A 47,260-nucleotide genomic window follows, 5' to 3' on the forward strand; every position below is an offset into this window, starting at 1 on the left:
TGCTACCTGCAAAATTTGCTGCACAAGGCGATCGAATTCAAATGGCTTCAACATAAAATACGCAGTTCCGAGATCTACCGCTTGCTTCATGACTTCTTCTTGACCAAACGCAGTCAGCATAATCACTTTCATTGTCGGGTAGAGTTGCTCTTTGTGTAAATGGTCCATTACCGCAATACCATCCAAGTGCGGCATAATAATATCAAGTAATAGCACATCTGGAACTTGTTCTTCAAGTAAATCTAAACATTGTTTTCCGTTATATGCTGTATGGATAACTTCTATCGATGGATGCTCCTTAAAATAATCTGCAATCGTCGCTACTAAATCTCGGTTATCATCTACAATCATCACTTTAATCTTTTCCATGTCATTCATCCCCTGTCTTCATTCATCTACTTCCTCACTATAAAGAAAATAGGTCTTTTGTTAAAAAAATCTTTTGTAGGATAATTTCTTTCTATTCTGACATCTTGTGACAATTCGCTGTTCATTTTGTCGAATAATCTTCTCTATAGTATAACGTGTTTGTACAAAATTCTCTAGAGACAATAAAAAACCAGGTCACGCTCATACTCGAGCGTAGCCTGGCAGAATTAGTAGTGGTTTTGTCACTTTAAAACCAGGGTGTTTTGGTTTTGAAGGTACAATCTGGTCAACCGCTGCTAAACGAAGTAGTGTGTTCGAAAGGAAGTGATTCATGATTGGTATTATTTTTTTGTTTGTGCTTGTGCAAGTAATTCTGCAGCATGATGGAGTGTAATTTCAGATATTTCTTCTCCCGCCATCATTCGGCTTAATTCTTCTGTTCGCTCTTCTAGTGACAATTCTTGAATTTTTGTTTTTGTTCGGTCGGCTTCTACATGCTTTTCAATGCGCAAATGCGAATCGGCAAGAGCAGCAACAGCTGGCAAATGCGTAATAACAAGAACTTGAGAATCTTTAGCAATTTGCCCAATCTTCTCAGCAATCGCTTGCGCCACTCGTCCGGAAACGCCGGTATCCACTTCATCAAAAATAATAGAAGTGATTTCCTGATGTTTGGAAAAAATACTTTTTAGCGCAAGCATGACACGACTCAGTTCTCCACCCGATGCAACTTTCGTTAACGGTTTCAATGGTTCGCCTACATTGGTGGCAATGTAGAATACGACATGATTTTTTCCGTTCTCTGTAAAGTGCGAAAGTTCTTCCACACGAACATCCATAATTGCTCGGTCCATATAAAGTGCACTGAGCTGTTCCATGATACGTGTACTTAACTCTTCAGCAGTCTGCTTACGAATGGTCGATAGCTCATCTGCCTCAAGTTGCAAGTCTTGTTCGATCTGAGCAAGTTTTCTTTCTGATTCTTCAATCTCTTGGTCGCGGTTGGTCAGTTGATCAAGTTGACGTTTAATTTTTTCACCATATGCAATGACTTCATCCACCGTTTGACCATATTTCCTTTTTAGTGTTTGAAGCAATGCAAGACGATCTTCTACATATTGAACACGTTGTTCATCAAATTCCATCGAATCCAACTGATTTTGGATTTGTGACTGAACATCTTCAAGAATGAAATAAGCATTTGCAAATTCTTCGCTAATCTTGCCGTACGTAGTATTTACACTCTGAATATCTTGAAGCGCATGCAACACCACTCCAAGATAATCCATTGCGCCAGATTCTGCCGTAAGTGCTTGGGAAGAAGTTTGAAGCTTATCAACAATTTTTGAGTAGTTCTGCATCTCTGTCCGTTCTGCAGACAACGTCTCTTCTTCTCCACTGATTAATTCCGCTTCTTCAATTTCATTTAATTGAAAACGATAAAGATCCATACGATGTGTCATTTCCTGATCATCCATCTGTAGACCCTTCAAACGTTTTTTTGTTCGATTGTAGGCTTCGTAAACTTGAGAATACGCGTCTTTGGCATCTACAAATTGTTTAGAAGCAAACTGATCCAATAAATTAATATGGGATCGTTCATCCATAAGCTCTTGGCTTTCGTGTTGTCCGTGTATATCTACAAGTGTACTTCCCACTTCACGTAGAACAGCAATGGTCACCAATTTGCCATTGATTCGGCATGTACTTTTTCCATTTGCATTCAATTCACGGCGCAATATTATGCTCTCTTCGTCCGTAGGTATCCCGAGCTCTTCAAGTTTTTTATAACTTGAATGAGACGTTGAGTTTAGCGAAAACATGCCTTCTAGCTCTGCTTTTTTTGTACCATGCCGAATGAATTCAGAAGATCCACGTGCACCACATAATAATTGGACGGCATCGATAATAATCGATTTTCCGGCTCCTGTCTCACCCGTCAACACAGTAAGTCCTTCTGTAAAGCTAACAGTCAACTCATCAATAATGGCAAAATTCCGTATAGACAGTTCAGCTAACATATCAACCCTCCTTACAGCATCTCAAGCAATTTCGTTTTGACAAGATCCCGATCCTTTTCTTCTCGACAAAGAATCAGGCATGTATCATCCCCACAAATGGTACCTAGGATTTCCTCCCAGTCCAAATAATCAATTAAAGAGCCGATTGCGTGAGCATTTCCAGGTAAGGTTTTCATAACTAAAAAATGACTAGCCCCATCGATTGAAACAAATGCATCTGTCAATGCACGTTTTAATTTTTGCATTGGATTAAAGCGCTGATCTGCTGGCAAGCTGTATTTATAACGTCCATCTGGCAACGGAACTTTTACTAAATGCAATTCTTTAATATCGCGGGAGACAGTTGCTTGTGTAATTGCAAACCCTTCTGCTTTTAAGATATCGACTAAATCATCTTGTGTCTCGACTTCATTATTTGAAATGATGTCGCGAATGCGAATATGACGTTGTCCTTTATTCATTGGTATCCACTCCATTGATTGCATATTTATACCTTCGTACTTATACAGTATCATTCAGGGGGTGTCGCGACAAGTGCGACAAAAAAACTATGGACAGATAACGTCCATAGTTTAGGCATTTAATGTTGTATGTGCATCCGCAACAATTTTTTTGAAATCTAGCACTTGTGCAGGTTCATTTGATTTTTTTAGATAAAATAAAAATTCAATATTGCCCTCTCCACCTGTAATAGGGGAGTACGTGGCATCTATAACCTCAAAACCAGCTGTGTTGGCGAATTTCTCCACTTGATATAGAACATCACTGTGTACTTTGGCATCTCGGACAATCCCTTTTTTCCCAACGCGGTCTTTTCCTGCTTCAAACTGAGGTTTAACAAGGGCTACAACCTCTCCACCGTCCACAATTATAGAAGCAAGCGGAGGGAAAATTAAATTCAAAGAGATGAAAGACACATCAATAGTTGCAAGCGTTGGCAGCCCCTTTGTGAAATCTTCTGGCTTGCTGTAACGGAAATTTGTACGCTCCATTACCGTCACCCGCTCGTCACTCCGTATTTTCCAATCGAGTTGGTTATACCCAACGTCCAGTGCATAAGCGTGCGTAGCCCCATTTTGAAGTGCACAATCTGTAAATCCACCAGTAGAAGAGCCAATATCGAGTAATATCGCTCCTTCGATGTCTAGATCAAATGCTTCAATCGCCTTTTCAAGTTTCAAGCCACCGCGGCTGACATACTTTAGTCGTTGACCTTTTAAGACAAATTCACTTGTGACCTCTATTTTCTCTCCTGGCTTCGTGATTTGCATCTCATTGACATACACTTGACCCGCCATGATTGCTCGTTTTGCTTGTTCACGAGATGTAAACAGTTCTTTTTCAACGAGTAGAATATCCACTCGTTCTTTCGGTACTTGACTCATTACACAGTTGCCTGCTGCAATTGTGACTTGATTTGATTTTTCAAATCTTCAACAGAGATGTGAATTTCGTTTAGAAGTTCAGGTACATCACCGTGTTCGATAAACTCATCTGGAATACCGATTCGCGTAACAGGTACATCTAGCTTCTGTTCGTTGTAATGTTCAAGAACACTGCTACCAAAACCACCTTGTAACACGGCTTCCTCAAGTGTAATAAGCGGAATTTGGCGTGCTGCTAAAGAGGCCAGCATATTTGCATCCAGCGGTTTGATGAAGCGTGCATTTACAACTTCTACTGAAATACCTTCTGCTTTTAGTTCTTCAGCTGCTTGCATGGCCATTGGAATCGTTGTACCAAATGTCAATACCGCTACATCCGTACCTTGTTCTAAGACTTCCCAGCTACCGATTGGAATTGTCGTCAACTCCGAATCGAGTGGCACACCAAAGCCGTTCCCTCGAGGATAGCGAAGAGCGATTGGTCCATCATTGTACTCAATGGCCGTCTTCACCATGTGTTGACCTTCATTTTCATCTTTTGGCATCATGATCACCATGTTCGGCATATGACGCAAGAATGCGATATCATAGACACCTTGATGTGTTTCACCATCTGCCCCTACTAATCCAGCACGGTCGATACCTAAAAATACGTTTAAGTTTTGGCGACAGACATCGTGAAGCATTTGATCATATGCGCGTTGTAAGAAAGTTGAGTAAATCGCCACATACGGTTTCATTCCATCCATTGCCATACCTGCTGCCATCGTAATCGCATGTTGTTCCGCTATCCCGACATCAATCATACGGTCCGGGAATTCAGATGCAAAGCCTTCTAATTTGGAACCTACCGGCATTGCAGGTGTAATTGCGACAATGCGCTTGTCCTCTCGCGCGAGCGTTCGAACTGTTTCTGAAATCAAGCCACTCCAAGAAGGGCCTTTTGCAGCAGACTTAACAAAATCCCCTGTTTCCATTTTGTAAGGACCTGTACCGTGCCACGTACCGACTGTGTCGAGTTCAGCTGGTTTAAACCCTTTTCCTTTTTTCGTGAGAACGTGTAAAATGACTGGTCCCTCAGCATTTTTAGCAAACTTGATGTTTTCCTCTAAATCTTCAAAATCATGTCCGTTGATTGGCCCTAGATATGTGAAGCCCATCTCTTCAAAAAATGCACCTGATACCATCAAATATTTTAAGCTGTCTTTGACACGTTCAGCAGTTGAAGCAATTTTCCCACCAACGGCAGGAATCTTCTTCATCAAGTACTCAATATCATCTTTTGCTTTATTGTAAGAACCATGTGTGCGAAGTTTCCCTAAGATGTTATGAAGGGCTCCGACGTTTGGTGCAATTGACATTTCATTGTCGTTTAAGATGACAATCATCTTTGTTTTTTCATGTCCGATATGATTTAGTGCCTCAAGTGCCATACCACCTGTTAATGCACCATCACCGATGATCGGAATGACGTGATTTGATTTTCCTAATACATCACGAGCTTTCGCCATCCCCATTGCTGCAGATAGAGAAGTAGAACTATGTCCAGCTTCCCAAACATCATGTTCACTTTCCACGCGTTTTGGGAATCCACATAATCCTTTAAATTGACGAAGCGTATCAAACTGGTTTGCACGTCCCGTTAAAATCTTGTGTACGTAAGCTTGATGGCCTACATCCCAAATAAATTTGTCTTCCGGCGAATTGAACGCTTTATGAAGAGCGAGTGTCAGTTCTACAACACCTAAATTTGGTCCAATATGACCACCTGTTACAGATAATTTTTCAATAAGAAAATCTCGAACATCTTGACTGAGTGATTCGAGTTCTTCGTTTGACATCGTTTTCAAAAAGGATGGACTTGTTATAGTATTCAGATCCACTTCCATCACACACCTTATCTTGTTATTCCTCTAGTTATAGGTAATTTTAATAATAGCATTAAATGTCTGTTAAAATACAGCGAGAAGTTAGTTCTCCCGGTAGCTAATATAGTCTGCAAAACTTTTTAGTAACCCGTCTTGCTTTCCGATTGCTGTGAGAGCACCTGCTGCTTCTTTGTGATAACGATCCCGTTCAGCAATCGCACCTTCTAAAGTTAGTAGCGCTGGATAGGTACTTTTGTTTGCAGCTTCGTCTTTACCAGCCGTCTTCCCAAGACTAGCTGAGTCAGAAGTCACATCTAAAATATCGTCCTGGACTTGGAACAAAATACCGAGAGCGTGCGCATATGTCATTAATTCTTTTTTCTCTTCAAGTTGCACATTTGCAAGAAGCGCACCGGCTTCAATACTGAAGCGAAGAAGTGCACCGGTTTTTAGTGCATGGATTTTTTGCAAGTGCTCTAGTTCCACAAGCTTCCCCTCTGCCTCCATATCCATCAATTGCCCACCGACCATTCCGGCAGCTCCTGCTGCTTCTGAAAGAAGCGTGATCAACGCTACTTTTTGACTATCCGTATACTGGTTTGATGAGCTAATAAGACGGAAAGCTTCTGTTAGTAAAGCATCTCCTGCCAAAATCGCTGTTGCCTCACCGTATACGATATGATTGGTTGGCTTCCCTCGACGTAAGTCATCATTGTCCATTGCCGGCAAATCGTCATGAATAAGGGAATACGTATGTATATACTCCAAGGCACATGCTGCATCAAGCCCTTTTTCTAATGGAACACCAAACTCATCCAACACAGCCAAAAGAAGCATAGGGCGCACACGTTTGCCCCCTGCTTCTAAAGAATATAGCATGGACTCTTTTAGAGAGTCGGTTAAAGGTTGTGTACGAATCGCCTCGAGCAAATACTGGTCTACTTGCTCAAGGTGCTGCCCGATAAAGTCTTTCACATTTTTCACGTACTTATACCTCCTCTTCCGCTGAGATAAACTGAACAAGCTGCTTTTCAGCTTCTTGCAGTTTTGTTGAACATTGTGCGGATAGTTCCATCCCCTGTTTATAAAGGTCAATTGACTCCTCGAGTGGCACATCGCCTTGCTCGAGCTTACGTACGATTTCTTCTAATTGTTTCATCGCTTCTTCAAATGTTCGTTCCATTCGTTTCACCCTTTTCTATGGATTCAATACGTGCTATGGCAGTTCCATCCTGAAAATGAATCGTTAGTTCGTCATTTTTTTGAAGTTGATTTACAGAACGAATCACTGTGCCTTCTACTTCCGTATAGACAAACCCTTTTTTCATCGTCTGTAGTGGGCTCAATGCTTCTAATGTGCGCAACGTCTCAACAAACTGACGTTTTTTGGAGGTTGTGTTTTGTTTGACCACATATTGTAGACGATCCGTAAGTGTTTGGAGTGCTTTTTGCTCCATTTGTACACGTTTGTCTGGTGACAAATGGTCCAATCGATTTGTTAACTGCGAATAGTGATTTGAGTAACGATCCGTTGAAATTCGGAGGACCGATTCTAACCGTTCGTGTAGCCGAAGATGTTGCTCTACATACGGACGATATAATCGAGAGGCATCCATATAAACAACGGATTTTTGAACTCGCGTGAGTCGGTCTTTCGCATGAAATAGTTTATTCGAAGTTGCTGTGCGCAGGCGCGTTTGTTGATCAGAGAGTACTCGCACCAATTGCACGCGGTCTGGTACAGCAAGTTCAGCTGCAGCAGTTGGTGTTGGTGCACGTAAATCCGAAACGAAATCTGCAATCGTCGTGTCAGTCTCGTGACCAACAGCGCTAATTATAGGGACTTGACTGTTCGCAATTGCCCGAGCGACAGGTTCTTCATTAAATGCCCATAAGTCTTCAATCGAACCACCCCCGCGTCCGACAATTAAAACGTCTAGATCCTGTACCCGATTTGCTTTTTGGATGGATTCAACGATAGATGCTCCTGCACCTGAGCCTTGAACAAGTGTAGAGAACACGGTGACACGTGCAAGTGGGAAGCGACGTTCGAGCGTCGTTAGAATGTCACGAATCGCTGCGCCTGTTGGGGATGTGATGACTCCGATGTGAAGTGGAATTTTCGGAAGTGGTTTTTTCAATGAGGCTGAAAACAGTCCTTCTTGTTCGAGCTTACGTTTTAATTGCTCAAATGCCACAAACAATGCCCCGATGCCATCCGGCTCCATTGATTTTACATAAAATTGATAATTCCCCGCACTTTCAAACAGACTGATATCCCCTGTGACAAAAACATTCATGCCTTCTTCAGCTCGAAATGAAAGTGTTCTTGCTTGTCCCGCAAACATCGCACAGGAAATACGTGCCCCCGCATCTTTCAATGTAAAGTAGATATGTCCATTTGAATGGTATTTCACATTGGACAATTCACCTTTTACATACACTTTTCTTAGATACGGATCGGCATCGAATTTCTTCTTAATATACCGAGTAAGTGCTGTCACGGTTAAATACGCATGTTCCGTCATACCAACGCCCCTTTAGGTAAAAGAAGCTTGTACAAGACGTACAAGCTCGAGTGGTGTAGTTATTTTTTTTGTGCCATACGTTCAGCGCTTAAACATGTATTTTCCATTAACATTGCAATTGTCATTGGACCAACGCCTCCCGGAACGGGTGTAATCGCACCAGCGACAGACTTCACAGAATGAAAGTCGACGTCACCTGAAAGACGGCCATCGGAGTTGCGGTGAATGCCGACATCGATGACAGCGGCGCCAGGTTTAACATGCTCAGCAGTAATCATCAGCGGTTGTCCTGTTGCTACAATTAGAATATCTGCTTGCTTTGTGTATGAAGCAAGGTCTTCTGTGCGAGAATGCGTGTAGGTTACAGTTGCATGGCGGTTTAATAGAAGTTGGCCCATCGGTTTGCCGACGATATTACTTCGTCCGACAATGACAGCGTGTTTGCCTTCAATTGGAATGGCTGCATAGTCAAGTAATTGAATGACTCCAAATGGTGTACAAGGAATAAACCCGTGTTGATTCAACAATAGCTTGCCAACATTCAATGGATGAAAGCCATCAACATCTTTGTCTGGGTGAATCGCTTGTAACACTTTATTTTCATCAATATGACCTGGAAGTGGCAGTTGGATTAAGATCCCATGAACAGATTCGTCATTGTTCAAGTTCTCAATCAGTTCCAACAACTCTTGCCCAGTTACAGTGGACGGCCGTGTTAGTACAGTTGAATCCATGCCTAAACGTTTGCTTGTTTTTTCTTTACTTCCTACATAGGTCTGTGATGCTGGATCGTCTCCCACTAAAACGACCGTTAGCCCTGGGGTAATGCCAGACTGTTTTAAAGTTTCAACACGGTCTTTCACTTTTAAAATTACTTGTTCTGCAATTGCTTTTCCATCAATGATTATCGCTGTCATGTTGCACACTCCTACTTGTTGATGTATTTCGATAATACGCCATTTACAAATCGGCTAGACTGTTCGTCTCCATATGCTTTTGTTAATTCTATTGCTTCATTCACAATTACAGGTTTCGGTGTATCTTCTGTATGTTCAAGCTCAAAAACCGCCATACGTAAAATCGTCCGCTCGATTTTCGGGAGACGATTCAATGACCAATTTTCAAGTTTTTGTTCTAAGCTCTCATCAATTTCTTCTCGGTGCGCGAGTGTCCCTTTGACAAGCGTGTCATAGAACACGTCCTTTTCTTCGGTCACATGCAACATCGCTTCATTGACGTCCATCTCGGAATGATCGAGTTGGAACAACACACGCAGGGCATGCTCGCGGGCTTCTCTTCTTTTCATAGACTTGACTCCTTTTTCACTTCACTATGCTTTTCATCATAGCATAGAAATGGCGGTTACAAAACTTAATTCCCTATTCAGAAAGTTTTTGAGTAATCAAAAAAAGAAGTGCCTCACAGAGGTTCTGTGAAGCACTCTTACTTAATTGGATTCAGGTGTTTCGAATTGAATTCCTGTCACGTGAACATTGACTTCTTTGACTTCAAGTCCCGTCATATTTAAAATCGCTTGACGGACATTTTGCTGAACTTCTTGAGCAACAGTCGGTACAGCCTTACCGTAGCGAATGGTACAAAACACATCGATGAACAACCCTTTGGCCGAGATGTCTGTTTTGATTCCTTTGCCATGCACTTTTTTGCCTAAGAGTTCAACAACTCCAGCAGCAAAGTTTCCACGAGTTGCAGCCACTCCATCTACTTCATGTGCTGCGATTCCTGCAATAACTGTCAAGACTTCAGGAGCAATCTGAATTGATCCGAGATCACCTTTACCTGTAGACATCTGAAAAAATTCTTGGTCTTTTGTTTCAGCCATTGATTGTCTCCTCCTTCATGATTTCGTATGTTTCTAAAAACTTCGTGTCAAAGTCACCTGAGCGGAAGACTTCGTGATCCATTAAACGCAAGTGGAATGGAATCGTTGTTTCGACACCGTCGACGATGAACTCTTGTAATGCACGCTTCATCTTCAATACAGCTTCTTCACGCGTTGGGGCATGCACAATGAGTTTAGCGACCATTGAGTCGTAGAATGGTGGGATTGCATAACCTGGGTACACTGCGGAATCAACTCGAACACCGTAGCCACCTGGCGGGAGATACATGACGACCTTCCCTGGGGATGGCATAAAGTTTTTCGATGGGTTTTCAGCATTGATCCGGCACTCAATTGACCAGCCATTTAATTGAATGTCTTCCTGCTTGATTGTCAATACTTCTCCAGAGGCAACAAGAAGTTGTTGTTTGATCAAATCGACGCCTGTTACCATTTCGGTTACAGGATGTTCTACTTGGATACGTGTATTCATTTCCATGAAATAGAACGAATCGTTAATGTGGTCGTAAATAAATTCGACTGTACCTGCTGATTCATAATTCACAGCAAGCGCTGCTTTTACAGCTGCGTCTCCCATTTTTTGACGCGTGGCTTCTGAAAGTGCTGGAGACGGTGCTTCTTCCACTAGTTTTTGCATGCGACGTTGAATCGAACAATCACGCTCTCCTAAGTGAATTGCATTTCCGTGCCCATCTGCTAACACTTGAATTTCCACGTGGCGGAACTCTTCGATGAATTTTTCTAAGTATACACCAGGGTTACCGAATGCAGCTTGTGCTTCTTTTTGCGTGATTTTGATTCCTGTCACGAGTTCTTCCTCAGAACGGGCCACACGAATCCCTTTCCCGCCACCACCGGCAGTGGCTTTGATGATCACAGGGTACCCGATGTCTGATGCGATAGATTTCGCATCTTCAATTGTCTCTACAATACCTGTTGAACCAGGGACTACAGGAACGCCAGCTGCACGCATGGTTTCACGAGCGACATCTTTCGTCCCCATTTTTGAAATAGCCGAGCTAGATGGCCCGATGAACTTGATGTTGCAAGTCTCACATAGTTCTGCAAAGTCTGCATTTTCTGCGAGGAACCCATACCCTGGGTGAATCCCGTCGGCTCCAGTTAGTTTTGCAACGCTCATAATGTTTGAGAAATGTAAGTATGAATCTTTTGATGTGCGGGGTCCAATGCAATAGGCCTCGTCAGCTAGTTGCACATGCAGTGCTTCTTTATCAGCTTCAGAATAGACGGCGACTGTTTGGATATCCATCTCTTTACAAGCACGGATTATACGCACTGCGATTTCGCCACGATTGGCAATCAATACTTTTTTCATAGTCGTCACCTCTTCGATGAATTATTTAATAGAGAACAATGGCTGACCGTATTCTACTAATTGGCCGTCTTTTACGAGAATCTCGACGATCTCTCCTTCGATTTCAGCCTCTATTTCATTAAATAGTTTCATCGCCTCAACGATACACACGACTGAACTTGCAGTAACTTTGTCCCCTACTTTTACGTATGCATCTGCGTCTGGAGAAGAAGCTTCATAGAACGTTCCAACCATTGGAGAAGTAATTGTTTTATAGGCAGATGTATCAGCAGCTGGAGCTGATTGTTCAGAGGCTGCTTTTGATTCCTCTTGAGCCGGAGCTGCTTGTTCAGCGACTGGAGCAGCAACTTGTGGTGCAGATGGTTTAGCAACAGGTGCTTCTACTACTGTCGTCGTGATGCCATGTTTTTTTAATTTTAGTTTTGTGCCTTCTGATTCAAATACAAATTCATCTAATGATGATTGATCCATTAATTTGATAATTTCTCGGATTTCTTGAATTTTCATTGCTATCAAACTCCCCTATTTAAGTAATGACATTCTTTCCACAGTCTATTCTACCGTTTTTCAACAAAACGCGCACTCTTTTTTAGTACCTGCTCTTATATTTCCCACTTTTCAAACAATAAAAATACTCGCACAAGGCGAGTCTTTAATACGCTGAATAGTCGACTTGGACTTTAGCAGCTTCGGGATATTCTTTTTTCACTGCGTAGATAATGTCATTCGCTTCTTCTGGACTGACCATCTCTGCCGATACATTCACTAACACGTGATCTTCTTGAATTCTCACCAAAGCTTCCGGATAGCCGAGTGATGAATGAGAAATTATTGAGCGCGTGAGACGTATGCGCCTTCTGAAGTATTGATGATCAAACGATCTCCAACATTGATGAATAAAGGAACAGTAACCATTACACCGGTTTCAAGTTTCGCAGTTTTTGAACCGCCACCAGACGTATCTCCTTTGATTCCTGGCTCTGTCTCGATTACTTCAAGCTCGACAGTGTTTGGTAGCTCGACACCAAGCGTTTCGCCTTTATATTGGATAATGCTTAGTTCCATGTTTTCTTTCAAGAACTTCAACTCATATTCGATAGACGTTTCAGGAAGCTCTACTTGATCGTAACTTTCTGTATCCATGAATACGTGCATGTCACCATTTGCATAAAGATACTGCATTTTGCGCGTATCGATCTGTGCTTTCTCTACTTTTTCACCTGCACGGAATGTACGCTCATTCACTGAACCACTGCGAAGGTTGCGAAGTTTCGAGCGAACGAATGCAGCGCCTTTACCTGGTTTTACGTGTTGGAACTCGATAACGCGGTATAAGTTGCCATCAAACTCGATTGTAAGGCCTGTTTTAAAATCGTTTACTGAAATCATGTGATTTCCCCCTATAAAATAACTAATTCTTTTGATGTATGCGTCAGTTTTTCAACGCCTGTTTCTGTGACTAAGGCGTCATCTTCAATGCGCACACCACCGATTCCCGGAAGATAAATTCCTGGTTCAATTGTGATAACCATTCCTGGCTCTAATACAACATCTGAACGAGATGACAATCCAGGTCCTTCATGTACTTCTAAACCAATTCCGTGACCAAGTGAATGACCAAATGCCTGGCCATATCCTTTTGATGCGATGTAGTCGCGAGAAATAGCATCTGCCTCTTTCCCTGTCATACCCGGTTTGATTTTTTCAAGTGCAAGCAATTGAGACTCCAGTACGACTTGATGAATTTCTTTCAGCTGATCAGTGGGTTCACCTACTGCAAGAGTACGTGTTACATCCGAGACATACCCATTGTAATAAGCACCGAAATCCAGTGTAACAAAATCGCCTGACTCAATCACTTTATGTGTTGCGACACCGTGAGGAAGTGCTGAACGGACACCGGAGGCTACAATGATATCGAATGAAGAAGAAGTTGCACCTTGCTTTCGCATGAAGAACTCTAATTCGTTTGAGACATCAAGTTCTGTCATCCCTGGTTTGATGAACGTCAAGATATGTTCATATGCATCATCTGCAATTTTACATGCGTGCTTAATAATAGTAAGCTCGTCTTCGCTCTTAATCAAGCGGATTTTTTCAACAATTCCAGAAGTCGGAACAAGTTCTGTTTCGAGTGCTTTTTGGTAACGATCATACTCGGCATAAGACATCGCTTCTTGCTCGAAACCGACTTTCGTTAGCTGATGTTCTTTCACAACTTCAGCAACTGCTTCGATTAACGTGTTTTTTTGCTCAATGATTGTATAGCCTTCGATTTGTGCATTTGCTTGCTCTGTGTAACGAAAATCTGTAATGAAGAAAGCATCTGACTCCGTAATCAGTGCAACTCCTGCAGTCCCTGTGAAACCTGTTAAGTAACGACGACTGTATGGGTTCGTGACGAGTAGTGCGGATAGTGAAGAATCGGTTAATGACTTGCGTACTTTTTGCAATTTCATGTAGTTGGCCTCCTATTTAAACACTAGTCTTAGTGTAGCATAGCCGAAAACGATTCCGCTATCCTTCAATGATACATAAAAAGCATTTTCCCTTAGAGTACCAGAGAAAATGCTTTTTAACGTATTAGTTATGAATTAAAGTCCACACTTCAACTGCGCTCCACAGTTTGTACAAGTGTTACAGCCACCAAGTTCCTCAACCGTCCCTTTACGACACACTGGACACGTGTTGCCAACTTCTGAACCGATTGTCACATTTGTGCTGCGAAGATCTTGAATTGTATCGATTAAAACGATTGGTCGTTTTTGTTCTACTACTTCATCTTGCACTTCTGTCATATCATTTTCTTCTGCTTTTAGTGTCAATACTTGCGAGTCACGGCTACCGTCGACATAAACTGTTCCACCTTTTGCACCGCCATGGTAAAGACGCTCGTATACGCCTTCTACTTGTTCAACCGTATACCCTTTTGGCGCGTTTACAGTTTTCGAGATAGATGAATCAATCCAGCGCTGAATGATACACTGCACATCTGCATGTGCTTCTGGTTTTAATTCCATTGCCGTCACAAACCACTCTGGAAGTGTTTCAGAAGATGCATCCTGATTACGCTCTAAGTACTCACTAACAATATCCGCTTTTACTTCAATGAATTTACCAAGTCGGCCGCTACGATAGTAAGTGAACGAGAAGTATGGCTCAAGTCCAGTCGATACTCCAACCATCGTTCCAGTAGAACCTGTTGGTGCCACTGTCAATAGATGCGAGTTACGAATTCCTGATTCCAGAATAGACGCGCGAATCGCCTCAGGCATTCCTTGCATGAACCCTGTCTCTGTGAATGCTTTGCGAAGGCGCTCTGTCTCTTGTTCTGTATCACCGACTAAAAACGGGAAGCTTCCGCGTTCTTTCGCAAGTTCAACAGATGTCTCATAAGCTGTTTCAGCAATTGTTTTGAAGATTTCATCAACGAGTATATTTCCTTCATCTGAGCCATATGGTTTCTCACAGTAAATCAGTAGATCCGCAAGTCCCATTACGCCAAGCCCTACACGACGCTCTCCAAGAGCTTGTACTTTATTCTCTTCTAAGAAGTATGGTGTCGCATCAATTACATTATCTTGCATGCGAACACCGACACGTACTGTTTCTTTCAGCCCTTCAAAATCTACTGTTTTCGTATCTTTTTGTGCGAATTGAGCGAGGTTGACCGCTGCAAGATTACACACACTGTATGGTGCAAGTGGTTGTTCTCCACATGGGTTTGTAGCCACTACTTTTTGACCGTATGCTTTTGCATTCGTCTTGTCATTGGCATTGTCGATAAAGAAAATACCAGGCTCTGCAGAGTACGTAGCACAAATATTGATGAGGTTCCAAAGCTCGCGTGCTTTGATCGTGCGGTATGTGCGCACTTCATAGCCCATTTGCTCCCATTCGCGAACATCTCCAACTTTATGCCATTCTCTGTTGTATACTTCCATATCTTCTTTCGAGTAGTTCTCAACAGCTGGGAAGCGAAGATCAAACTCTGCATCGTCTTCAACAGCTTGCATGAACTCTTTCGTCAGTGTGACAGAAATATTCGCACCCGTTAAGAACTCTGAATTATGAACACTGTAGTGTCCACCATCACGTAGTTTAGATTCCGCATCACGAATGATTGCTTCACTAAAGCCGCCCAACCCTGGAATTGCTTTGTAATTGACAATCCCTTGGTACATCTGTTCTTCCTGCATGGAAAGTGGCTTGAATTTTAATTTATCTTTTGCGAGTTGTGTAATCCATTCATCATGCGTATTTTCGATCAAATACCGCAAAATTCGCGGATTTTGCATCTTAGAGATGATGAACTCCGCAATATCTGGATGCCAGTCTGCAAGCATAATCATTTGCGCTCCACGACGAGATCCACCTTGTTCAACAAGATGTGTTAATTTCGCAATATCATCTAGCCACGAAACAGATCCTGAAGACTTCCCGTTCACTCCACGTGCAAGTGTGTTCCGAGGACGAAGTGTAGAACCATTTGTTCCAACTCCCCCTCCACGACTCATGATTTCCATAACTTGTTTGCGGTGATCACTAATTCCTTCGCGTGAATCTGGAACAAATGGCATCACGTAACAGTTAAAGTACGTTACGTCTGTTTCAGCGCCTGCTCCGTAAATGACGCGTCCAGCTGGGATGAAATTGAGTGAAACAAGTTGTTGGTAAAATTTCTCGAACCATTCTTTGCGTTTTTCTTCTGTCGTTTCAACACTTGCAAGTCCTGTTGCATTGCGAAGAGCAATTTGCTCATAAAAAAGCTCAAGTGGTTTTTCAATCACAGATAGCGGTCGTGTGATTTCACCAGTCTTCGCTTTTTCAGGGTCGTCGATTGCACTGCGATATTCTTCATCAATGCGAACGACAGCTGTTTTCTTGTCCCAATCTATTGAGACGATTTGCCCAAGTCCACGCGCAGGGAATTTTGGGTCTTCTTTTACTGTTAGTACAACAAAATCATCTGCTTGGAGTGTTTTTTTCTCCGTATCTTTGAAGGAATAACGGTCGATCATCACCAGTCGTGAGACGCCCTTGTGTGTTAACTTCATATCTGGTGTGATGGGGTGAACTTGAGGAAATTTCTTGATTGCTTCGTTCAATTGTTGGATAGCTTGTTGATGTGTTTGTAGAGTAGATGGTGAGACCATGTAAATTCCTCCCGAAATAGATTATTCACTTCTTGACACAATATATAGTGTATATAGAAATCATAAAGCACAATATATTGAATGTCTAGTTTGAACTTACCTCTTTCGAAATATGAAACTTTGAACCTATTTCGGAGGAATTCCATAGCCCAGAAGTGGCGATTATTTTCTAAAATTCCATTCTGGTGAGCGATACCTTGATGCAGCTAGATTCTTCACATATGCTTGCTGTTGTTCATCAAGAGAAAAAGAAGTGAGGTGAATATTTAGAGCCGATTCAAAGCCATCACGGAAAGCGGGAATGCAGTGATCAACCGTTACCGGATTTGATACTATTTTGTTGATTGAGATAGCTTTTTGCCCTAAGCTCTTTTTCACTTTTTCTTTGTGGTCTTCAGAACTATAAGAAAAACAGTTAATATATTTTTCTTCGTCTAAATCTACAAGAATTGCTCCATGCTGTAAAATCACGCCACGTTGACGTGTTTGTGCAGATCCCGCAACTTTCTTGCCCTCCACAACCAATTCATAATAAGACGGCGCATCGAAACAGACAGCTGATTTTGGCTGGTTTAAGGACTCACGATCGCTTTCCGTTTTAGGAATAGAAAATTGTGCCCGCATTCCGAGATTGCGAAACCCCTGTAAAATACCTTCACTAATCACGCGGTACGCTTCTGTTACCGTCTTAGGCATGTCCGGGTAGTCTTCTGAGACGATGACGCTGTACGTCAGTTCATCTTCATGTAATACTGCGCGTCCTCCTGTGGGTCTTCTTACAAAATCAAGTCCCATGTCTTTTACAGCCTGCAAATTGATGTCGCGTTCCACCCGTTGGAAATAGCCAATTGATAATGCAGCAGGTTGCCATTGATAAAAGCGAATGATAGGTGGGATGAGTCCTTCCGAATGCCATTCAAGCAGCGCTTCGTCTAAAGCCATGTTGTATGCGGCGTCTTGTTTACCGGAATCAAGGAAATACCAAGTGTTTGTCATTGAATTGCCTCCGTTTATCATTGAATCTCTCTACACTACTACATTATAATAGAAATAGAGAAGGGAGTAATGAAGTTGTTAGAAATCGTCTTAGGTATTTTAGGTGCCATCATTGTGTTTGGGATTTACACATTCTTTACTGGAATGAAAATGAAGAAATCTGTGACGACGCTCTCTCAGGATGAGTTTATCCAGGGATATCGCAAAGCGCAGTTAATCGATGTACGTGAACCAAAGGAATTTGACGGTGGTCACATTCTAGGTGCCCGTAATATTCCTGCAAGTCAAATGCGTACGCGTATGAAAGAGATTCGCAAAGACAAGCCCGTTTACTTGTACTGTCAAAGCGGTGCTCGCAGCGCCCGTACAGCACTGACACTTAAAAAGAACGGATATGACCAGCTCTATCAGTTAGAGGGCGGCTTCCGTAAGTGGACAGGTAAGATCAAATCCAAATAAATCGTTAATGAAATCAGTATCTACTCTTCCTTTCAGAGTGGATGCTGTTTTTTATTGATTAATGATTTAAATGGTAAGGTCTTGAGTGATTTTAGAAAGATGCGCGAAATAGTTTCCATAATACCAGGAAGTGGTGAACGTCAGGAAATAACCGTCGAATCTTTCGACTTAGCCACTGAATCTTTCCATTTATCCATCGAATCTTAAGACACAATTGCCAAACGCACAAAATAAAACGCCACTCGCAAAATCACGAGTGGCGTTCTCCACATCTAGCAGTTACTTCGTATAACGCAACACAGGCTTACGCGCTGCTTTCGTTTCATCTAGACGCCCGATCACCGTCGTATGTGGCGCATTTTGCACCATTTCTGGATTCTCTTCTGTCTCTTTTGCGATTTGAATCAATGCATCACAGAATGCATCTAACGTTTCTTTCGACTCTGTTTCCGTCGGCTCAATCATCATTCCCTCTTCTACATTTAACGGGAAGTAAATTGTTGGCGGATGATAGCCAAAGTCAAGCAGGCGTTTCGCCATATCCAGTGTACGTACGCCCAGTTTCTTCTGACGACGACCACTTAGTACAAACTCATGCTTACAGTGGCGGTTGTATGGAAGGTCGAAGAACGGCTCTAAACGACGCATCATATAGTTTGCGTTTAATACGGCATATTCTGTTACCGCTTTTAGTCCGTCTGGCCCCATTGAACGAATATACGTGTATGCACGTACGTTGATTCCAAAGTTTCCGTAGAACGGTTTTACGCGTCCGATTGCTTGTGGACGGTCGTAATCAAATGTGTAGCGGTCATCTTTTTTCACAAGGACTGGTGCTGGCAAGAACGGAATCAAATCTTTCTTCACGCCAACTGGACCAGAACCTGGACCACCACCACCGTGAGGACCTGTGAATGTTTTATGCAAGTTCAAGTGAACACAATCGAAGCCCATGTCGCCGGGGCGTGCTTTTGACATAACCGCATTTAAGTTTGCTCCGTCATAGTAAAGCTTTCCGCCGACACCGTGAATGATGCTCGCCATTTCTAAAATATGCTCTTCAAATAATCCTAGTGTGTTCGGGTTTGTCAGCATAAGCGCAGCTGTGTCATCGCCTGCCACGCGGCGTAGATCTTCTAAATCCACTAGACCGAACTCATCTGATTTAACAGTTACTGTTTCAAAGCCCGCAACTGTTGCTGATGCTGGGTTTGTTCCGTGCGCTGAATCTGGAACAATTACTTTTGTACGATGGTGATCACCGTTTGACTCGTGGAACGCACGAATCATCATAAGGGCAGTCCACTCTCCGTGAGCTCCTGCTGCTGGTTGAAGTGTTACATCATCCATACCCGTAATTTCAATCAAATGCTCTTGAAGGTCGTACATCAATTCCATTGCACCTTGAACAGATGATTCATCTTGTAATGGGTGAACGTTAGCAAATCCAGGGAAACGCGCAACGCTCTCATTGATTTTCGGGTTGTATTTCATCGTACATGAACCAAGTGGGTAGAAACCTGAGTCTACACCGTGGTTTCGATTTGAAAGTGCCGTGTAATGACGCATAATATCTAACTCTGATACTTCTGGAAGCTCTGCTTCTTCCGCGCGCAACATACCTTCAGGCAGAAGAGAAGAAAGATCAACTTCTGGTACATCTAAATCTGGCAAGCTATAGCCGATTCGGCCTTCAGTGGATAGTTCAAAAATCAAGGGTTGGTTATCTTTATGCATAATAAGCCCCCATTTCCTGCACAAGTGCATCGATTTCTTCTTTCGTGCGTTGCTCAGTTACCGCAACTAATACGTGATCTTGAAGATCTTTATAATATGTGCCTAGGTGTAGTCCACCGATAATTTCTTTTTCTAGTAGATGAACATTCAAACCTTCTACACTGCCTGGTAGTTTCACAACGATTTCGTTGAAGTGTGCGCCATCAAATACTACTTTGAATCCAGCTGCTTCAAAAGCTTGCTTCGCGTATGCTGTCTTCGCGATGTTTTGAATCGCCATATGTTTTGTGCCTTGCTTTCCAAGAGCGGTCATCGCAACACTTGCAGCTAAAGCATTCAATGCCTGGTTTGAACAGATGTTTGATGTCGCTTTATCCCGACGGATATGCTGTTCGCGCGCTTGAAGTGTCAATACATAGCCACGTTGCCCTTGATCGTCAGTCGTTTCACCAACTAAGCGACCTGGCACTTTACGCATCAATTTCCCCGAAACCGCAAAGTATCCACAGTGTGGTCCTCCGAATGCTTCAGAAATCCCAAACACTTGCGCATCTCCAACTGTAATGTCCGCACCGAATTTACCTGGTGGTGTTAACACGCTTAATGCGAGTGGGTTGGAAGAGCTTACAAATAGGGCACCGTGTTCGTGCGTCATGTCTGAAATAGCTTGCATGTCTTCAAGTTGGCCAAAGAAGTTTGGATATTGAACCATTACGGCTGCAATCTCATTTGATAATTGCTCTTTTAATGCTGCAAGGTCTGTCTTCCCGTCTTTCTGTGCAACAACTTCAACAGCAATATTTTGACCGTGCGCATACATCTTTACAACATCACGGTACTCCGGATGTACAGCTTCAGAAATCAAAATCTTTTTGCGACGTGTGTGGCCTGCCGCTAAATTTCCAGCCTCTGCAAGTGCAGTTCCGCCGTCATACATAGAAGAGTTCGCAAGTTCCATCCCTGTCAATTCACAAATCATCGTTTGGAATTCAAAGATTGCTTGCAATTCACCTTGTGAAATTTCTGGCTGATACGGTGTGTACGCCGTATAGAACTCAGAGCGAGAAATCACATGGTCGACAATCGTTGGTTTGAAGTGATCGTAGACGCCTGCTCCGATAAACGATGCGTAACGTCGGCTGTCTGCATTTTTTGCAGCCATTTTTGTTAACTCTTTTAGTAACGCTGTTTCCGATTTTGCAGGTTTGATATTGTACTCCCCTTTGAATCGAACTTTTTCAGGGATATCAGAAAATAACTCATCAATAGAAGATACTCCAATTGTTTCGAGCATTTCTTTTTGATCCTGCTCAGTCATTGGTAAGTAACGGTGTTTGATCATAACTGGATCGCTCCTTTTATTTTTGTCGCTTGTAAAATGGCGTTGCTACAGTCACTGCTTTTAGACGCTTATTACGAATTTCAACTTCAACCTCTTGACCGAGTTCCGTATAGTCAGCCTTTAGGAGGGCAAGACCAATGTTTTTCTTTAAAGTTGGTGATTGTGTACCTGTTGTCACTTCGCCTACCTCTACGTCTCCAACGAATACTTTGTATCCGTGACGAGGAATTCCTTTATCGATCATTTCGATACCGACAAGTTTACGTGGTTTGCCTTTTGCGACAATTGCATCTTTTCCAATGAAATCTTCTTTCGCTGTTTTAACCGCAAAGCCAATTCCAGCTTCAAGTGGTGAGATATCTTTTGATAATTCTTGACCATAAAGAGGTAAACATGCTTCAAAACGCAGCGTATCACGTGCTCCCAAACCTGCTGGTACGACTTCACCTGAAGATAAAAGAGTTGTAAATAAATCAGGAAGTACTTCGTTTTTTGCATATAGCTCGAAACCGTCTTCTCCCGTATACCCTGTGCGTGAAATGATTACGTCTTTACCATCGACTTGTCCCTCAACAAACGTAAAGAATTTTAAGTCTGCTAGAGGTGTTTCTGTATAATTTTGAAGGAATTCTTGAGCTGCTTGACCTTGGAGCGCAAGTAACCCCCAGTCATCCGATTGATTGTCAATATGAACGTCGCCTGAGACATGCTCGTTCATCCAAGCTACGTCTTTGTCGATATTGGATGCATTTACGACTAACAAATACTTTTCATCATCAAATTTATACACTAACAAGTCATCAACTGTTCCGCCGTCTTCGTAACACATCGCCGCATACATCGCTTTACCAGGTACGAGCTTCGAGATATCGTTCGTGACAAGCTTTTGAATGAATGCTTCACTATCTGCCCCAGTGATCCAGACTTCTCCCATATGGGATACATCGAACAAGCCTGCTTTTGTACGGACAGCTTCATGCTCCTCTTTAATGCTAGAAAACTGCACAGGAAGGTCCCATCCACCAAAATCAATCGTTTTTGCTCCGTAATCAGCATACAAATCATACAAAGGTGTACGTTTCAAATCTATTCCTCCTTAGTTGAATTCATAGTATTGTGAATTTTTCGCATAAAAAAAGACAGAAACCCAATTTCGTGGGTCTCTGTCCTGTTACCTGAAAGTTTTGCCATAGGCTTATCTTCTTTGGTGGCTAGTGTTTAGCTCTCTCCAGAGGTGCGTCCAGTCCGAGTCTTTTTGCCTGAGAGATTCATGTACTAGACATTTGCTCCTTCGGCGACGCAAAATGCGTTCTCTCCCCGTACCTTCATCCGCAATTTATGCTGTTTTCAATACCTACATCCTAACATTCACGTATTGAAAACGCAATCTTTTTCTGTTTTTGAGTTTATACACGAACTATATAATGAAAATAAGTAGTTAATGTTCGCTTTTTAAACGATTTACTTGAAATGCACAGTATTCTGTTATCTGTCGCAACGTTTTTCCTTCTGTTCGAATGACAATATGGGCTGCTTTTTTGTAAAATGGAAGCCTTTCATTGTACAATTTTTCAATTTGTTCACGAGTACTGCGCTGGACAATCGGACGATTTTTGTCGCGGTGAATTCGCATCCAAATATCTGGAAACACTGCATTTAAAAACAATACAAGTCCTGTCTCTCGCATAAGCTTCCTGTTCTCTTCTGCTATAGCCGCACCTCCACCGGTAGAGATTATACAATACTCATCTCTAAATCCTGCCAAAAATTCGGTCTCGAGCTTTCGAAAATGGGCTTCACCATATCGTTCAAAAATTTCTGGAATGGACATGCCTTGTTGTTTGACGATTTCTTTGTCCATGTCATAGAAGGGTATTCGAAGTGCGAAGCTCAGTCGCTTTCCGATTGCCGTTTTTCCACAGCCCATAAAGCCGATTAAGTAGACTTTTTTCACTACACTCACTCATTTACTTCGATTTGTTTTTTTCAGTATACACTATCCACCGCTGCTCTGCCTTCTCCCTATAGATTTTTTCCAGAGAATCATAAAAGTTGAGTTGAGCGAGGTAATGCGCCGATCCAAACAACATGGCTACGAGAAGTAGTTGAACAATTAATAAGGTGAGTGGCAAGATATACCCTCTAGAATACAACATCTCGATAAGTCTCCCTTTTAAACGTTTCACCAGACAGCAACTCCACAGAGAGTACAACTTTATTTTCATCTACTTTTATTGTGCAGGACGAGACATTCAACAGCATCGGTTCATTTCCTGCCCCGTTCTTAGATTTACGAATCCGTGTCCCTACTTTTTCATAGCGATGCACTGTTGTTTGTTGCACGATGTTTAAGGAACACGAAGAAAAGTGCGGACTAACGTGGCTGCTGGAATGAATCAAATGCGTAAATTCCAACCAGAATTGATCGAATTCCTGATGCTCCGCACTCTCAGTATTTTTTACATAGTCTGCTAGTACCGCAGAAAAAACTAACAAAAGTGTAGTGGTGAGACCTAGCACCAGAATTTGCAAGAGCTGATCTGCTAGTGTAAATCCCTTCTCACTTTTTATTCTCGGCAAGAGAGTTCCTCTCCATTTTTGGCAATGCACCACATCTCTCCCTTCCAATAACTTGTATAGATTTCATTATCTAAGACAAGTCTCCCTTCTGATTTACCAACCAATTCATATTCCGCTAAAGTAGTGAAATAATCGAATTTTGAGGCAGTAAGATTTTCAGTCATCGCAGTCACTAATGGAACGGTCGTGAAAATCAACACTAACAAACAGCTAAATGCAGCAAGCGCCTCTACTGTACTCCATCCGCGTTCATTCAAGCTGCACCCTCCCTTTCCCAATATGAACCGTAATGGTCTTATCTCCTTTTGAAGTTATAAAGATTGCGGTCCCAAAGGAAGTGATTGATCCATCCGCAGTAAATTGGATGATTGATAAATAAGAGGTATCTTTAAACCTAACACTGTCAGGAAACTTGACTCGTTTAAGCTCATTAATTCCCGAATGTATTGTATAAACGTTTTGTGCGGAAGAAAAATTTACGGCATAAGGACGTTTTTGCTCGATGGAGGAGACTTGCGCAGACAAAATATCCTGTTTCAGGAGTAAGAAGAATTGCGTTTCCTCTATTTTTATAGAAGTTCGATAGCTGTATAGAATTGAAAAACTAAGTACTAGAGTAGCAATGAGTAATACAACGAGTGCTTCCGGAAATGTAAAACCTGACTCATTCTTCATACGCTTCACTTATTGTTAACTACACCTGCAGCTATCGTTAATTCGGTACCGTCTGGGCAGACCAATGGACCCTCTTTTACAAATCCCTCTGACTGTAAGTCAGCAAGGTCTGGTTTTTTCTTAAACTCGAGTTTATAAGACTCGATTTGACTAGAAAGCATCGTGCGATAGGCCTCGCATCCCTTTTCATCAATCGTCGCGGTTTGTCGTGCGATATTAGGAATTGTCACAAGCAATAATACAGAAATAATTAATAAAACGATCATCATTTCTACTAAAGTAAAACCTTTTTGATTTTTAAGCCATCTCATATTGAATTCCTCCTAAAGTGATAGTAGATTGTACATCGGTAACATTAACGATAAATAGGCACTCACCACTAAAGCGCCCAATACTAAAAATAAGACTGGTTGCATTATTGCAATCGCTTTTGTGACTTTTCGCTCAAGAGTATCCATTGTAAACTCTTGAAACAATTCAAGTTCCTTCGCAATATAACCATGGATTTCACCATATTCCACATATCGAATCAATGCTTTTGTGAACCACCCAGATAAATGCATAGCTTTTGAAAATGAATGACCACTATTCAGATGAAAGAGAGTAGCAGTTGCCGATGACTTTAAAAGTTCTGAACGGTTGGACTCCATGTAGCGAAGTGATTCTGCAATGGTAAAACCACTTTCAAGTAACATACTCAAGTCTTTTGATAGCATATATCCAGTCAGCTCGTTTTGGTACTTTCGGATAATACGGAATTGTCGAAAACGGTGGGTATTGGGTTTTCTTCTCATACTACCTATTACACACGCCATCATGACGAACAAAATAGCGGCTCCAGTTATAAAATAAAATGGCAAAGAAAAGACTATCTCTACATAGGTCACAGCTTCTGGATTTGCACGTTCAATAATGGGACGAAAAATCGGAAGGAAATATAATTTGAAGACAACAAATAACAGAGACATGAAGAACAATAGTCCGACTGGGTAGCTAAGGGTCCGGATTGCCTTTTGTTTTAAGTTGTATCGGACACGTAAATTATGCGCCGTCACTTTAAAAATGCGACTTATTTGGCCGTGAACTTCTGCTAATTTGATGGATTCTACAATAGCAGAGGAATAACCAAGATAGTGAAAACCCATCGATAACTCACCCCCTTCTTCAAACAATCGTTTTAATTCATCGACTTTATCAGAAGATAAGTAAAATGGTGTAAGTATAAACAGGGCATCTGTACTCGAGATTCCTTCCTCTATCGTAACAGCCAGCTTATCCAAAAGTTCCGCCTGTGCCTGTGGATGCATCACTTACTCTCGAACCGCATGTTCAATTTGATAGGCAAGTGATAAGTCGTGAGGAATTGTTGGTCGCTGTCCATTTTGAATTGAAACAACCAAGGATTGGATGTCGTCCGTCTCTAAAATTTCGTATACCGCACCTAGTGCATGCTTCACCTGTTTACGCAGTAACAGACGCTGAGAAATATATGCGCGCGAAACTTGGTTGATTTCTTCAAGCGTTACGTCTAAATCAAGTAAACGGTAAATCGCACCGATTGCGTCTTTCGCATGAATTGTTGAAATTACTAGGTGGCCAGTTAGAGCTGCCTCCACTGCAATTTTAGCTGTCTCTTTGTCACGTATCTCACCTATTAAGATGACATCTGGAGAATGCCGTAGTATCGCTCGGAGTCCTGCAGAATAGGTCAGACCTGCGCCTTCGTTGACTTGAACTTGTAATAAATAGTCTTGGCTAACTTCAACAGGATCTTCCAAAGAGATCACGTGGCGTGCCAGCTCATTGGAGCAATACTTCGTTAGAGCATACATCGTCGTAGATTTCCCAGAGCCAGTAGGACCTATTAGCAAAACCAAGCCTTGTCGTGACGCGACAATTTTACGTAATTGGACTGCTTGTGAGGCACTTAAACTAATTTCATCAATAGGAACACTTACATTGGGTTTGGCAATGCGAATTACCATACTCTCTCTTTTGGAAACAGATGATAGGGTAGAAACACGGAAATTGTAAAATAAAGAGTCGAAGGGCATTTCAAATGCACCACTTTGAGGATTTCGCTTATTGGTAATATCAAGTGAGGATAAAAATTTGAAGTACGTAACAATTCGATCACCGAATGCATGGGGGATTTTACCGGCATCGAACATTTGTTGATTTCTTCTGAACAACAGCTGATAACTTTTTTCTATAGGTATAAAATGAAGATCTGACGCTTCAAATAAAATCGCTTTTTCAAGCAATTCTTTGCTCTTCTTTTCAATTGGATTTAGTTCAGACAAAGCTAGCTCCTTTTCTCCAGTACATCCTGCATCGCCACCAGAATGTAGTTTAAGTATACCTAAACAAAATTGTCTGTCTAGCATTATTTCTGAATTATCAGAACTTTATTAAATGAGGGCAAGATGTGACAACATCTTGTCATTGTCATTTCGAGGTGAGATTCTGTTTACATTCGTTTGTCCAATACATTATAATAAGAGTGTGATTCGTCTGCCGTTAAAAGGAGGGACTCTAATTATGATGGGCAATATGTATAAAGTAATGGCTTTTTGGACAGGTATTTTCTCTGTCATGTTCTACCTTGGCGATATGGTTCCAGCTTCATTGATCATGTTAGCAAACACCGGATTATTTCTTCTTCTTGGTTTCTTGAACTTATCTGAACGTATGTATATGTATATCTTCGGTGCGTACCTCATGTTTTTCTTTGCAGGATTTACGTACTATGCATCATTCATTCACGTACCAGGAGCAAGTCACTAATCCAAAAAAAACCAGATTCTCTTATCGAGACTCTGGTCTTTTTTATTTAAAAACCGTTTAGGAACGGATTCGTATCTAATTCCTGTTGAATCGTTGTCTCTTCACCATGACCGGAATACACAACCGTATCTTCTGGTAATTCAACAAGCTTACGTGTAATTGATTGCATTAAGAGTTTTAAATCGCCGCCGATAAGGTCCGTACGACCGATACTCCCTCTGAATAATACATCCCCACTCACAACAAACCCATGCTCTTTAAATGAATAGCTGACACTTCCTGGAGAGTGGCCTGGTGTCTCAAGTACGTCAATTTCAAATCCTTCGAGTGTTAACTTCCCTTCGCTAACAGGTGTGATTTCGACTGCTACTTCTACATTTGGAAGCTCAGCATATTTTCCTGACCCATTTTTCATTGGGTCAGACAGCCATTTTTCTTCTGCTTTATGCAAATACACAGGAATCGAATACTTATCAACCATCGCCTGAAGAGCTCCAATGTGATCAAAATGGGCATGCGTTAAAAGAATAGCGATAGGGCGTACATTAGATTGTTCAAGTGCTTGCGTAATTTTTGCAGGTTCGTCGCTTGGATCAATAATGAGTGCGGCATTTCCTTTTCGTACGATATAACAATTTGTTTGAATGGGTCCGAGTGGTAATCTTCGAATCGTTGTCATAATTTCACCTCCTACTTAGTGTAACCGAACGTTCAAACAAATGTCATGAATCCTACTCGACAAATGCGCAGGAACAACGTAAAATAAAAGAGGAATATTTGTTTACGGCATTCATTTTCTGATGTCGAAAGGAGTGTCATCCATGAACTTATTAATCGTTATTTTTGGTTTAACAACGATCTTAGCTATCGTTGGAACGTACCAAGCGTTTAAAGAAAGAAATTTCTTAGGCGTATTCTTTAATGCCGCAACTGTTTTAGTATTTGGTTTCTTTTCGGTTGCGACGGTTATCTTCCAAGGATATCCACCAGGATTACACTAATTTCATGCATGCATGAGCAACTTAGCCTCCCGATTAGGGGAGGCTTTTTTGTTTATTTAGATGTGAAGTCGACTCAATCTCTGGCGCTATGGCAGTGAGTTCAAGGGGGAGCATACCGGAGCCACCTCTTGGCATACGAGAAGCTTGCACTTCTCGCCTCCACTGTAATTAGATGTGGAGCCGACTGTTCAGAAATTGTGCAAGATGACAGCGGAGCCCGTGAAGCGCTCTTTACTTCATGGGATGCGATGGCTTCTTGCGGGATTTCTAGGAGGTGCAACTCGATTCCATTTAGATTAATAGAACGTCACCCCGGGAACTCACTACCTCCACTTGTCGATTGCGAAAGTCATAAGATTTTAGTAGTAAGACCCTTAAGAAATCAGGTCTGAGTTTTGGATTAGTTTCCATAATAGTACTTCGGTAGAATAAATCACGGTTAGTGTAGAAGAAAAATCAGTTTCAGTAGAAGAAATCCTGATTAGTGCAGAATAAATTACTTATTCATCCGATAAACGTTCGTTCAGTTTGATGCCGACAATTTTTTATAGGTGACAGGCCCCTTATAGGAAATCCCGGAGGTCAGGACGTTATTTCCCGGGCCATTTGGGTTTTCACGAGACCCGGCAACGAAGATGAAAGTGCTCTTCTTTCATCTTACGTGGGGAGGCTCGGGGAAACCCACCCAGGAAATGGCGTTCTGGGTGGAGGGATTTCCAAAATAAAAAACCAGCACCTTATCTTGAATTTAATCAAGTAAGGTACTGGTCCACTTCTTTTATTCTACTACAGGTTCTTCTACTGGCTCTTCTACTGAACCCTCTTCAATCAATAACTGGCCTGTCTCACGATTATAGAATCGTAATAAGTCTCCATTGATCAATTGATCCGAGTAATTTAATTCTTGGTTAGCAGCTGCTGCTTGTTCTTCACAATTTACAGCTTCAATTTCAAGGCCTGTTTTCGCATCATAACATGTGTTTTTCGTGAAAACGAAATTTTCTGTAGTAAAACCTCCATCACGGAAAACTACTTTCTGTTCACGATCTTCTGCAAACAAGTTAGTACCTAACTGAATATCCTTAGACGAATCAATTCCAGCCATGTGTAAAATTGTTGGACGTAAATCGATTTGACCTGCGATATCTGTTTTCTCTCCACCCATTCCACTGTCTGGGATATGGATGAATAAAGGTACCTCTTGAAGGCCTGAAGAAACGTAAGGAGTAACTTCTTCCCCTAGATATTGAGACATTGCACGGTTATGGTTTTCAGAAATCCCATAATGGTCTCCGTACATTACAATGATTGAATCTTCATACAAACCTGCTGCTTTTAACTCATCAAACAATACACGAAGTGACTCATCCATGTAGCGCACTGTTTGGAAATAACGATTTAGTGTTCCTGAGTTAGAGTCATACTCTGGAATAAATTTATCTTCTTCATCCAATGTAAATGGATAGTGATTTGTTAATGTAATCATACGTGTGTAGAACGGTTGCGGAATGTCTTTCATCAATTCCACAGACTGTTCAAAGAATGGAATATCTTTCATTCCCCAGTTGACCGCTTGACCTTCTTCAATCGTGTAGCTATCAATATCAAAGAATTTTTCAATGCCAAGAGATTGATACATCATGTCACGGTTCCAAAAACTCTTGTTGTTGGCATGCATAACTGACGTATGGTACCCATTTTCACCTAAACGCTCAGAAAGTGAATTATACGTGTTTCCACCGTGCGTGAAGAATACCGCTCCCCCACCAAGTGGATAAAGTGAATTTTCAACGATAAATTCTGAATCAGATGTCTTTCCAAGTCCTGTCTGATGATAGAAATTTGAGTAATACATCGTATCCGGATCTTGCGTCAATTCATTTAGAAATGGTGTAATAACTTCTCCATTCATTTCTTCATTAATTACAAAGTTTTGAATCGACTCCATTGAAACCACGATGATATTTTTATCTTTTGCAATTCCTTCAAGAGGTGAAGGGCTATCCACATGATTTGCTCGGACGTAGTTATTCACTTCTACAAGTTCACTACCATCAGCAAATGCACGCTGCGCTTGGGATTTTGATTGCACATACGCATCATAGATATGGTAGTTGTATGTGCCGATATTTTTAACAAGCATTTCACGATCAAAGCTGCGCGTCAATAACTGTGGACGTTCAATCTCTGCAAGCCCTAAATTTAGAAAGAAAATTGCAGCAGCAAACACAAAGTATGCCTTCCGGTGAATTTGCTTTTGCACAATTTCTGTATTTTGTTTCGTGAGTTTACGAGCAATTACGAACAACAAGATGACATCTACGAAGTAAAAGATATCCGTGAAATAAATACTACTTTTTGCAGAACTTCCGAGATCTCCGAAGTTACTAGTTTGGAACAAAACGGGTAGTGTAATAAAGTCAGTAAAGAATCGGTAGAACACTACATTTGCGTAAAGAACAATAGATAAAATTGTTGCTCCAGCCAAGATAAATCGACGACGGCTACTTTCTTTAGAGAAAAACAAAGAAAGACCAAAGAACACTAAAATAAAACTTAATGGATTTAAAAATAAAATAAACTGCTGCATGATGTTTTCTAATTTCAAGTCAAAACTTGTATGATAAACAGTAAATGTTTTTAACCAAGTCAATACTATTGCAGCAAATAGTAAAGAATGTGTAGACCATTTTTTCATGGCCACTCCTCCTTCAATATATTTGGATACTCTTCAAATATTCCATAAAATCTTTACATAACGTAAATATAATACCCTCTATTAGACGGATTTAGTCCTAATTAGTTTCAAAATTTATAAATTTTACACCAAAAGTCATAGTCAATTGTAAATCGTTCATGTATTTATATCCCTTTTGATACGCGATTTCGAATAATTAGCTTAGCTTTAATATAGTCATCAGTCGATAACAAACCCGACCTGTGCAATTCATACAGCTCAAATTCCATAAGATCTACATCTGCCTGTATATCCTTTGTGTAAACAAAAATACCAAATTTCTTTAATAACTGCTGGACGTCATAAAATGATTCCACTTTGTTCACCTACTTGTATCAAAAATACCATCTTGTAAAACGAGATGCTTCACGGGGATATCATGGCTTTCATACGGCACGGCATCTCGGAGCTGGGTTTCAAATGCCAAAGAAAGCGTTTCTCCCTTGTACTCTTCTAAAAAACGATCATAAAAACCTCCACCAAAACCGATACGATATCCATCTTTCGAAAAGACCACTCCTGGAACTATAACTAAATCAAATGTTGTAGATTCAGGACTGCTCTCAATTGGCTCTAAGATCCCTTTAAAGCCAGGTTTAACATCATTCCATGAGGTGATCTTTATAAACTTCATCTGTCGTGTAGAAAAGTCACTTTTCGGAACGTACACATCTTTTTCTGCTTCCCACATCCATTCAATCAAACGTTTTGTATCAACTTCAGGGTATGAGGAAATGGTTACGGCAACAGACTGTACAGACTTATCTTTTATATACTGCCAAACATGTTGATGAAGTAATGTACTTTTTTCAGCATGGTTTTCTTTTGATAAGTTTTGCAATTGATTCAATACATCTATTCGCAGCTGTCGTTTCATTTCCTGCAACTCCCTTCAAGAAGAACACTCATCTGATCAAGACCAGATGAGTGAATGATGTGGTACTATTTTTTTAAAAAAACCAAAATCCGAGCGGGGATTTTGGTTGATCAGTTATTATTTCGTTTCACGGTGAAGAGTCATTTTCTTTTCACGAGAGCAATATTTCTTAAGCTCCAAACGCTCTGGATTGTTACGTTTGTTCTTTTTAGAAATGTAGTTACGCTCTCCACAATCTGTGCATGCAAGAGTAATATTAACGCGCATTGTAGTCCCTCCCACTCTATAAAGGATGTATTAAAATCATTTTGAGCTGATTTATACGACTTACCTATTATATCACAATGAAATATAAAATCTAGTCATTTTCACTAAATTATTTTGATGAACTCTTGTTTTACTCTAAAGGAAAACCAGTGCATTCTCTATTGGTTCCATAGAGTCTGCACTGGATTGAAATAATTTTAGTTTAAATCAATGTGCTTTCCTTTGCGAAGGTACAGCAATTGCTCTGCCATGTTCGTTGCATGATCTGCTGAACGCTCTAAGTAGCGACAGATAAAGGCAAGTTGTGTGATTTGTGGAAGCTGGTCTGGACTTGATACACCAGACCCTAACAAGTCACGAATCAGTTCACCGTACATTTTATCAATTTCGTCATCGAGCTTCGCAATAGTTTGCGCTTGTTCAACATCTTCTGCGATAAATGCATCTAATGTCAGACGTAAGATAGACACGGTTTTGTCTTTCATCTCTTGAATTTTAGGCAATTGAGTTAAATGCTCTTGTGAACCGATGCGTTCCGTCTCTTTCGCAATGTTGACTGCATAGTCCCCGACTCGCTCCATATCTCCAGCAATCTTCACTAAGACCATTAATCGTCGCAAATCTGTAGCAACAGGTTGCTGTCTAGCTATCGTTAAAATGACCGCATCATTAATTTCTTCCTCGAGTTTATTAATCTCCGCATCTGCTTCTTTAATTTTACTCGCCAGCGCGACATCATGATTTGCAAGTGCATCTACAGATTCACTAAGACGTTCAATTGAAAGTTGACTCATATGAATGAGCTTTTGGTGTAAATTCTTTAATTCGTTATCAAACATTTCTCTTACTACCATGTGAATAGCCCCCTTAGCCGAATCGACCTGAAATATAATCTTCTGTACGTTGATCAGATGGATTTGAGAAAATCACATTTGTCTCATCGTATTCAACAACTTCCCCGTTTAAGAAAAATGCTGTCTTGTCTGAAATTCGTCCTGCTTGTTGCATGTTATGCGTGACGATGATGATTGAGTAATCTTTCTTTAATTCCTGCACCAATTCTTCTACTTTTAAAGTACTGATCGGATCTAGGGCAGAAGTAGGCTCGTCCATCAAGATGACATCTGGTTCGATTGCTAGTGCACGTGCAATACAGATTCGTTGTTGTTGACCACCCGACAAGCTGTAAGCATTTGTAGATAGACGATCTTTTACTTCATCCCAGATCGCTGCGCCACGTAAACTTTTCTCGACAATTTCATCTAAGATTTTCTTGTTTTTAATACCGTGGATACGTGGACCATAGGCAATGTTGTCATAGATTGACTTCGGGAATGGGTTTGGTTTTTGGAATACCATTCCAACCTTCGTACGTAGTTCTTCAACTGTGTAATCCTTATCAAAAATGTTGCGACCGCGGTAGTGAATTTCGCCAGATGTTTTTACACCTTGTGTTAATTCCACCATACGATTTAGCGTTTTTATATACGTCGATTTCCCACATCCAGATGGACCGATAATCGCTGTCACTTCATTTTCGTAAATTGGCAAATCAATATTTTTCAAAGCGTGATTCGTGCCGTACCAAAGATTCAAACCTTTTGTATCATAGACAATTTGAGTTGTTTCAGGCTTTTTATCAATTTGTTGTACCATGTGTAGTCTCCCCTTTTCCGATGCGTCTAGTAACGCTTCTGGAATTTATTACGTATTAATATAGCCACAGAGTTCATTAACAATAGAACAGACATCAAAACAATGATCCCGGCAGAAGCAACGTTTTGGAAGTCCGCTTGTGGACGCTTCGCCCAGTCATAGATCTGCATAGGAAGTGCGGTAAATGTATCGAACACACCACTCGGCAAGAACTGAATAATGACGGGAACTCCAATGACGACTAGTGGAGCTGTTTCTCCAATTGCTCGAGATAATGCAAGAATAGAACCTGTTAAAATCCCTGGTATTGCACTTGGCAATACGACGCGTGTAATCGTCTGCCACTTTGTAGCTCCCATTCCATAAGAAGCTGCTCGCACTTCACTAGGAACAGCACGGATAGCTTCTTGAGATGCCACAATAATCACCGGTAGTATTAAAAGACTCATTGTAAATCCAGCTGCTAATACACTATTTCCAAGCGCAAGCGCACGAACGAAAATCGTTAAACCAAGTAAACCGAATACAACAGAAGGTACGCCGGCTAAATTTGAAATATTGACTCGAATAAAATCATTGATTTTGTTTTTCTTGGCATACTCTTCTAGATAGATTGCACTACCGATACCTAAGAACATCGAAACAGGTGCGACAACAGCCATCAACCAAATCGATCCAATTAAAGCCGCTTTAATACCAGCTTTTTCTGGGAAGCGTGAGGCAAAGTTGTTGAAGAAATCCCAAGAGAGATAGCCGATTCCTTGAGATAAAATTCGATAAAATAGCACAGCAAGCGTCATAAGAGCGAGTATTGTCGCAAATAAGAAGATGCCTTTGAAGATAAGATTGACGATTTTACGTGAATTCATCTTTTTCATCACGGCTTCATTGTTCATATAGCGCATATCAATACTCCTCTCTGAAACGTTTTGAAATTCGTTGTGCTAACAAGTTCATCACTAGTGTGAACAAGAACAATGTAAACCCAACTGCGTAAATGGAATAATAGATTGTTGTGCCATACCCAGCATCACCTGTTGCTACTTGCACAATGTAAGCTGTCATGGTTTGAATACTGTCTGTGAATTGACCATCAAATCGAGGCGTTGACCCTGCTGCTAGAGATACAATCATTGTCTCTCCAATTGCGCGTGACATCGCTAATACAATCGATGCTAAAATTCCAGACAGGGCAGCTGGAAGAACAATCTTCAGTGCCACTTCAAGACGAGTTGATCCCATTCCAAGTGCACCTTCACGAATGCTGTTCGGTACTGCGCTCATCGCATCTTCAGATAAAGAAGCAATCATTGGAATAATCATGATACCCACTACGATACCAGGGCTGATTGCATTGAAGATCTTCAGTTCAGGAATAAACTGCTGAAGCACTGGAGTAACAAATGTTAATGCAAAGTAGCCATATACGATTGTTGGTACACCCGCAAGTACTTCTAGAATTGGCTTAATAATTCTTCTAGCAGTATCACTTGCATATTCACTTAAGTAGATAGCTGCCGATAGACCAAGTGGCACTGCTACAATTACTGCTATGAATGTTACTTTTAAAGTACCAACAATGAGGGGCAATATCCCAAATCGCGCTTCTGTATTGGAGAATGGTAACCACTCTGTACCAAATAAGAAAGAGAAGAAAGGTACTTCTGTAAAGAAGATAAATGTTTCAACTATTAGTGTAAATACAATACCTAATGTAGTTAGTACAGAGATTGCTGCAATGATGAAAAGGACAACCGGTATTGCTTTTTCAAGTGTTTTCCGGTTTCGCTTTGCTCCTGCGTTTGCAATCATCTCTTGAACAGATGGACGTTGCTCAGCCATCGTGATCCCCCTTTTCCAACTAGACGGAAGAAAAGAGTAGCAAGACGCTACTCTTGTTCTTCACGTATAAACAGTGATTATTTTAAAGCTTCAAGTGCTTCCATATCTGCGTCATACTCTTCTTGTGGTGCACTTACATACCCAACAGCCTCAGCCATTGCTCCTGCATTTTCAATCACATATTTCATAAAGTCATATACTGCTGGATTTTCAGCAATAGCTGCGTTGCTCGCATATGTGTAGAGTGGGCGTGATAGTGGTGAATATTCACCAGATTCAATTGTTTCGTTGTTTGGCTCAACGCCTTCAATGCTCACTGCAGAAATTGTATCTTGGTTCGCTAGGTAGTGCGCATACCCGAAGAATCCAATTGCATTGACGTCACCTTGTACACCTTGTACAAGTATGTTATCGTCTTCAGAAAGAGTTGCAGCTGAAACCATGTCAGCATCTTCTAAGATAACTTCATTGAAGTAATCGTAAGTACCTGAGTCTGAACCAGGTGAATAGAACACGATTTCTTCTTCAGGCCATTCAGGGTTGATATCTGACCACATTTTTGTTGTGCCATCTTCTACCCAAATCTTCTTCAAGTCTTCTACAGTTAAATCAGATGCCCAGTCATTTTCACTGTTTACTACTACCGTTAATCCGTCATAAGCAAGTAGGAATTCTGTAAAGTCAATTCCTGCTGCTTCTAATTTTGCTGCTTCTTCTTCTTTGATTGGACGAGATGCGTTTGAGAAGTCTGTAGTTCCTGCGATAAATTTCTCAAATCCTCCACCTGTTCCTGATACACCAACTGTTACTTGTACTTCACTTTGTGCAGAATATTCTTCAACTAGTGCTTCTAGGATTGGCGCTACTGTTGATGAACCATCTCCTACTACTGAACCTTCAACGACTGCTTCTTCACTACCAGTATCTGTTGTATCTGTACCTTCTGCTGATTCCGCAGCTTCGTCTCCACACGCTCCTAAAATAAGTGCAGATCCAAGCATTGCTGTTCCCATAAAGTATTTCCAGTTCTTCATCAGGTGTGTCCCCCTACGTTTTCTTGTTTTTTTCTTACACTAGTAACTTTATCAAGACTTTGTTGAGTAGAAATGAACGTCTTGTAAAGAAATTGTAAATGACCTTTTAGATGTGGAGCCGACTGTTCAGAAATTGTGCAAGATGACAGCGTGGCCCGTGAAGCGCACTTTGCTTCATGGGCCGCGATGGCTTCTTGCGGGATTTCTAGGAGGCGCAACTCGATTGCGTTCGAAGTCGAATACTTGTTGAAAGAGCCAGATTCAACTTCAGATGATTACTTAAGATCTTGCTAGTAAGGACTTAAGAATTCGGCATTTAACGCCCGTAATGTGCCAATTAAGGACCGAGAGAGCTCATTTAGCGACCGAGATCTCGTCATTAACGCCCCAAATGATTTTATGGAAACTAATCATCCGGCTCAATTTAATTTAAACAATAAAAAAGCACACTCTTTTGAAGTTCATCAAAAGAATGTGCTTAAAATATAGTACTTCTATTTTACGATTCATCTTCCTCGTCAAACGCATCTTCAGAAATGGATGGAATGATTTGTGGATACAAAGAATCGACTTTCTCTTCTCCTGCTCGGCGCTCCATAATTTCAAAATACGCATCGACTAATTCTCGTGTTAGTGGTGTGGATGTATTTGTTTCATAGACATCACGAGTCGAAGCCCATGGAATCATTGTAGAATATGCAACCACAGGATTATCATAAGGAGCAAAGCCTACATGAGAAAGTGTAACTGTTGGAAATTGTGTTCTTTGAACTGGATCGTATGCAAATGTTTCAGCAGTTCCGGTTTTTCCTGCTCCGTCATATTTGAAATCTGCAAATGATCCACGTGCCGTTCCTGCAGACCCGCTGTAAACACGTCGCATCGCAGAACGCATCCGCTCAATTTCGGATGGGGTATTTTCTAAGATATTCAACACAGTGGGTTGAATTTCTCTTTCTAATACACCCATTTCCACTCCATTCTCAGAAGCCTGGCGAATTTCTTTTAAAACTCTTGGTTGTATTCGTTTTCCACCATTAGCTAATGTTGCAATATATTGCGTTAATTGAAGTGGTGTATACGTATCATACTGCCCAATACTTAAATCGAGCAATTTCCCTGCCTCGTCATTATCAGAATTACTGAAACCTGAGACTTCACCAGGAAGATCAATACCCGTCGGAACTCCTAAACCTAGTTGAGCATAACCATTTCGCATTTTCGTGAAGGCGTCAAAATTAAAGTTAATGGATTGGCGTGGTCGGTACACTTCATCTGCTAATGTAAAAGCAGTTTTAAACATATATACATTGGAGGAACGCTCAATAGCTGTTATATCATTCATAGAGATTCGACCCGTTCGATTAAATACAGAAGTTTTCGGTCTATCTTGAGCAATCAGAATCGGTTCGTCCACTTTTACATCACCAGGTCGAATCGCACCTTCACGGTAACCGGTTAGCAGTGTTCCTGCTTTAATAGTAGAACCAGCTTCATATGCAGTAGTAAACGTACCGAATGCATAGTCATCTACAATATAACCACCCGTTTGTGGGTCGCGTGCAAACTCTGAAGTTACGGGATCGCGTCGTAATATTTTACCTACCATTGCAATAACTTCACCCGTATTCGGATCCATCATTGTAAAGAACATACGATCTAAATGACGTGTCCCTGAATTTCGCTTCATTTCAAGAAGCCGCTGCGTCACAATCTCTTCGAGTTTAGCTTGCACTTCCGTATCAATTGAAAGTACAAGATCTTTCCCTGGGTCCCCTTCATATACAGTTTGCGTATCAATTACTCGGCCTTTACCGTCTGTGATATTCTTTACTACAGATTTTTGACCTTGTAATATTTCTTCATATTGTTGCTCAACATAACTGCGCCCTACTCGATCATTACGAGAATAATCGCGTGCAAGGTAGTGATTTAAATCCGAGCGAGGAATCCCCTCTTTTGGTAGTGTAGTTGTTCCTAAAATGGCAAGGTTTGAGTTTCGTACACGGCGCCAGTCTGTTGTTGTGTTAACGCCTGTCAATTCGTTCAAGCGCTCAGAAACACGTGCAAACTCTTCTACCGTCACATTTTCTCCTTTAATAATTTGAGGTGATAATGCATACCCAGAAACCATATCACGGTAAATCGCGATGTTCTCAAGCTCTTGCTCTGTAAAGGATTCAAGTTCTGCCTCTGGAATACTATCTCGAATCAAGCGATTCATCTGACGCGATTTTTCAGGATTCGTCAACGTCTCATCTTGTTCGATTGCATCTTGCTCATCCTTATCTACATTGCGATACATGTCGTCTTTATTTTTTCGTAACCAATAATCTTGTAAGTCACTTTTCGTAATTTGGGACGTTTCTTTTTCAATTAACTGGGCAAGCTGCTCAGCAATTCCCCACATCTCGTCACCTGTTGTTGTTTGCATCTTCGTGTATGTAATCGCGCGTTCTGCTTGATTGTCGACCAGAATACGCCCTTGACTATCAAAGATGCGACCACGCGGGACGCTCGTATTAACAGGAACTTCTTCCGTTCGTGCGAGTATTCGCGAGTAATCTTCTCCTTTTACTATCTGTAAATAGCCTAACCTGAAGATCAATGCTGTGAACAGAAGAAAAATTGTGAAAAACAAAATATTCATCCGGAAGATTAAATGGGCTCTTTGTTTTGATTTGGAACTTCTAGTTTGTTGTTTAGCTTTTTTCATTACGTGCACCTCGCTTACAAGTATAACACGTCTAACTAGATGAAAATGTTTCAACAAACCGAAAAAAAACCACAAACCGAAGTTTGTGGTCGTACTGTATTATTTTGCTGCTTCGTAACGTTTTGACACTTCATCCCAGTTAACAACATTCCAGAAAGAAGAAATGTAGTCAGGACGACGATTTTGGTAGTTCAAGTAGTAAGCGTGCTCCCATACATCCAAACCTAGTAGTGGAGTTTTGCCTTCCATGATTGGTGAGTCTTGGTTTGGAGTTGAAGAAACTTCAATTTCCCCGTTTGCTACTGATAACCAAGCCCATCCTGAACCAAAACGAGTAGTTGCTGCTTTTGTGAACTCTTCTTTAAACGCATCAAAGCTACCGAATTTGCTGTCGATTGCTTCAGCAAGTGCACCTGTTGGCTGGCCGCCACCATTTGGAGAAAGGATTTCCCAGAACAATGAGTGGTTTGCGTGACCTCCACCGTTGTTACGAACTGCTGTGCGAATGTCTTCAGGAACAGCATCCAAGTTTGCGATAAGTTCTTCAACAGACTTTGAAGAAAGATCCGAATGTCCTTCAAGAGCGTTGTTCACGTTCGTGATATACGTGTTGTGGTGTTTCGTGTGGTGAATGTTCATAGTCTCTTTGTCGATATGAGGCTCTAATGCGTCATATTCGTACGGTAATTTCGGTAATTCAAAAGCCATTGTCAATTCCTCCTAAGGTACTAGTGATACTTCCACTATTTACATTAGCAAAGAAGACAATGGCAATCAAATAAAAACTATTTATTGTTTCATTTTTCAGGCTTTTGACTGAACTTATACAAAGAAGATAAAAATCAAAATCATAATTGTGAAGAGTATCGCTTTCACCAAACTCGATGTCACAAGTCCAACAAACGAGCCTACCCCTGCACGGAATGCATCTTTCACATTCTTTTTCGAGAAAATCAATTCAGCAAGGAAAGCACCTAAAAATGGACCAACTATGATACCTACTACTGGAATCACAAAAGGACCGAAGATCAATCCGATTGTGCTTCCGTATAGGCCAGGCTTCGTGCCTCCAAAGCGTTTAACACTCGCGAGGTTGGCGAGTGTATCTGCGCTAAAGATTAGGACGACGAAGAACACTTGTATAATCCAGAACCATACTGTCAGTTCTGAGAATGAGAAGAACAATCCGTATAGAATATAACCAATCAGCAAGAATACAACTGATGGGATGATGGGATATACGAGCCCAACATAAGCAATGGCAAAACTTGCGATGATTAAAATCCATCCGATGATCTCCATTTATACACGCTTCCCAAGTACTGCTTCTGCGATATTTACAGAATGATCACCGATACGCTCTAAGTTGCTTAGAATATCAACGAACATAACGCCTGCTTGACCTGTACACTTGCCCTCGTTTAGACGAGCGATATGGTTTTTACGGAATTTACGTTCCATTTTGTCGATTGTGTTCTCTTGCTCTGCTACTTCACGTGCAAGCTCAGCAGAGTTTTCATCCAATGCTTTCATCGCTTTTGAAACTGTATCAATCGTTAACTCGAACATTTCAGACACGTCTTCAATCGCATCTTCTGTCAATTGAAGCTTGTGTGCATCTTGGTATTGAATCAACTCGATGATGTTTTCGAAGTGATCTCCGATACGCTCGATATCGCGTACTGTGTTCATCAACATGTTATGACGTGTTGAATCTTGTGGTGAAAGCGACTGAGATGAGATTTTCACTAAATAATCCGTAATCTTATGGTCAAGATTGTTTAATGCCTCTTCAATCTGAACCGTAAGCTCAGCATCACGCTTTGTTCTATTTTTTAAATAACTATATGTTAATTCTAATCCTTGAACACTCATGCCACCCATGCGAAGAATTTCTTCTTTCGCTTGACCGATTGCAATCGATGGCGATTGTTCAATAAAGTTTTCATCTAAATGTTTTGGTTTGTATTCAATTGATACCTCTTCACCTGGAATCACTTTCGTTACAATATACGCCCATAAACCAATTAATGGGAATTGAATAATTGTGTTGGCAACGTTAAATGAACCGTGGGCAAATGCTATTTGCATTCTTTCTTCCAAACCTAGAAGGCCTGATAACCACAGAACATAACTTTCGAACAATGGAAGAATTAATAGGAATATAACTGTACCAACCAAGTTAAACAGTACGTGTACAGCAGCAGCACGACGAGCTACGATAGATGCACCAAAAGCAGCAAGGACCGCAGTGATTGTTGTTCCGATGTTATCACCGAACAAAATTGGTAAAGCAGCATCCAGTGTTACTAAATTTTCAGCATAAAGTTGTTGTAGAATCCCTATAGTGGCACTTGAGCTTTGAACAAGCACTGTGAACAATGTACCCGCAACAACTCCAAGAATAGGATTGACACTCATTTCAACTGTTAAATCTGTAAACGCTTGTACTTCGCGTAAAGGTTTCATCCCTTCACCCATAAGTTCTAAACCGAGGAACAGTCCACCAAATCCAAAAATAACTTCTCCGATGTTGTGGATACGTGCGTTTTTAAAGAAGAAAATTGCGAACGCACCCGCAGCCATGATTGGTAGTGCATAAGCACCGACATCAAATCCGATGATGAATGCTGTAACAGTTGTACCAATGTTGGCACCCATGATGACACCAATCGCTTGGCGCAAATTCATGAACCCAGCACTTACTAGTCCGACGACTAGCACGGTAGTGCCTGAAGACGATTGAATTAAAATCGTAACGACAATCCCGACTAGTACTCCCATAAACGGGTTTGTTGTAAAGCGATCTAAAATATCACGTAGCTTATCTCCTGCAGATTTTTGCAGGCCGTCTCCCATGAATTTTATAGAGAATAAGAAAATACCTAACCCACCAAAGAATGTGAACAGCATTTCCTGCCAGTTTAATTCCACGTAAAGGTCAACTCCCATACAATTTTTTGACACGCCACTTATTATGCTTAAAGTATAAACCTATTGTAAAGAGAAATCACACCAAATTTACATACTCTTAATAATTGAAGTTTTAAATTTTGACATGGTACAATACGGTTCGAAAGGACGCGTGACTGATGACTCTATGGAAACTTTTCACGGCAAGTCTTAGTTCCCCTAAGAAACTAGCAGCTTTTCGACTAGCTCCGATGGGTAAGACGATGCAGTATATTTTTCTTTTTATCACTTTATTTACCTTACTTGGTTTTTTTCAATTCACCACGCAAATCGGCCCGAGCACGACTGAATTGGATGGAGTTTTAGAGTACTTTAATGAAATCAATTGGTTGTTATATCCGTTTGCATTCTTGCTTTTATTTATTATTCAAACGTTACTGATATTTGCACGAATCAGCCTATTATCAGGAATTGTCTGGCTACTAGCTCCTTTAGTTAAAAAACGCGGTGACTATCGATTCTTGTGGAGAACAACATTATTTGCAAACACATGGTCCTTCATACTTTTACTAGTAAGCTACATGTTTATTGGTGAAATAGTAAGTATTCAGTGGTTGAGTTATGCCCTCACTCTAATTCTCGCTTTATGGGCACTCAAGTATTATCCGAAGCTACCAAAAAAATCATAGAAATCTTCCTCCTCTCATACACTTTGTAGACAGGAGGTTTTTTATGCGGTACATACTTGTTTCTTTGCTCATTTGTTTTATTTGCTATGCAATACGTGTGGATTTAGAACAGGATTCCCTCGTTTCACATCCATCTACTTCGAACTATTCGGTTGTTCACTCCCAAAACACTTCATTAGAAGAAAGTTATGCGGCTTCATCTTCTTCACTCTCCTTTGTAGATTGGCACGAACTGGTCCGACAATTAAATCCGGCTGTCCGGAACTTTAATGAAGAAGCATACGTTTATCCTAAATGGACGGATTAAGCTTCCTTCTTGTCTTTCTGTCTGGTACATTGGTAGAATGAAGTGAAGCGCAACAACAAAAGGAGCGAAAACAATGCCAGAAATGATCCATCGTTCAAACACACGCCCAGTACGTGTTGGAGATATCACCATTGGTGGAAGTAATGAATTATTTATTCAAAGTATGACAACTACAAAAACACATGATGTGGACGCAACAGTAGCTGAGATTCTTCGTCTTGAAGAAGCCGGCTGTCAGGTTGTTCGTGTTGCATGCCCAGATGAGCGTGCAGCTTATTCAATCGGTGCTATTAAAGCACGAATCAACATCCCACTTGTTGTTGATATCCACTTTGATTACAAGCTTGCTCTGATTGCGATTGAGCAAGGTGCGGATAAAATTCGTATCAATCCAGGAAACATTGGACGTCGTGAAAAAGTAGAAGCTGTTGTAAATGCAGCGAAAGCGAAAAATATTCCAATTCGTATTGGTGTAAACGCGGGGTCACTTGAGCGTAAAATTTTAGAAAAGTACGGCTACCCAACTGCAGAAGGTATGGTAGAAAGTGCTTTACATCATATAAAAATTCTTGAAGACCTTGATTTCCATGACATCATTGTTTCGATGAAAGCTTCGGACGTCAACTTGGCTATTGAAGCTTATCGTCTAGCTTCACAAGCATTTGATTATCCCCTTCATTTAGGGATTACAGAATCCGGTACATTATTCGCAGGTTCAATCAAGAGTGCAGCCGGTTTAGGAACTCTTCTAAGCATGGGTATCGGAAATACATTACGTGTTTCTCTCTCAGCAGACCCAGTCGAAGAAGTTAAAGTGGCTCGCGAACTATTAAAAGTATTTGGATTATCCTCTAATGCTGCAACATTAATTTCATGCCCTACTTGCGGACGTATTGAAATCGATTTGATTTCTATCGCAAACGAAGTAGAAGAATATATCTCAACAATTAAAGCACCAATCAAAGTAGCTGTACTCGGTTGTGCGGTAAACGGTCCTGGTGAGGCACGTGAAGCAGATATCGGGATTGCTGGTGCACGTGGAGAAGGACTTCTCTTCCGTAAAGGGAAGACGGTACGAAAAGTGCCAGAAGAAACAATGGTGGAAGAACTAAAAATAGAAATTGATAAAATTGCAGCTGAATATTTTGCGCAACAAGAACTTGAAAAGCAAAATGCGCAAAGTCAGGAAGTCTAAAATGGCTCGTTTTGGAATCGATATTGATGGAACGGTTACGTGTCCAACGTCCCTTCTTCCCCATATCAATGAAGCCTTTGAGACAAATCTTGTTTTAGATGATATCAAAGAATACGATTTGACGGCAGCTTTCCCTAACGATCAAATGACATTTTACAAATGGTTTAAAGAGGCCGAACCTAAAATCTACGCTACTTCTCCTATTCAAGAGCATGCAAAACGTGTGTTAGACGAGTGGAAGAAGCATTACGAGTTATATTTCATCTCTGCACGAGGTGAAAACGTATCGGACGTGACGCTAGACTGGTTCAAGCAACAAGAGCTCCATTATGATCATATTGAATTGATCGGTTCTCATAATAAAGTAGAAACTGCTCGTATTCATCAAGTCGATGCATTTTTTGAAGACAAGCACGACAATGCTGTAGAAATTGGTGAGGAACTCGATATCCCGGTTTTACTATTTGACACACCGTATAATCGACAACCTGTACCAAAGCAAGTCGTACGCGTACAAAACTGGAAAGAAGCAGATGCCTGGATTAAGCATCACTTTCCAATTAAATAAAAAAATCCAGCGGTTCTCTCATCTTGAGAAATCGCTGGATTTTTATTTTAGAAATAGAAAATTAATACTAGATGTCTATTGAGCAAATAAAGTTGAGTGCAGTGGAACTCAACGTCATAGCAGGCACATCTTGTTTACTCGAAGTTTTTGAAGCCGCGGTCTGCACATTTTATAGTTGACATTCTGGACATTTCCCATAAACCTCTAATTTATGGTTTTCAATGGCATATCCAGGAATTTCTTGCTTGATAGAGTCTATTGGACAAATTGCAATTTGTTTCGTGTCCCCGCACTCCATACATATAAAATGATGGTGATGATGATCCACGTCACAATGCATTCGGAAATGTTTCTCTCCAGAAAGCTCTGTCTCTTCTAAGATTCCTAACTCTACAAATGTATGCAAGTTGCGATAAATCGTATCAAAGCTCATAGATGGATAATCTTCACGCAGTTCTGTGGCTACATTTTTAGCCGTCACATATTTATCTGTTTTCGTTAAAAGTTCCACAAGGCGCTCTCGTTTATCTGTCCGTTTAAAACCATTTTCTTTCAATATTCCCCATGCTTTTCTTTCATTCATACTACTCTCCCCTTCCGATTCGAAACAATTGCAATGACAATAAGTAAAATCAAAATAGATGTCAACACAATCGTTGCGCCTGGAGCTAGGTCCAAATAAAAGGCAGTCACAAGACCAATTAATACTGCCGACTGGCCAAACAATAACGACCAAAGTATGGCACTTTTAAAACTTTTCGCAATCCGCATTGCAGCTGCTACCGGTAAAGTTATTAGTGAAGACACTAAGAGAATTCCTACAATCCGCATTGAAGCAGCAATAACTAAAGCTGTAACAATCATGAACATAAAGTGAATCCATTTTGCGGGAAGACCTACAGCAGATGCATACTCGTCATCAAATGATAATACAAATAGTTCTTTAAAGAATGCAAGCAAGAATAGTACAACAATTGCTGTAACGGCGATAACAATCATCATATCTTGATAGCTCACCGCAGATACCGAACCAAATAAATACGAAAAAAGATCAGTTCGGAAGCCATCCGCAAGTGAAATAAATAAAGCAGCTAAGCCAAGTCCTGCAGACATGATAATGGGTATAGCGAGTTCTTGGTAGTGTTTATAAAGAGAACGTAATTTCTCAATCAATGTTGACCCTGCCACAGCTGACGCCATTCCGAGATACAACGGATTAAGCAACGCAAGGGCTGGCACAGTTTGACTCAAAAATAAGCTACCCGCGATTCCTGCAAGGGTCACATGGCTCAGTGCGTCTGCAATGAGTGAAAGACGACGTACCACTATGAACACACCTAGTAGAGGCGCCATAATTCCAATTAATATTCCTGAGATAAATGCCTGTCGTAAAAAATCATACGTAAGGATTGCTTCAATCATGCGTATGGCCTCCCCCGTGTGTCACACGTCGGACGGGATGGCCGTACCATTTCTCAAGCTGTTCATCAGAAAGCATTGCCATATCTTTTTGATAGCCATGAAAATGAATCGTACGGTTTAAACAAGCCACGTGTGAAATACTTTTAGAGACGGCATCGACATCATGCGTTATTAAAATGATTGTAATTCCATGATGCGTATTCAAATGCGTTAACATGCGATAGAACGATTGCATGTTTTGTTGATCAATTCCTACAGTTGGTTCATCAAGCAATAATATCTTAGGCTTGCTAATTAACGCCCTAGCAATAAACACACGCTGCTGCTGTCCCCCAGATAAAGCACTTATTGGGCGATCACTATACGCTTGCATACCGACGGAAATCAATGCTTCTTTCACTTGGTCTGCTACATTTTTTGGATACCTGTGAAATAGGCCTGATTTTTTTGCAAGACCACTTCGGACTACCTCAAAAACTGTAGCAGGAAATCCACTATTGAAGCTATTGGATTTTTGAGAGACGTAACCGATGCAAGCACGATCTTTAAAATCTTGCACAGGCTTGCCAAATAAGTGGACTTCCCCTTTCATAGGACGAAGGAGGCCTAGAATTATTTTCATTAACGTCGATTTCCCTGAACCATTTGGGCCAATAATCGCTAAAAAGTCTCCTTCATTGATTGTGAGCGAGACATCTTGTAGAGCTTCCGTTTTATCATAGTAGAAACTCACATTATTCATTTCTATATATGGAGTCATAGACGACACTTCTTCCTAACTAATAATCATTCCGATTTACACTTGATTCAGTATACTGGAAGTAAAATTGAATGTAAATAAGAAAATCCGGCCAAAAACCCTGGCCGGACCTTTTTGAACTATTTCACATCTGATATTTGATAGTGGGCTCCGGATATACCTTTGTACGATTC

The 47,260-nt window shown here is 41.0% G+C and carries 52 protein-coding genes and 1 riboswitch (1 of these 53 only partly in view); of the genes, 7 read left to right on the forward strand and 45 right to left on the reverse strand.

The annotated features are described in order from the left end of the window. The 18 genes from spo0A to JOD03_RS03040 all read right to left on the reverse strand — a co-directional run. Positions 1–369 carry the 5' end (the start) of a sporulation transcription factor Spo0A gene (gene spo0A / locus JOD03_RS02955; protein WP_204589307.1) on the reverse strand. 408 nt of this gene lie to the left of the window's left edge, so only the first 369 of its 777 coding nucleotides appear in the window; it begins with the start codon at positions 367–369; its stop codon lies beyond the left edge, outside the window. A gap of 341 nt (positions 370–710) precedes the next feature. Then, the gene (gene recN / locus JOD03_RS02960; protein WP_204589308.1) at positions 711–2,390 is read right to left on the reverse strand and encodes a DNA repair protein RecN; all 1,680 of its coding nucleotides are present in this window, start codon (positions 2,388–2,390) and stop codon (positions 711–713) included. Positions 2,391–2,401: 11 nt separating this feature from the next. Further along, a complete protein-coding gene (ahrC, locus tag JOD03_RS02965) occupies positions 2,402–2,851 on the reverse strand; it encodes a transcriptional regulator AhrC/ArgR (RefSeq protein ID WP_204589309.1) in 450 nt (149 codons plus the stop codon). A 111-nt stretch (positions 2,852–2,962) separates the two neighbouring features. Beyond that, entirely contained in the window at positions 2,963–3,775 is an 813-nt protein-coding gene (locus JOD03_RS02970; RefSeq protein WP_204589310.1) for a TlyA family RNA methyltransferase, read from the reverse strand. Continuing rightward, entirely contained in the window at positions 3,775–5,664 is a 1,890-nt protein-coding gene (gene dxs / locus JOD03_RS02975; protein ID WP_239584760.1) for a 1-deoxy-D-xylulose-5-phosphate synthase, read from the reverse strand. The genes JOD03_RS02970 and dxs overlap by 1 nt, the downstream gene beginning before the upstream one ends. A gap of 81 nt (positions 5,665–5,745) precedes the next feature. Continuing rightward, the gene (locus JOD03_RS02980; protein ID WP_338032423.1) at positions 5,746–6,627 is read right to left on the reverse strand and encodes a polyprenyl synthetase family protein; all 882 of its coding nucleotides are present in this window, start codon (positions 6,625–6,627) and stop codon (positions 5,746–5,748) included. A 4-nt stretch (positions 6,628–6,631) separates the two neighbouring features. Then, positions 6,632–6,826 carry an exodeoxyribonuclease VII small subunit gene (xseB, locus tag JOD03_RS02985; RefSeq protein WP_239584761.1) on the reverse strand — a complete coding sequence of 65 codons (195 nt, stop codon included), beginning with the start codon at positions 6,824–6,826 and terminating at the stop codon, positions 6,632–6,634. Continuing rightward, positions 6,810–8,171, reverse strand: coding sequence for an exodeoxyribonuclease VII large subunit (xseA, locus tag JOD03_RS02990; protein WP_204589313.1), 1,362 nt, complete (start codon positions 8,169–8,171; stop codon positions 6,810–6,812). Before xseA ends, xseB begins: the two co-directional genes overlap by 17 nt. Before the next feature lie 59 nt (positions 8,172–8,230). Continuing rightward, positions 8,231–9,088, reverse strand: coding sequence for a bifunctional methylenetetrahydrofolate dehydrogenase/methenyltetrahydrofolate cyclohydrolase FolD (folD, locus tag JOD03_RS02995; RefSeq protein ID WP_204589314.1), 858 nt, complete (start codon positions 9,086–9,088; stop codon positions 8,231–8,233). Between the two features lie 11 nt (positions 9,089–9,099). Further along, positions 9,100–9,477: a transcription antitermination factor NusB gene (nusB, locus tag JOD03_RS03000; RefSeq protein WP_204589315.1), complete on the reverse strand. Its 378-nt coding sequence runs from the start codon at positions 9,475–9,477 to the stop codon at positions 9,100–9,102. A gap of 141 nt (positions 9,478–9,618) precedes the next feature. Then, complete coding sequence (locus JOD03_RS03005) at positions 9,619–10,014, reverse strand: Asp23/Gls24 family envelope stress response protein (protein ID WP_204589316.1); 396 nt, start codon at positions 10,012–10,014, stop codon at positions 9,619–9,621. Then, positions 10,007–11,371, reverse strand: coding sequence for an acetyl-CoA carboxylase biotin carboxylase subunit (gene accC / locus JOD03_RS03010; protein WP_204589317.1), 1,365 nt, complete (start codon positions 11,369–11,371; stop codon positions 10,007–10,009). Before accC ends, JOD03_RS03005 begins: the two co-directional genes overlap by 8 nt. 21 nt (positions 11,372–11,392) lie before the next feature. Further along, the gene (accB, locus tag JOD03_RS03015) at positions 11,393–11,878 is read right to left on the reverse strand and encodes an acetyl-CoA carboxylase biotin carboxyl carrier protein (protein WP_204589318.1); all 486 of its coding nucleotides are present in this window, start codon (positions 11,876–11,878) and stop codon (positions 11,393–11,395) included. A 145-nt stretch (positions 11,879–12,023) separates the two neighbouring features. Further along, positions 12,024–12,164 (reverse strand): hypothetical protein, encoded by a 141-nt coding sequence (locus tag JOD03_RS03020; protein ID WP_204589319.1) that lies wholly within the window; start codon positions 12,162–12,164, stop codon positions 12,024–12,026. Between the two features lie 35 nt (positions 12,165–12,199). Beyond that, positions 12,200–12,760, reverse strand: coding sequence for an elongation factor P (gene efp / locus JOD03_RS03025; protein ID WP_204589320.1), 561 nt, complete (start codon positions 12,758–12,760; stop codon positions 12,200–12,202). Between the two features lie 11 nt (positions 12,761–12,771). After that, a complete protein-coding gene (locus JOD03_RS03030) occupies positions 12,772–13,830 on the reverse strand; it encodes a M24 family metallopeptidase (RefSeq protein WP_204589321.1) in 1,059 nt (352 codons plus the stop codon). Between the two features lie 135 nt (positions 13,831–13,965). Continuing rightward, positions 13,966–16,527, reverse strand: a complete 2,562-nt coding sequence (locus tag JOD03_RS03035) for a vitamin B12-dependent ribonucleotide reductase (RefSeq protein ID WP_204589322.1) — start codon at positions 16,525–16,527, stop codon at positions 13,966–13,968. A 162-nt stretch (positions 16,528–16,689) separates the two neighbouring features. After that, positions 16,690–17,523 (reverse strand): lipoate--protein ligase family protein, encoded by an 834-nt coding sequence (locus JOD03_RS03040; RefSeq protein WP_239584762.1) that lies wholly within the window; start codon positions 17,521–17,523, stop codon positions 16,690–16,692. A 69-nt stretch (positions 17,524–17,592) separates the two neighbouring features. Here JOD03_RS03040 and JOD03_RS03045 point away from each other — a divergent pair, with 69 nt between their 5' ends. After that, positions 17,593–17,982, forward strand: coding sequence for a rhodanese-like domain-containing protein (locus JOD03_RS03045; RefSeq protein ID WP_204589323.1), 390 nt, complete (start codon positions 17,593–17,595; stop codon positions 17,980–17,982). Between the two features lie 279 nt (positions 17,983–18,261). Here JOD03_RS03045 and gcvPB read toward each other — a convergent pair whose 3' ends face one another. From gcvPB to comGA, 10 genes are all read right to left on the reverse strand, one after another. Then, complete coding sequence (gene gcvPB / locus JOD03_RS03050; RefSeq protein ID WP_204589324.1) at positions 18,262–19,719, reverse strand: aminomethyl-transferring glycine dehydrogenase subunit GcvPB; 1,458 nt, start codon at positions 19,717–19,719, stop codon at positions 18,262–18,264. After that, positions 19,712–21,058, reverse strand: a complete 1,347-nt coding sequence (gcvPA, locus tag JOD03_RS03055) for an aminomethyl-transferring glycine dehydrogenase subunit GcvPA (protein WP_204589387.1) — start codon at positions 21,056–21,058, stop codon at positions 19,712–19,714. The genes gcvPB and gcvPA overlap by 8 nt, the downstream gene beginning before the upstream one ends. Before the next feature lie 19 nt (positions 21,059–21,077). Continuing rightward, entirely contained in the window at positions 21,078–22,151 is a 1,074-nt protein-coding gene (gene gcvT, locus JOD03_RS03060) for a glycine cleavage system aminomethyltransferase GcvT (RefSeq protein WP_204589388.1), read from the reverse strand. 147 nt (positions 22,152–22,298) lie between these two features. Beyond that, a riboswitch (glycine riboswitch) is annotated at positions 22,299–22,390 on the reverse strand. A gap of 109 nt (positions 22,391–22,499) precedes the next feature. Further along, complete coding sequence (locus JOD03_RS03065) at positions 22,500–23,015, reverse strand: shikimate kinase (RefSeq protein WP_204589325.1); 516 nt, start codon at positions 23,013–23,015, stop codon at positions 22,500–22,502. Positions 23,016–23,203: 188 nt separating this feature from the next. Then, the gene (locus tag JOD03_RS03070; protein ID WP_204589326.1) at positions 23,204–23,641 is read right to left on the reverse strand and encodes a ComGF family competence protein; all 438 of its coding nucleotides are present in this window, start codon (positions 23,639–23,641) and stop codon (positions 23,204–23,206) included. Then, on the reverse strand, positions 23,629–23,898 hold the full coding sequence (locus JOD03_RS03075; protein WP_204589327.1) for a hypothetical protein: 270 nt from the start codon (positions 23,896–23,898) through the stop codon (positions 23,629–23,631). Before JOD03_RS03075 ends, JOD03_RS03070 begins: the two co-directional genes overlap by 13 nt. Beyond that, on the reverse strand, positions 23,891–24,316 hold the full coding sequence (gene comGD / locus JOD03_RS03080; RefSeq protein WP_204589328.1) for a competence type IV pilus minor pilin ComGD: 426 nt from the start codon (positions 24,314–24,316) through the stop codon (positions 23,891–23,893). The genes JOD03_RS03075 and comGD overlap by 8 nt, the downstream gene beginning before the upstream one ends. A 5-nt stretch (positions 24,317–24,321) precedes the next feature. After that, a complete protein-coding gene (gene comGC, locus JOD03_RS03085; protein ID WP_204589329.1) occupies positions 24,322–24,627 on the reverse strand; it encodes a competence type IV pilus major pilin ComGC in 306 nt (101 codons plus the stop codon). A gap of 12 nt (positions 24,628–24,639) precedes the next feature. Beyond that, positions 24,640–25,623 carry a type II secretion system F family protein gene (locus JOD03_RS03090; RefSeq protein WP_204589330.1) on the reverse strand — a complete coding sequence of 328 codons (984 nt, stop codon included), beginning with the start codon at positions 25,621–25,623 and terminating at the stop codon, positions 24,640–24,642. Between the two features lie 3 nt (positions 25,624–25,626). Further along, positions 25,627–26,619 carry a competence type IV pilus ATPase ComGA gene (gene comGA, locus JOD03_RS03095; protein ID WP_239584765.1) on the reverse strand — a complete coding sequence of 331 codons (993 nt, stop codon included), beginning with the start codon at positions 26,617–26,619 and terminating at the stop codon, positions 25,627–25,629. Positions 26,620–26,860: 241 nt separating this feature from the next. Between comGA and JOD03_RS03100 the strand changes: the two genes are divergently transcribed. After that, the gene (locus tag JOD03_RS03100) at positions 26,861–27,103 is read left to right on the forward strand and encodes a DUF2626 family protein (RefSeq protein ID WP_204589389.1); all 243 of its coding nucleotides are present in this window, start codon (positions 26,861–26,863) and stop codon (positions 27,101–27,103) included. A gap of 46 nt (positions 27,104–27,149) precedes the next feature. Here the strand turns inward: JOD03_RS03100 and JOD03_RS03105 are convergent, their stop codons facing one another. Continuing rightward, positions 27,150–27,782: an MBL fold metallo-hydrolase gene (locus JOD03_RS03105; RefSeq protein ID WP_204589332.1), complete on the reverse strand. Its 633-nt coding sequence runs from the start codon at positions 27,780–27,782 to the stop codon at positions 27,150–27,152. A 142-nt stretch (positions 27,783–27,924) separates the two neighbouring features. Here JOD03_RS03105 and JOD03_RS03110 point away from each other — a divergent pair, with 142 nt between their 5' ends. Beyond that, positions 27,925–28,104, forward strand: a complete 180-nt coding sequence (locus JOD03_RS03110; RefSeq protein ID WP_204589333.1) for a DUF2759 domain-containing protein — start codon at positions 27,925–27,927, stop codon at positions 28,102–28,104. A 778-nt stretch (positions 28,105–28,882) separates the two neighbouring features. On the opposite strand, the gene JOD03_RS03115 is transcribed toward JOD03_RS03110, so the two are convergent. From JOD03_RS03115 to JOD03_RS03175, 13 genes are all read right to left on the reverse strand, one after another. Further along, positions 28,883–30,802, reverse strand: coding sequence for an LTA synthase family protein (locus JOD03_RS03115; RefSeq protein ID WP_204589334.1), 1,920 nt, complete (start codon positions 30,800–30,802; stop codon positions 28,883–28,885). A 164-nt stretch (positions 30,803–30,966) separates the two neighbouring features. Beyond that, positions 30,967–31,158 carry a YqgQ family protein gene (locus tag JOD03_RS03120; protein WP_204589335.1) on the reverse strand — a complete coding sequence of 64 codons (192 nt, stop codon included), beginning with the start codon at positions 31,156–31,158 and terminating at the stop codon, positions 30,967–30,969. A gap of 5 nt (positions 31,159–31,163) precedes the next feature. Further along, a complete protein-coding gene (locus JOD03_RS03125) occupies positions 31,164–31,718 on the reverse strand; it encodes a 5-formyltetrahydrofolate cyclo-ligase (RefSeq protein WP_204589336.1) in 555 nt (184 codons plus the stop codon). A 117-nt stretch (positions 31,719–31,835) separates the two neighbouring features. Then, on the reverse strand, positions 31,836–31,985 hold the full coding sequence (rpmG, locus tag JOD03_RS03130; protein WP_053588882.1) for a 50S ribosomal protein L33: 150 nt from the start codon (positions 31,983–31,985) through the stop codon (positions 31,836–31,838). Between the two features lie 197 nt (positions 31,986–32,182). Then, positions 32,183–32,839, reverse strand: coding sequence for a phosphate signaling complex protein PhoU (gene phoU / locus JOD03_RS03135; protein WP_204589337.1), 657 nt, complete (start codon positions 32,837–32,839; stop codon positions 32,183–32,185). 13 nt (positions 32,840–32,852) lie between these two features. Then, positions 32,853–33,641: a phosphate ABC transporter ATP-binding protein PstB gene (gene pstB / locus JOD03_RS03140; protein WP_204589338.1), complete on the reverse strand. Its 789-nt coding sequence runs from the start codon at positions 33,639–33,641 to the stop codon at positions 32,853–32,855. A gap of 26 nt (positions 33,642–33,667) precedes the next feature. Then, complete coding sequence (gene pstA, locus JOD03_RS03145) at positions 33,668–34,546, reverse strand: phosphate ABC transporter permease PstA (RefSeq protein ID WP_204589339.1); 879 nt, start codon at positions 34,544–34,546, stop codon at positions 33,668–33,670. A gap of 1 nt (position 34,547) precedes the next feature. Next, positions 34,548–35,483: a phosphate ABC transporter permease subunit PstC gene (pstC, locus tag JOD03_RS03150; RefSeq protein WP_204589340.1), complete on the reverse strand. Its 936-nt coding sequence runs from the start codon at positions 35,481–35,483 to the stop codon at positions 34,548–34,550. Between the two features lie 77 nt (positions 35,484–35,560). Then, entirely contained in the window at positions 35,561–36,517 is a 957-nt protein-coding gene (locus JOD03_RS03155) for a PstS family phosphate ABC transporter substrate-binding protein (RefSeq protein ID WP_204589341.1), read from the reverse strand. A gap of 499 nt (positions 36,518–37,016) precedes the next feature. Beyond that, positions 37,017–39,233: a peptidoglycan D,D-transpeptidase FtsI family protein gene (locus JOD03_RS03160; protein WP_204589342.1), complete on the reverse strand. Its 2,217-nt coding sequence runs from the start codon at positions 39,231–39,233 to the stop codon at positions 37,017–37,019. Between the two features lie 99 nt (positions 39,234–39,332). Continuing rightward, positions 39,333–39,941, reverse strand: coding sequence for a superoxide dismutase (locus JOD03_RS03165; protein WP_204589343.1), 609 nt, complete (start codon positions 39,939–39,941; stop codon positions 39,333–39,335). 114 nt (positions 39,942–40,055) lie between these two features. Next, positions 40,056–40,535, reverse strand: a complete 480-nt coding sequence (locus JOD03_RS03170) for a DUF456 domain-containing protein (RefSeq protein WP_204589344.1) — start codon at positions 40,533–40,535, stop codon at positions 40,056–40,058. Beyond that, positions 40,536–42,167, reverse strand: a complete 1,632-nt coding sequence (locus tag JOD03_RS03175) for a Na/Pi symporter (protein ID WP_204589345.1) — start codon at positions 42,165–42,167, stop codon at positions 40,536–40,538. 158 nt (positions 42,168–42,325) lie between these two features. Between JOD03_RS03175 and JOD03_RS03180 the strand changes: the two genes are divergently transcribed. The 4 genes from JOD03_RS03180 to JOD03_RS03195 all read left to right on the forward strand — a co-directional run bounded on the left by JOD03_RS03180 (position 42,326) and on the right by JOD03_RS03195 (position 44,905). Beyond that, the gene (locus JOD03_RS03180) at positions 42,326–42,835 is read left to right on the forward strand and encodes a DUF1189 family protein (RefSeq protein ID WP_204589346.1); all 510 of its coding nucleotides are present in this window, start codon (positions 42,326–42,328) and stop codon (positions 42,833–42,835) included. Positions 42,836–42,878: 43 nt separating this feature from the next. Next, positions 42,879–43,142, forward strand: coding sequence for a hypothetical protein (locus JOD03_RS03185; RefSeq protein WP_204589347.1), 264 nt, complete (start codon positions 42,879–42,881; stop codon positions 43,140–43,142). Between the two features lie 73 nt (positions 43,143–43,215). Beyond that, positions 43,216–44,337: a flavodoxin-dependent (E)-4-hydroxy-3-methylbut-2-enyl-diphosphate synthase gene (gene ispG / locus JOD03_RS03190; RefSeq protein WP_275580355.1), complete on the forward strand. Its 1,122-nt coding sequence runs from the start codon at positions 43,216–43,218 to the stop codon at positions 44,335–44,337. 1 nt (position 44,338) lies between these two features. Beyond that, positions 44,339–44,905, forward strand: coding sequence for a hypothetical protein (locus JOD03_RS03195; protein ID WP_204589348.1), 567 nt, complete (start codon positions 44,339–44,341; stop codon positions 44,903–44,905). A gap of 169 nt (positions 44,906–45,074) precedes the next feature. Here the strand turns inward: JOD03_RS03195 and JOD03_RS03200 are convergent, their stop codons facing one another. Genes JOD03_RS03200 through JOD03_RS03210 form a run of 3 tightly spaced genes read right to left on the reverse strand, consistent with a single transcriptional unit; the run spans position 45,075 to position 47,087 of the window. After that, positions 45,075–45,488 carry a Fur family transcriptional regulator gene (locus JOD03_RS03200; RefSeq protein WP_204589349.1) on the reverse strand — a complete coding sequence of 138 codons (414 nt, stop codon included), beginning with the start codon at positions 45,486–45,488 and terminating at the stop codon, positions 45,075–45,077. Continuing rightward, positions 45,485–46,327 carry a metal ABC transporter permease gene (locus JOD03_RS03205; RefSeq protein WP_204589350.1) on the reverse strand — a complete coding sequence of 281 codons (843 nt, stop codon included), beginning with the start codon at positions 46,325–46,327 and terminating at the stop codon, positions 45,485–45,487. Before JOD03_RS03205 ends, JOD03_RS03200 begins: the two co-directional genes overlap by 4 nt. Further along, the gene (locus tag JOD03_RS03210; protein ID WP_204589351.1) at positions 46,320–47,087 is read right to left on the reverse strand and encodes a metal ABC transporter ATP-binding protein; all 768 of its coding nucleotides are present in this window, start codon (positions 47,085–47,087) and stop codon (positions 46,320–46,322) included. Before JOD03_RS03210 ends, JOD03_RS03205 begins: the two co-directional genes overlap by 8 nt. Positions 47,088–47,260 lie beyond the last annotated feature (173 nt).

Source organism: Chryseomicrobium aureum, assembly GCF_016909155.1.
Taxonomy (GTDB): domain Bacteria; phylum Bacillota; class Bacilli; order Bacillales_A; family Planococcaceae; genus Chryseomicrobium; species Chryseomicrobium aureum.

Bases quoted from the DNA above. Each gene is read 5' to 3' on its own strand.
- recN (WP_204589308.1), bottom strand. From the start codon at position 2,390: ATGTTAGCTGAACTGTCTATACGGAATTTTGCCATTATTGATGAGTTG.
- ahrC (WP_204589309.1), bottom strand. From the start codon at position 2,851: ATGAATAAAGGACAACGTCATATTCGCATTCGCGACATCATTTCAAAT.
- JOD03_RS02970 (WP_204589310.1), bottom strand. From the start codon at position 3,775: ATGAGTCAAGTACCGAAAGAACGAGTGGATATTCTACTCGTTGAAAAA.
- dxs (WP_239584760.1), bottom strand. From the start codon at position 5,664: ATGGAAGTGGATCTGAATACTATAACAAGTCCATCCTTTTTGAAAACG.
- xseB (WP_239584761.1), bottom strand. From the start codon at position 6,826: ATGGAACGAACATTTGAAGAAGCGATGAAACAATTAGAAGAAATCGTA.
- xseA (WP_204589313.1), bottom strand. From the start codon at position 8,171: ATGACGGAACATGCGTATTTAACCGTGACAGCACTTACTCGGTATATT.
- folD (WP_204589314.1), bottom strand. From the start codon at position 9,088: ATGACAGCGATAATCATTGATGGAAAAGCAATTGCAGAACAAGTAATT.
- nusB (WP_204589315.1), bottom strand. From the start codon at position 9,477: ATGAAAAGAAGAGAAGCCCGCGAGCATGCCCTGCGTGTGTTGTTCCAA.
- JOD03_RS03005 (WP_204589316.1), bottom strand. From the start codon at position 10,014: ATGGCTGAAACAAAAGACCAAGAATTTTTTCAGATGTCTACAGGTAAA.
- accC (WP_204589317.1), bottom strand. From the start codon at position 11,371: ATGAAAAAAGTATTGATTGCCAATCGTGGCGAAATCGCAGTGCGTATA.
- accB (WP_204589318.1), bottom strand. From the start codon at position 11,878: ATGAAAATTCAAGAAATCCGAGAAATTATCAAATTAATGGATCAATCA.
- efp (WP_204589320.1), bottom strand. From the start codon at position 12,760: ATGATTTCAGTAAACGATTTTAAAACAGGCCTTACAATCGAGTTTGAT.
- JOD03_RS03030 (WP_204589321.1), bottom strand. From the start codon at position 13,830: ATGAAATTGCAAAAAGTACGCAAGTCATTAACCGATTCTTCACTATCC.
- JOD03_RS03035 (WP_204589322.1), bottom strand. From the start codon at position 16,527: ATGGTCTCACCATCTACTCTACAAACACATCAACAAGCTATCCAACAA.
- JOD03_RS03040 (WP_239584762.1), bottom strand. From the start codon at position 17,523: ATGACAAACACTTGGTATTTCCTTGATTCCGGTAAACAAGACGCCGCA.
- JOD03_RS03045 (WP_204589323.1), top strand. From the start codon at position 17,593: ATGAAGTTGTTAGAAATCGTCTTAGGTATTTTAGGTGCCATCATTGTG.
- gcvPB (WP_204589324.1), bottom strand. From the start codon at position 19,719: ATGCATAAAGATAACCAACCCTTGATTTTTGAACTATCCACTGAAGGC.
- comGD (WP_204589328.1), bottom strand. From the start codon at position 24,316: ATGAAGAATGAGTCAGGTTTTACATTTCCGGAAGCACTCGTTGTATTA.
- comGC (WP_204589329.1), bottom strand. From the start codon at position 24,627: ATGAGATGGCTTAAAAATCAAAAAGGTTTTACTTTAGTAGAAATGATG.
- JOD03_RS03090 (WP_204589330.1), bottom strand. From the start codon at position 25,623: ATGCATCCACAGGCACAGGCGGAACTTTTGGATAAGCTGGCTGTTACG.
- JOD03_RS03100 (WP_204589389.1), top strand. From the start codon at position 26,861: ATGGGCAATATGTATAAAGTAATGGCTTTTTGGACAGGTATTTTCTCT.
- JOD03_RS03105 (WP_204589332.1), bottom strand. From the start codon at position 27,782: ATGACAACGATTCGAAGATTACCACTCGGACCCATTCAAACAAATTGT.
- JOD03_RS03110 (WP_204589333.1), top strand. From the start codon at position 27,925: ATGAACTTATTAATCGTTATTTTTGGTTTAACAACGATCTTAGCTATC.
- JOD03_RS03115 (WP_204589334.1), bottom strand. From the start codon at position 30,802: ATGAAAAAATGGTCTACACATTCTTTACTATTTGCTGCAATAGTATTG.
- JOD03_RS03125 (WP_204589336.1), bottom strand. From the start codon at position 31,718: ATGAAACGACAGCTGCGAATAGATGTATTGAATCAATTGCAAAACTTA.
- rpmG (WP_053588882.1), bottom strand. From the start codon at position 31,985: ATGCGCGTTAATATTACTCTTGCATGCACAGATTGTGGAGAGCGTAAC.
- phoU (WP_204589337.1), bottom strand. From the start codon at position 32,839: ATGGTAGTAAGAGAAATGTTTGATAACGAATTAAAGAATTTACACCAA.
- pstB (WP_204589338.1), bottom strand. From the start codon at position 33,641: ATGGTACAACAAATTGATAAAAAGCCTGAAACAACTCAAATTGTCTAT.
- pstA (WP_204589339.1), bottom strand. From the start codon at position 34,546: ATGCGCTATATGAACAATGAAGCCGTGATGAAAAAGATGAATTCACGT.
- pstC (WP_204589340.1), bottom strand. From the start codon at position 35,483: ATGGCTGAGCAACGTCCATCTGTTCAAGAGATGATTGCAAACGCAGGA.
- JOD03_RS03155 (WP_204589341.1), bottom strand. From the start codon at position 36,517: ATGAAGAACTGGAAATACTTTATGGGAACAGCAATGCTTGGATCTGCA.
- JOD03_RS03160 (WP_204589342.1), bottom strand. From the start codon at position 39,233: ATGAAAAAAGCTAAACAACAAACTAGAAGTTCCAAATCAAAACAAAGA.
- JOD03_RS03165 (WP_204589343.1), bottom strand. From the start codon at position 39,941: ATGGCTTTTGAATTACCGAAATTACCGTACGAATATGACGCATTAGAG.
- JOD03_RS03170 (WP_204589344.1), bottom strand. From the start codon at position 40,535: ATGGAGATCATCGGATGGATTTTAATCATCGCAAGTTTTGCCATTGCT.
- JOD03_RS03180 (WP_204589346.1), top strand. From the start codon at position 42,326: ATGACTCTATGGAAACTTTTCACGGCAAGTCTTAGTTCCCCTAAGAAA.
- JOD03_RS03185 (WP_204589347.1), top strand. From the start codon at position 42,879: ATGCGGTACATACTTGTTTCTTTGCTCATTTGTTTTATTTGCTATGCA.
- ispG (WP_275580355.1), top strand. From the start codon at position 43,216: ATGCCAGAAATGATCCATCGTTCAAACACACGCCCAGTACGTGTTGGA.
- JOD03_RS03195 (WP_204589348.1), top strand. From the start codon at position 44,339: ATGGCTCGTTTTGGAATCGATATTGATGGAACGGTTACGTGTCCAACG.
- JOD03_RS03200 (WP_204589349.1), bottom strand. From the start codon at position 45,488: ATGAATGAAAGAAAAGCATGGGGAATATTGAAAGAAAATGGTTTTAAA.
- JOD03_RS03205 (WP_204589350.1), bottom strand. From the start codon at position 46,327: ATGATTGAAGCAATCCTTACGTATGATTTTTTACGACAGGCATTTATC.
- JOD03_RS03210 (WP_204589351.1), bottom strand. From the start codon at position 47,087: ATGACTCCATATATAGAAATGAATAATGTGAGTTTCTACTATGATAAA.